52 protein-coding genes and 1 riboswitch (1 of these 53 only partly in view) are annotated in these 56,427 nt (G+C 72.1%); of the genes, 30 read left to right on the forward strand and 22 right to left on the reverse strand.

Annotated features, from left to right (window positions below; translation table 11 throughout):
* Positions 1–90: 90 nt before the first annotated feature.
* The 6 genes from ABD269_RS03845 to ABD269_RS03870 all read right to left on the reverse strand — a co-directional run bounded on the left by ABD269_RS03845 (position 91) and on the right by ABD269_RS03870 (position 8,223).
* Positions 91–1,056, reverse strand: coding sequence for a helix-turn-helix transcriptional regulator (locus ABD269_RS03845; protein WP_344116051.1), 966 nt, complete (start codon positions 1,054–1,056; stop codon positions 91–93).
* A 282-nt stretch (positions 1,057–1,338) separates the two neighbouring features.
* Positions 1,339–1,962, reverse strand: coding sequence for a GntR family transcriptional regulator (locus ABD269_RS03850; protein ID WP_344116053.1), 624 nt, complete (start codon positions 1,960–1,962; stop codon positions 1,339–1,341).
* A gap of 188 nt (positions 1,963–2,150) precedes the next feature.
* On the reverse strand, positions 2,151–3,911 hold the full coding sequence (gene sucB / locus ABD269_RS03855) for a 2-oxoglutarate dehydrogenase, E2 component, dihydrolipoamide succinyltransferase (protein WP_344116055.1): 1,761 nt from the start codon (positions 3,909–3,911) through the stop codon (positions 2,151–2,153).
* Between the two features lie 49 nt (positions 3,912–3,960).
* On the reverse strand, positions 3,961–5,349 hold the full coding sequence (gene lpdA / locus ABD269_RS03860; protein ID WP_301887891.1) for a dihydrolipoyl dehydrogenase: 1,389 nt from the start codon (positions 5,347–5,349) through the stop codon (positions 3,961–3,963).
* Between the two features lie 299 nt (positions 5,350–5,648).
* Complete coding sequence (locus tag ABD269_RS03865; protein WP_344116059.1) at positions 5,649–7,175, reverse strand: leucyl aminopeptidase; 1,527 nt, start codon at positions 7,173–7,175, stop codon at positions 5,649–5,651.
* A 250-nt stretch (positions 7,176–7,425) separates the two neighbouring features.
* Positions 7,426–8,223: an adenosylcobinamide-GDP ribazoletransferase gene (locus ABD269_RS03870; RefSeq protein ID WP_344116061.1), complete on the reverse strand. Its 798-nt coding sequence runs from the start codon at positions 8,221–8,223 to the stop codon at positions 7,426–7,428.
* Between the two features lie 71 nt (positions 8,224–8,294).
* Between ABD269_RS03870 and ABD269_RS03875 the strand changes: the two genes are divergently transcribed.
* On the forward strand, positions 8,295–9,032 hold the full coding sequence (locus ABD269_RS03875; RefSeq protein WP_301887894.1) for a hypothetical protein: 738 nt from the start codon (positions 8,295–8,297) through the stop codon (positions 9,030–9,032).
* On the opposite strand, the gene ABD269_RS03880 is transcribed toward ABD269_RS03875, so the two are convergent.
* The 4 genes from ABD269_RS03880 to ABD269_RS03895 form a co-directional block, all read right to left on the reverse strand.
* On the reverse strand, positions 8,999–9,718 hold the full coding sequence (locus ABD269_RS03880) for a hypothetical protein (RefSeq protein ID WP_301887895.1): 720 nt from the start codon (positions 9,716–9,718) through the stop codon (positions 8,999–9,001). The genes ABD269_RS03875 and ABD269_RS03880 overlap by 34 nt on opposite strands.
* A complete protein-coding gene (locus ABD269_RS03885; protein WP_301887898.1) occupies positions 9,715–11,484 on the reverse strand; it encodes a phosphatidylglycerol lysyltransferase domain-containing protein in 1,770 nt (589 codons plus the stop codon). Before ABD269_RS03885 ends, ABD269_RS03880 begins: the two co-directional genes overlap by 4 nt.
* Positions 11,485–11,558: 74 nt before the next feature.
* Complete coding sequence (gene cobT / locus ABD269_RS03890) at positions 11,559–12,605, reverse strand: nicotinate-nucleotide--dimethylbenzimidazole phosphoribosyltransferase (protein WP_301887899.1); 1,047 nt, start codon at positions 12,603–12,605, stop codon at positions 11,559–11,561.
* A 78-nt stretch (positions 12,606–12,683) separates the two neighbouring features.
* Positions 12,684–13,877 (reverse strand): bifunctional adenosylcobinamide kinase/adenosylcobinamide-phosphate guanylyltransferase, encoded by a 1,194-nt coding sequence (locus ABD269_RS03895; RefSeq protein ID WP_344116066.1) that lies wholly within the window; start codon positions 13,875–13,877, stop codon positions 12,684–12,686.
* A gap of 117 nt (positions 13,878–13,994) precedes the next feature.
* On the opposite strand from ABD269_RS03895, the gene ABD269_RS03900 reads away from it, so the two are divergent.
* Entirely contained in the window at positions 13,995–14,204 is a 210-nt protein-coding gene (locus ABD269_RS03900) for a hypothetical protein (RefSeq protein ID WP_301887902.1), read from the forward strand.
* Positions 14,205–14,258: 54 nt separating this feature from the next.
* On the opposite strand, the gene ABD269_RS03905 is transcribed toward ABD269_RS03900, so the two are convergent.
* The 3 genes from ABD269_RS03905 to ABD269_RS03915 form a co-directional block, all read right to left on the reverse strand.
* Complete coding sequence (locus ABD269_RS03905) at positions 14,259–15,353, reverse strand: S1C family serine protease (RefSeq protein ID WP_344116068.1); 1,095 nt, start codon at positions 15,351–15,353, stop codon at positions 14,259–14,261.
* A gap of 112 nt (positions 15,354–15,465) precedes the next feature.
* Positions 15,466–16,173 (reverse strand): class I SAM-dependent methyltransferase, encoded by a 708-nt coding sequence (locus ABD269_RS03910; RefSeq protein ID WP_344116070.1) that lies wholly within the window; start codon positions 16,171–16,173, stop codon positions 15,466–15,468.
* A 92-nt stretch (positions 16,174–16,265) separates the two neighbouring features.
* Complete coding sequence (locus ABD269_RS03915; RefSeq protein WP_344116072.1) at positions 16,266–16,868, reverse strand: DUF3043 domain-containing protein; 603 nt, start codon at positions 16,866–16,868, stop codon at positions 16,266–16,268.
* Positions 16,869–17,150: 282 nt separating this feature from the next.
* Here ABD269_RS03915 and ABD269_RS03920 point away from each other — a divergent pair, with 282 nt between their 5' ends.
* From ABD269_RS03920 to ABD269_RS03935, 4 genes are all read left to right on the forward strand, one after another.
* A complete protein-coding gene (locus ABD269_RS03920) occupies positions 17,151–17,948 on the forward strand; it encodes a PspA/IM30 family protein (RefSeq protein WP_301887908.1) in 798 nt (265 codons plus the stop codon).
* 52 nt (positions 17,949–18,000) lie between these two features.
* Positions 18,001–18,279 (forward strand): PspA-associated protein PspAA, encoded by a 279-nt coding sequence (gene pspAA, locus ABD269_RS03925; RefSeq protein ID WP_301887910.1) that lies wholly within the window; start codon positions 18,001–18,003, stop codon positions 18,277–18,279.
* A 153-nt stretch (positions 18,280–18,432) separates the two neighbouring features.
* Positions 18,433–19,737: a sensor histidine kinase gene (locus tag ABD269_RS03930; RefSeq protein ID WP_344116075.1), complete on the forward strand. Its 1,305-nt coding sequence runs from the start codon at positions 18,433–18,435 to the stop codon at positions 19,735–19,737.
* A 5-nt stretch (positions 19,738–19,742) separates the two neighbouring features.
* The gene (locus ABD269_RS03935; RefSeq protein ID WP_344116077.1) at positions 19,743–20,450 is read left to right on the forward strand and encodes a response regulator; all 708 of its coding nucleotides are present in this window, start codon (positions 19,743–19,745) and stop codon (positions 20,448–20,450) included.
* 151 nt (positions 20,451–20,601) lie between these two features.
* Here ABD269_RS03935 and nadA read toward each other — a convergent pair whose 3' ends face one another.
* Positions 20,602–21,780 (reverse strand): quinolinate synthase NadA, encoded by a 1,179-nt coding sequence (gene nadA / locus ABD269_RS03940; protein WP_116211312.1) that lies wholly within the window; start codon positions 21,778–21,780, stop codon positions 20,602–20,604.
* A gap of 244 nt (positions 21,781–22,024) precedes the next feature.
* Here nadA and ABD269_RS03945 point away from each other — a divergent pair, with 244 nt between their 5' ends.
* Positions 22,025–22,381, forward strand: a complete 357-nt coding sequence (locus ABD269_RS03945; RefSeq protein ID WP_301887915.1) for an iron-sulfur cluster assembly accessory protein — start codon at positions 22,025–22,027, stop codon at positions 22,379–22,381.
* An 87-nt stretch (positions 22,382–22,468) separates the two neighbouring features.
* Here ABD269_RS03945 and ABD269_RS03950 read toward each other — a convergent pair whose 3' ends face one another.
* Positions 22,469–24,013 carry a hypothetical protein gene (locus tag ABD269_RS03950; RefSeq protein WP_344116081.1) on the reverse strand — a complete coding sequence of 515 codons (1,545 nt, stop codon included), beginning with the start codon at positions 24,011–24,013 and terminating at the stop codon, positions 22,469–22,471.
* 100 nt (positions 24,014–24,113) lie between these two features.
* Positions 24,114–24,332, reverse strand: coding sequence for a hypothetical protein (locus tag ABD269_RS03955; RefSeq protein WP_301887917.1), 219 nt, complete (start codon positions 24,330–24,332; stop codon positions 24,114–24,116).
* Positions 24,333–24,517: 185 nt separating this feature from the next.
* Between ABD269_RS03955 and ABD269_RS03960 the strand changes: the two genes are divergently transcribed.
* On the forward strand, positions 24,518–25,492 hold the full coding sequence (locus tag ABD269_RS03960; RefSeq protein WP_301887919.1) for a carbohydrate kinase family protein: 975 nt from the start codon (positions 24,518–24,520) through the stop codon (positions 25,490–25,492).
* 67 nt (positions 25,493–25,559) lie between these two features.
* Here ABD269_RS03960 and ABD269_RS03965 read toward each other — a convergent pair whose 3' ends face one another.
* Entirely contained in the window at positions 25,560–26,942 is a 1,383-nt protein-coding gene (locus ABD269_RS03965; RefSeq protein ID WP_344116084.1) for a cysteine desulfurase/sulfurtransferase TusA family protein, read from the reverse strand.
* A 325-nt stretch (positions 26,943–27,267) separates the two neighbouring features.
* Here ABD269_RS03965 and ctaC point away from each other — a divergent pair, with 325 nt between their 5' ends.
* From ctaC to ABD269_RS03985, 4 genes are all read left to right on the forward strand, one after another.
* Entirely contained in the window at positions 27,268–28,239 is a 972-nt protein-coding gene (gene ctaC / locus ABD269_RS03970) for an aa3-type cytochrome oxidase subunit II (RefSeq protein WP_301887922.1), read from the forward strand.
* Positions 28,236–29,963: an aa3-type cytochrome oxidase subunit I gene (gene ctaD / locus ABD269_RS03975; protein ID WP_301887923.1), complete on the forward strand. Its 1,728-nt coding sequence runs from the start codon at positions 28,236–28,238 to the stop codon at positions 29,961–29,963. The genes ctaC and ctaD overlap by 4 nt, the downstream gene beginning before the upstream one ends.
* Complete coding sequence (locus tag ABD269_RS03980) at positions 29,960–30,358, forward strand: cytochrome c oxidase subunit 4 (RefSeq protein WP_301887925.1); 399 nt, start codon at positions 29,960–29,962, stop codon at positions 30,356–30,358. Before ctaD ends, ABD269_RS03980 begins: the two co-directional genes overlap by 4 nt.
* Positions 30,359–30,537: 179 nt before the next feature.
* Positions 30,538–31,785: a L,D-transpeptidase gene (locus ABD269_RS03985; protein ID WP_301887927.1), complete on the forward strand. Its 1,248-nt coding sequence runs from the start codon at positions 30,538–30,540 to the stop codon at positions 31,783–31,785.
* A 25-nt stretch (positions 31,786–31,810) separates the two neighbouring features.
* On the opposite strand, the gene ABD269_RS03990 is transcribed toward ABD269_RS03985, so the two are convergent.
* On the reverse strand, positions 31,811–32,239 hold the full coding sequence (locus ABD269_RS03990) for a DNA-binding transcriptional response regulator (RefSeq protein WP_116211304.1): 429 nt from the start codon (positions 32,237–32,239) through the stop codon (positions 31,811–31,813).
* Between the two features lie 295 nt (positions 32,240–32,534).
* On the opposite strand from ABD269_RS03990, the gene ctaE reads away from it, so the two are divergent.
* The 6 genes from ctaE (at position 32,535) to ABD269_RS04020 (ending at position 39,749) form a co-directional block, all read left to right on the forward strand.
* Entirely contained in the window at positions 32,535–33,155 is a 621-nt protein-coding gene (gene ctaE / locus ABD269_RS03995) for an aa3-type cytochrome oxidase subunit III (RefSeq protein ID WP_116211303.1), read from the forward strand.
* Positions 33,156–33,231: 76 nt separating this feature from the next.
* Positions 33,232–34,044, forward strand: coding sequence for a cytochrome bc1 complex diheme cytochrome c subunit (qcrC, locus tag ABD269_RS04000; RefSeq protein WP_301887931.1), 813 nt, complete (start codon positions 33,232–33,234; stop codon positions 34,042–34,044).
* Positions 34,041–35,099, forward strand: coding sequence for a cytochrome bc1 complex Rieske iron-sulfur subunit (qcrA, locus tag ABD269_RS04005; protein ID WP_344116091.1), 1,059 nt, complete (start codon positions 34,041–34,043; stop codon positions 35,097–35,099). Before qcrC ends, qcrA begins: the two co-directional genes overlap by 4 nt.
* Positions 35,096–36,721, forward strand: a complete 1,626-nt coding sequence (qcrB, locus tag ABD269_RS04010; RefSeq protein ID WP_301887935.1) for a cytochrome bc1 complex cytochrome b subunit — start codon at positions 35,096–35,098, stop codon at positions 36,719–36,721. Before qcrA ends, qcrB begins: the two co-directional genes overlap by 4 nt.
* 165 nt (positions 36,722–36,886) lie before the next feature.
* Positions 36,887–37,951: an anthranilate phosphoribosyltransferase gene (gene trpD / locus ABD269_RS04015; protein ID WP_344116094.1), complete on the forward strand. Its 1,065-nt coding sequence runs from the start codon at positions 36,887–36,889 to the stop codon at positions 37,949–37,951.
* A gap of 130 nt (positions 37,952–38,081) precedes the next feature.
* A riboswitch (SAM riboswitch) is annotated at positions 38,082–38,198 on the forward strand.
* 192 nt (positions 38,199–38,390) lie between these two features.
* Positions 38,391–39,749: an aminotransferase class V-fold PLP-dependent enzyme gene (locus tag ABD269_RS04020; protein ID WP_344116096.1), complete on the forward strand. Its 1,359-nt coding sequence runs from the start codon at positions 38,391–38,393 to the stop codon at positions 39,747–39,749.
* Between the two features lie 28 nt (positions 39,750–39,777).
* On the opposite strand, the gene ABD269_RS04025 is transcribed toward ABD269_RS04020, so the two are convergent.
* Positions 39,778–40,059: an Lrp/AsnC family transcriptional regulator gene (locus ABD269_RS04025; RefSeq protein ID WP_116211297.1), complete on the reverse strand. Its 282-nt coding sequence runs from the start codon at positions 40,057–40,059 to the stop codon at positions 39,778–39,780.
* Between the two features lie 10 nt (positions 40,060–40,069).
* Positions 40,070–40,831 carry a rhomboid family intramembrane serine protease gene (locus ABD269_RS04030; RefSeq protein ID WP_344116099.1) on the reverse strand — a complete coding sequence of 254 codons (762 nt, stop codon included), beginning with the start codon at positions 40,829–40,831 and terminating at the stop codon, positions 40,070–40,072.
* A gap of 200 nt (positions 40,832–41,031) precedes the next feature.
* Between ABD269_RS04030 and ABD269_RS04035 the strand changes: the two genes are divergently transcribed.
* The 5 genes from ABD269_RS04035 to ABD269_RS04055 all read left to right on the forward strand — a co-directional run bounded on the left by ABD269_RS04035 (position 41,032) and on the right by ABD269_RS04055 (position 46,786).
* Positions 41,032–41,271: a hypothetical protein gene (locus tag ABD269_RS04035; RefSeq protein ID WP_116215604.1), complete on the forward strand. Its 240-nt coding sequence runs from the start codon at positions 41,032–41,034 to the stop codon at positions 41,269–41,271.
* A gap of 19 nt (positions 41,272–41,290) precedes the next feature.
* Positions 41,291–42,670: an NYN domain-containing protein gene (locus tag ABD269_RS04040; protein ID WP_425572823.1), complete on the forward strand. Its 1,380-nt coding sequence runs from the start codon at positions 41,291–41,293 to the stop codon at positions 42,668–42,670.
* A 274-nt stretch (positions 42,671–42,944) separates the two neighbouring features.
* A complete protein-coding gene (locus ABD269_RS04045) occupies positions 42,945–44,018 on the forward strand; it encodes a C40 family peptidase (RefSeq protein ID WP_344116101.1) in 1,074 nt (357 codons plus the stop codon).
* Between the two features lie 249 nt (positions 44,019–44,267).
* Positions 44,268–45,323: a C40 family peptidase gene (locus ABD269_RS04050; protein WP_301887944.1), complete on the forward strand. Its 1,056-nt coding sequence runs from the start codon at positions 44,268–44,270 to the stop codon at positions 45,321–45,323.
* 122 nt (positions 45,324–45,445) lie between these two features.
* Complete coding sequence (locus ABD269_RS04055; protein WP_425572824.1) at positions 45,446–46,786, forward strand: Cif family virulence factor; 1,341 nt, start codon at positions 45,446–45,448, stop codon at positions 46,784–46,786.
* A 12-nt stretch (positions 46,787–46,798) separates the two neighbouring features.
* Here the strand turns inward: ABD269_RS04055 and ABD269_RS04060 are convergent, their stop codons facing one another.
* Positions 46,799–48,037 carry a glycosyltransferase 87 family protein gene (locus ABD269_RS04060; protein WP_425572825.1) on the reverse strand — a complete coding sequence of 413 codons (1,239 nt, stop codon included), beginning with the start codon at positions 48,035–48,037 and terminating at the stop codon, positions 46,799–46,801.
* 153 nt (positions 48,038–48,190) lie between these two features.
* Between ABD269_RS04060 and ABD269_RS04065 the strand changes: the two genes are divergently transcribed.
* On the forward strand, positions 48,191–49,333 hold the full coding sequence (locus ABD269_RS04065) for a glycosyltransferase family 4 protein (RefSeq protein WP_344116104.1): 1,143 nt from the start codon (positions 48,191–48,193) through the stop codon (positions 49,331–49,333).
* A gap of 153 nt (positions 49,334–49,486) precedes the next feature.
* Here ABD269_RS04065 and ABD269_RS04070 read toward each other — a convergent pair whose 3' ends face one another.
* Positions 49,487–51,283 carry an AMP-dependent synthetase/ligase gene (locus ABD269_RS04070; RefSeq protein WP_301887950.1) on the reverse strand — a complete coding sequence of 599 codons (1,797 nt, stop codon included), beginning with the start codon at positions 51,281–51,283 and terminating at the stop codon, positions 49,487–49,489.
* A 267-nt stretch (positions 51,284–51,550) separates the two neighbouring features.
* On the opposite strand from ABD269_RS04070, the gene ABD269_RS04075 reads away from it, so the two are divergent.
* The 6 genes from ABD269_RS04075 to ABD269_RS04100 all read left to right on the forward strand — a co-directional run.
* Entirely contained in the window at positions 51,551–52,324 is a 774-nt protein-coding gene (locus ABD269_RS04075) for a metallophosphoesterase family protein (protein WP_344116108.1), read from the forward strand.
* 70 nt (positions 52,325–52,394) lie between these two features.
* Positions 52,395–52,847, forward strand: coding sequence for an SRPBCC family protein (locus ABD269_RS04080; protein ID WP_301887952.1), 453 nt, complete (start codon positions 52,395–52,397; stop codon positions 52,845–52,847).
* Positions 52,848–52,914: 67 nt separating this feature from the next.
* Complete coding sequence (locus tag ABD269_RS04085; protein WP_344116111.1) at positions 52,915–54,225, forward strand: ArsA family ATPase; 1,311 nt, start codon at positions 52,915–52,917, stop codon at positions 54,223–54,225.
* A 56-nt stretch (positions 54,226–54,281) separates the two neighbouring features.
* Positions 54,282–54,743 (forward strand): DUF5304 domain-containing protein, encoded by a 462-nt coding sequence (locus ABD269_RS04090; protein ID WP_301887954.1) that lies wholly within the window; start codon positions 54,282–54,284, stop codon positions 54,741–54,743.
* Between the two features lie 57 nt (positions 54,744–54,800).
* Complete coding sequence (locus ABD269_RS04095) at positions 54,801–55,742, forward strand: ROK family glucokinase (RefSeq protein WP_116211285.1); 942 nt, start codon at positions 54,801–54,803, stop codon at positions 55,740–55,742.
* Between the two features lie 50 nt (positions 55,743–55,792).
* Positions 55,793–56,427, forward strand: the 5' portion of a protein-coding gene (locus ABD269_RS04100) for an endonuclease/exonuclease/phosphatase family protein (protein WP_344116149.1). It continues 115 nt past the right edge of the window; 635 of the gene's 750 nt are visible here — the first part of the coding sequence; its start codon is at positions 55,793–55,795; its stop codon lies off the right edge, out of view.

Raw genomic sequence — 56,427 nt, forward strand, 5'->3', positions numbered from 1 at the left:
TTGAGGACAAGCGGCGCAGCCGCTTCAGGGGGTCCGGGGTCTCCCCGGTTTCGGGAAGGGGCGGGGTAGGGGAAAGGAACTGCCCCTGGCCTAGCGGTAGAGCTCCGCGCCCCGCGCAGCCGCATCTGCGAAGCGTTGGCGAAGCGGAAGTGGGTCTAACACTTCTGCTTCCGGCCCCAGCGCGAGCAACTGCTCGTACGCCACGTCGAGGGACTCCACGCGTAACGTGACCGTCGTCAGGCCCCGCCCGTCCGGCGGACCCGCCGAGGCGGCCGCCTCAAGCGCGGCCCCCCGCTCAGTGACATGCGGCAACCGCCGCAACCCCTCGGCGGTCAGCCGCACCCGTACCCGCTCGCGCAGCAGGGAGCGGGTGAACTCCTCCGCCTGTCGTTCCCAGAAGTCCGGCAGGTCGAAGGTCTCGGAGCGCAGGAAGCGGTCCTCTCCGGCCGTCACGGCTGTGAAGCGGTCCACTCGGTAGATGCGGAACTGGCCGTCCGCACGGGCCGCCAGATACCAGACGCCCGCCTTCAGGACGAGCCCGTACGGCTCCAGCTCGCGCTCCACCTCGGTGTCGCGTCTGAGGTAGCGGGCCGTCATCCAGCGGTCGTCCCACACCGCGTCGGCGATCGCGGGCAGCAGCTCGGGGGGATCGGCCGGCTGCCACCAGCCGGGGGCGTCCAGGTGGAAGCGCTGGGCCGCGTTCGCCCCGGCGTCGTGCAGCTCGGGCCGGAGGGCGGCGGAGACCTTGAGCCGGGCGGCGGAGGCCGCGTCGGCGAGGCCCATCTCGCGCAGCGCGGACGGGACCCCGGACAGGAACAGCGCTTCCGCTTCCGTCCGCCCGAGGCCGGTGAGCCGGGTGCGGTAGCCGCCGATGAGGCGGTAGCCGCCGGACCGGCCGCGGTCGGCGTAGACGGGGACGCCCGCTTCGGACAGGGCGAGGACGTCCCGGGCGACCGTGCGCTCCGAGACTTCGAGCTGCCGTGCCAGCTCGGACCCCGTCATCGACGTCCGGGACTGGAGCAGCAGCACCAATTTGATCAGCCGGGCTGCGCGCATGCGTTCATCATGCCCAGCGGCACCGACATTACGATTTCCGGCCGCCTGCCGGTTGCGGCGACGACAGGACCCCGCGCGTCCAGCCAGGGCATGGAAGACGCACGGGGTCCTGCCCTCACCGTCGAGCCTCGCCATGTCACAGGACAGGGCGCCATGGCGGGGCTCGCACCGGCAGGACCGGATGTCGGGACGCGATGCGTCCCGCGGAGACGATACGCCTCTGATCGATGATCGATCAATGTCGGGTGCGGAAAAACTTTCCCGAGGAGCGGAGACGGGGGGTCAGATCCGCGGAGCGCAGCTCAGCACGTGGGTCTTCAGCAGCTCGCCGATCTCCGGGTCGCGCCGCTTGAACGCCTCCACGATCTCCGCGTGGTCCTCGGCGTACGACCGCGGCTCCGGGCTCAGCCAGCGGATCGACAGGGTCGTCCACACCTCGATGCCCAGCGACTCCCAGGTGTGCAGCAGGACGGCGTTCCCGGCCGCTCTGACGATCTCCCGGTGGAAGGCCACGGTGTGCCGCACCTGCGCCTCCCCGTCGCCCGACCGGTCCGCGGCGTACAGCGCGGTCACCTCCGGCGCAAGCGCCGAGTCGTCCTCGGCGAGCGCGGGGGCCGCGAGCTCCGCGGCTACCTGCTCCAGGCCCGCCCGCACGGGGTAGCTCTCCTTGAGGTCGGTGGCGGTCAGGCCACGGACCCGTACGCCCTTGTTGGGCACCGACTCGATCAGCCGCAGCGACTCCAGCTCGCGCAGGGCCTCCCGCACGGGCGTCTGGCTCACCGCCAGCTCGGCGGCGATCCGGCGCTCCACGATCCGCTCGCCCGGCTGCCAGCGCCCGCTGATGATTCCTTCGAGGATGTGCTCGCGGATCTGTTCGCGCAGCGAATGCACGACTGGTGTGGCCATGGGGGCTCCTTAGGGGCGGGCCCTGAACGGACCGGACGTCATTATCCCGGGAGGGTGGACGCCTCCGGCGGCCCGGCCGGTTTCGGGAGCGTAAAAGCCGCGCATGTGCCGAAGGGCGCGGCCCCGGTCCGTACCGCAGTACGGGACCGGGGCCGCGCCCTTCGAGCTGCCCTGGGAGAGGCGACGAGCTACAGACCGATCTCGGTCTCGAACTCGGCGGCCTCCAGGATCTCCTTGACGGCCGACAGGTAACGGGCCGCGTCGGCACCGTCCACCAGGCGGTGGTCGTAGGAGAGCGACAGGTAGGTCATGTCGCGGACGGCGATGACCGTGCCCTCGGGGGTCTCGACGACCACCGGGCGCTTGACGGTCGCGCCGATGCCCAGGATGCCGACCTGGTTCGGGGGCACGATGACCGTGTCGAACAGCGCACCGCGCGAGCCGGTGTTGCTGATCGTGAAGGTCGCGCCGGCGAGGTCGTCCGGCGTGATCTTGTTGGAGCGGACCTTGCCGGCCAGCTCCGCGGTCTTCTTGGCGATGCCCGCGATGTTGAGGTCACCCGCACCCTTGATGACCGGGGTCATCAGGCCCTTCTCCGAGTCGACGGCGATGCCGACGTTCTCGGAGTCGAAGTAGGTGATGGTGCCCTCTTCGTCGTTGATCCGGGCGTTGACGACCGGGTGGGCCTTCAGCGCCTGGACGGCGGCCTTGACGAAGAACGGCATCGGGGAGAGCTTGACGCCCTCGCGCTGCGCGAACGCGTCCTTGGCCTTGCCGCGCATCTTCATGATCTTGGTGATGTCCACCTCGACCACGGAGGTGAGCTGCGCCTGGCCGTGCAGCGCCTTCATCATGTTGTCGCCGATGACCTTGCGCATGCGGGTCATCTTGACCGTCTGGCCACGCAGCGGCGACGGGGCCGCGGCAGCGGCCTTCGGCGCGGCGGCGGGGGCGGCGGCCGGAGCCGGCGCGGCCTTGGCGGCCTCGGCGGCGGCGATGACGTCCTGCTTGCGGATGCGGCCACCGACGCCGGTGCCCTGGACGACCGCGAGGTTCACGCCGTTCTCGGCGGCGAGCTTGCGCACCAGCGGGGTGACGTAAGCGCCGTCGGTCGCGGCAGCGGCGGCCGGGGCCGGGGTGACGGGCGCGGCCACCGGAGCGGGCGCGGCCGGAGCCGGAGCGGCGACCGGGGCCGGAGCGACCGGGGCGGCAACCGGGGCCGGGGCGGCGACGGGAGCCGGAGCGACCGGGGCAGCCGGGGCGACCGGAGCCGGAGCAGCGGCGACCGGAGCCGGGGCGGCCGGGGCAGCAGCGGCCGGGGCGGCACCCGCGGCACCGATGACGGCGAGCTTGGCGCCGACCTCGGCGGTCTCGTCCTCGGCGACGACGATCTCCAGCAGGACGCCGGCGACCGGGGCGGGGATCTCGGTGTCGACCTTGTCGGTGGAGACCTCGAGCAGCGGCTCGTCGACCTCGACCGTCTCGCCGACCTCCTTGAGCCAGCGGGTGACGGTGCCCTCGGACACGGACTCGCCCAGGGCGGGGAGCACGACCGGGGTGCCCTCGGCGGCACCGGCGGGGGCGGCCGCGGGGGCCTCCTCGACCGGGGCGGCGGGGGCGGCGGGGGCCGCGGCGACCGGGGCCGGAGCCTCGACCGGAGCGGCGGGGGCCTCGGCGGCGGCCGGGGCAGCGGCCTCGGCCGGGGCGCCGGTGCCGTCGTCGATGATGGCCAGCTCGGCGCCGACCTCGACCGTCTCGTCCTCGGCGACCTTGATGGAGGCCAGGATGCCGGACGCGGGCGCCGGGATCTCGGTGTCGACCTTGTCGGTGGAGACCTCGAGCAGCGGCTCGTCGGCCTCGACGCGCTCACCCTCGGCCTTGAGCCAGCGGGTGACGGTGCCCTCGGACACGCTCTCGCCGAGCGCCGGCAGTGTTACGGAAACCGCCATGGTTGCGGTTGCTCCTTACGAGTAGTGCGGATGGTGGTGCGCTCGGGAATTAGTCGTGCGCGTGCAGCGGCTTGCCGGCCAGGGCCAGGTGGGCCTCGCCGAGAGCCTCGTTCTGCGTCGGGTGCGCGTGGATGAGCTGTGCGACCTCGGCCGGCAGCGCCTCCCAGTTGTAGACCAGCTGGGCCTCGCCGACCTGCTCACCCATACGGTCGCCGACCATGTGGACGCCGACGACGGCACCGTCCTTGACCTGGACGAGCTTGATCTCGCCCGCGGTCTTGAGGATCTTGCTCTTGCCGTTGCCCGCGAGGTTGTACTTCAGGGCGACGACCTTGTCCGCGCCGTAGATCTCCTTGGCCTTGGCCTCGGTGATGCCCACGGAGGCGACCTCGGGGTGGCAGTACGTCACCCGGGGCACGCCGTCGTAGTCGATCGGCACGGGCTTGAGACCGGCCAGCCGCTCCGCGACCAGGATGCCCTCGGCGAAGCCGACGTGCGCGAGCTGGAGGGTCGGGACGAGGTCACCGACGGCCGAGACGGTCGGCACGTTGGTCTGCATGTACTCGTCGACCAGGACATAGCCGCGGTCCATCGCGACGCCCTGCTCCTCGTAGCCCAGGCCCTGCGAGACCGGGCCGCGGCCGATGGCCACGAGCAGGATCTCGGCCTCGAACTCCTTGCCGTCCGCAAGGGTGACCTTCACGCCGTCGGCGGTGTACTCCGCCTTCTGGAAGAAGGTGCCGAGGTTGAACTTGATGCCGCGCTTGCGGAAGGCGCGCTCCAGCAGCTTGGAGCTGTTCTCGTCCTCGACCGGGACGAGGTGCTTGAGGCCCTCGATGATCGTGACGTCGGTCCCGAAGGACGTCCACGCGGACGCGAACTCGACGCCGATGACGCCGCCGCCCAGGACGATCGCGGACTTCGGCACGCGGTCCAGGGTCAGACCGTGGTCCGAGGAGATGATGCGGTTGCCGTCGATCTCCAGACCCGGCAGCGACTTCGGCACGGAGCCGGTCGCCAGCAGGATGTGGCGGCCCTGGATGCGCCGGCCGTTCACGTCCACGGAGGTCGGGGAGGAGAGGCGGCCCTCGCCCTCGATGTAGGTCACCTTGCGGGAGGCGACCAGACCCTGGAGGCCCTTGTACAGGCCGGCGATCACGTCGTCCTTGTACTTGTGGACGCCCGCGATGTCGATGCCCTCGAAGGTGGCCTTGACACCGAACTGCGCGGCCTCGCGGGCCTGGTCGGCGATCTCACCGGCGTGCAGCAGCGCCTTGGTGGGGATGCAGCCGTTGTGCAGGCAGGTGCCGCCGAGCTTGTTCTTCTCGATCAGAGCGACGTCCAGACCCAGCTGCGCTCCGCGCAGGGCAGCGGCGTAACCGCCGCTACCGCCTCCGAGGATCACTAGGTCGAAAACGGTGCTGGCGTCGTTCGCCACGTCACGTCCTCCATGCATGGAATACGCCGGAGCCGGTCGTCTCTGACCGGGCGGCGGCTGTTGTTCGGCCGCTTTTGCTTCGGCCCTGGGTCAATGGGGCCCTGTCCTGCCGAGACAACATCTTCGCACTTGTTGACGGACGGCGGGACGCCGGGCGGGGGCTCCGAAGAGACTGATGCGTCACCTTCGGGGGTTACTCGCGCGTACGGGGTGTGGATTTCGTTACGGGCGAACGAATGCCGGGCGGCCCCGGGCGAAACGCTCGGGGCCGCACATTTCGTACGCGGGTCCGATCCGGCTCAGCCGAGGTCGCCGTCGGCGGTGTGCTCCGCCAGGCGGACCAGGGTGCGGATCGCGGAGCCCGTGCCGCCCTTCGGGGTGTAGCCGAAGGGAGCGCTCTCGTGGTACGCGGGACCGGCGATGTCCAGGTGCGCCCAGGCGATGCCCTCGCCCACGAACTCCTTCAGGAAGAGGCCCGCGACCAGGCCGCCGCCCATCCGCTCGCCCATGTTGGCGAAGTCGGCGACGGGCGTGTCCATGGCCTTGCGCAGCTCGGCGGGGAGCGGCATCGGCCACGCCTGCTCGCCGACCTCCTCGGCGATCTCGTAGAGCGAGGTGCGGAACGCGTCGTCGTTGGCCATGACGCCGAACGTGCGATTGCCGAGCGCGAGCACCATGGCACCCGTGAGGGTGGCGACGTCCACGATCGCGTCGGGGTTCTCCTCCGAGGCGCGGGCCAGGGCATCGCCCAGGACCAGGCGGCCCTCGGCGTCGGTGTTGAGGACCTCGACGGTCTTGCCGCCGTACATCCGCAGCACGTCGCCCGGGCGGGTCGCGGTGCCCGACGGCATGTTCTCGGCGAGGGCCAGCCAGCCGGTCACGTTGACCCGCACCCCGAGCCGGGCCGCGGCCACGACCGCGGCGAACACGGCGGCGGCGCCGGCCATGTCGCACTTCATCGTCTCGTTGTGGCCGGCCGCCTTGAGGGAGATGCCGCCCGAGTCGTAGGTGATGCCCTTGCCGACCAGCGCGATCGTCTTCTCGGCCTTGGGGTGGGTGTAGCCGATGCGCACCAGGCGCGGCGGGTTCGCGGAGCCCTGGCCGACGCCCATGATGCCGCCGAAGCCGCCCTTGAGCAGCGCCTTCTCGTCCAGCACCTCGACCTTGAGGCCGTGCTCCTTGCCCGCGGCCTGGGCCGTGGCGGCGAAGACCTTCGGGGTGAGGTCGTTCGGCGGGAGGTTGACCAGGTCGCGGGCCCGGTTGATCTCCTCGGTCAGCGCGGTCGCCCGCTCGGCGGCCGCCTTGAACGCCTTGTCGCGGGGCTTGGCGCCCAGCAGCGCGACCTCGCCGAGGGGCGCGCTCTTGTCGGACTTGTCGGCGTTCTTCTTGCTGCCGTCGACGGGGACGAAGGAGTACGCGCCGAGCAGCGCGCCCTCGGCGATCGCGGCGGCGGCCGCGGCGTCCTCCACCGGCAGGGCGAAGCCGGCCTTCTTGGTGCCCGTCAGCGCGCGGGCCGCGGAGCCCGCGGCGCGGCGGAGCGCCTCGTGGCCGTAGCCGTCGTCCTTGGCCGGAGCGTCACCCAGCCCGACCGCCAGCACGACCGGGGCCTTCAGCCCGGACGGGGCGGGGAGCTTGGTCGTCTCGCCCTCGCCGCCACCGGCGCCGAGGGTCTCCAGGATGGCGGCGAGCTTGCCGTCGAACGCCTTGTCCACGGCTTCGGCGCCGGGCGCGACGACCGGGCCCTTGGGGCCCTTCGCCACACCGATGACGATGGCGTCCGCGCGGAGCGTCGCCGCACTGGAAGTGCTGAGAGTCAGAGCAGACACGGGGTGGGGTCCCTACTTCCGTTGAGTTCCTCGGCCGATGGGTGGGCCGACCGTACCCTGCGCATCGTATGTGTCGGTTGTTCTCTCCCCTCCGTGCCCCTGGTCGTAACTGGGGGTTGGGGTGCGGGTCGTTCGTCGGGTGCGGGTCCGTTGCCGCCTGCGGCGGGAGCTCCCTGCGGGAGCGTCCTCAAACGCCGGACGGGCTGAAATTGCGCACCCCGGGGGTCTGGGGGCTCGCCCCCGAGCGGGCCTAGCCCAGCGTCAGTGCCACCAGTGCCGTCGTCGCCGACGTTTCCGCCAGGGCGCCGAAGACGTCGCCCGTCACCCCGCCGAAGCGGCGTACGCAGTGCCGCAGGAGCAGTTCACCGGCCGCCAGGGCGAGGGCCACCGCGACCGCCGTGCGCAGCGCGCCGTACGGGCCGGTGGGCAGGCCGGCCGCCGCGCTCGAGCAGATCACGAGCACCGCCACCGCCGCCGCGGCCCGCCCCCGTACGACGCCCGCCACGGCCGCGCCCAGCCCCTCCGGCCGTGCCGCCGGGACGCCGGACCTGGACGCGAGGGTCAGGGAGCAGCGCGCGGCCACCGCGGCCACCACGGCCGCGAGCGCGCCGCGCGCGGGGGCCGCGGCGTAGAGCGAGGCGAGGGCGGCCACCTGGCCGAGGAGGGTCAGCAGCAGGGTGACGACGCCGAACGGCCCGATGTCGGACTGCTTCATGATGCGCAGCGCGTCCTCGGCCGGCCTGCCGCTGCCGAGGCCGTCGGCGACGTCCGCGAGGCCGTCCAGGTGGAGGCCGCGGGTGAGGACCGCGGGCACGGCGGCCGTGGCCACGGCCGCGACCGCGGGGCCCGAGCCGAGCAGCAGGAGCAGCAGGCCCAGCGCGCCCGCGCAGACACCCACGGCCAGCCCCGCGAGCGGTGCCGCGAGCATGCCGCCGCGCGCCGCCGCCCGGTCCCAGCGGGCGACCCGTACGGGCAGGACGGTCAGGGTGCCGAAGGCGAACCGGAGGGCCTCGCCGGGGGTCGCGCGGGCTGGAGTCGTGTCGGTCATCGCGGGCACCCTATCCCGTCACCTCGGAGCAGTAGGTTTGCTGGTGAGAGGCGTTCGGGAGCGGGAGATCCATGGGCCACTGGCTGGCGCGCAACATTGTCGAACCGGGCAAACTGCCCCTGCTGCTCGCGCTGGGCGCCTTCGTCATGACCTTCCTGGTGACCCGGGTGATCACCCGGCTGATCCGGGCGGGCCGGGGTCCCTTCCGCAACATCAGGCCCGGCGGGCTGCATGTGCACCATGTGGTGCCCGGCATCGTCCTGATGGTCGTCGGCGGCTTCGGGGCGGTCGCGGAGGGCCGGCACGGCTTCGGGGCCTCGGTGTCGGCCGTGCTCTTCGGCACCGGCGCCGGGCTGGTGCTGGACGAGTTCGCGCTCGTCCTGCACCTGGACGACGTGTACTGGACGGAGCAGGGCCGCAAGAGCGTCGAGGTCGTGGTGATGACGGCGGCGCTGGTGGGGCTGGTGCTCTCCGGCTTCCTGCCGTTCGGTGTGAACGAGCTGACCCCGGACGAGCTCCAGAGCCGCAGCATCGTGGTGACCAACTTCGTGGTCAACTTCCTGATCGCCCTCTTCGCCCTCGCCAAGGGCAAGCCGCGGATCGCCGTGATCGGCTGTGTCGTGCCGCTGGTGGCGCTGATCGGCGCGGTGCGGCTGGCCCGGCCCGGGTCACCGTGGGCGCGGCGGTTCTACCGCAACCGGCCACGGGCCCGCCGCAAGGCGCGGGTGCGCGCCTACCGCCACGACGCCCGCTGGGCGGCGGTGCGCAACCGCCTTCACGACCTGCTGGCGGGGGCCCCGGACCGCTGACCGTCCTCCTCGTACGCGTCGTGCCCGGGCTTGCCCCGCCTGCGCACCTCGTCGGCGACGCACACCACGAGCATCGCCAGGACCGCCGCGATGTGCTCCTTGCCCGCCAGGTTCGGCTTGATCACGGCCTCCGCCACCATGGCCAGCACCACCGTGGCGCAGGTGAACCAGGCGCGGTAGCGCCAGGAGACGTACACCGCGAGCCCCACGACCGCCGCCGAGGGACCGGTGTCGATGACCTTGGCGGCCTCCGGCGGCAGCCCGAAGACGGAGTCCGGCCCGATGTGGATGGCCAGCCGCGCGTACATCGTCCCGGCGAGCGTGGCGAGGTAGGAGACGGCCAGCGTGCGCCACTTGCCCAGGCAGATCTCCGCGATGCCGAAGACCAGCAGGAGCTGCGCCAGCGCGCCCCACACCGGCAGGTCGAGGGCGGGGACGAACAGCGAGAGCGGGGTCCGCAGCAGCGCCAGCCACCAGGGCAGCTGCGCCTGCACGGACCCCAGCTTCTGCACCGGCTCGAAGCCCCAGGGCTGGTTCTGCACCAGCTGGAAGACCGAGGTCAGGACCACGGCCGTGAGCGTCATCGGGATCGCGCGGAACCGCTTGCGCACCAGCGCCCGCCGGACGGTGCCGACGAGCGGACCCCATTCGGTATACGCGGCGCGACGCAGCGCCGCGCGGTTCATCGCGGGCTCTCCAGATGCTTGCGGTTGAGCCACTTGGGCAGCCCCGGGGCCTCCAGGAAGCCCTCGGCCCGGGCGCTCGCGATCCCGATCCGCAGCAGATCGCTGCTCTTCTCGAACAGCATGAAACGAGGTTCCCAGATGGGGCGGTATTTCGCATTTGCTCGGTAGAGCGACTCGATCTGCCACCAGCGGGAGAAGAAGCTCAGCAGCGAGCGCCAGATGCGCAGCACCGGGCCCGCGCCCAGCCGGGAGCCCCGCTCGAAGACGGACCGGAACATCGCGAAGTTCAGCGACACCTGGGTGATGCCGAGCCCCTTGGCCTGCTGGAGCAGCTCGATGACCATGAACTCCATCAGGCCGTTCTCGGAGTCGCGGTCGCGGCGCATCAGGTCCAGGGACAGGCCCTTGGGGCCCCACGGCACAAAGCTCAGCAGCGCCCGCAGCTCGCCCTCGCCGTCGTGGCACTCCAGCATCACGCAGCGGCCGTCACCCGGGTCGCCGAGCCGGCCGAGCGCCATCGAGAAGCCGCGCTCGGTCGCCCCGTCGCGCCAGTCGTCGGCGCGCCGCAGCAGCTCGGCCATCTCCGCCTCGGGGATGTCCTCGTGGCGCCTGACGGTGACGCTGTAACCGGCGCGCTTGACCCGGTTGTACGCCTGGCGCACGGTCCGCATCGCGCGCCCTTCGAGCGTGAACTCGCCGGTGTCCACGATGGCCTCGTCGCCGATCTCCAGGGCGTTCAGACCGTGCCGGGCGTAGATGGTCCCGGCCTCCTCGCTCGCGCCCATCACGGCCGGGCTCCAGCCGTGCTCGCGCGCCTCCGTCAGCCAGGGCTCGATCGCGCCGGGCCAGGCCTCGGGGTCGCCGATGGGGTCGCCGGAGGCCAGCGAGACCCCGCCGAGCACCCGGTAGGTCACCGCCGCCTTGCCGCTGGGCGACCAGATGACGCTCTTCTCGCGGCGCAGCGCGAAATAGCCGAGCGAATCCCGGTCGCCGTGCTTGGCGAGCAGGGCGCGCAGCCGCTCCTCGTCCCCCTCGGTGAGCGGGTCGGTGGCGCGGCGGGCGCGGAAGGCCGCGTACACCACGAGCAGCAGCAGGGCCGTGCTCATGACGTTGATGAAGACGTTCACCCAGCTGGGCGGGGAGACGCCCGGATAGCGGTCCTCGTCCACGGAGATCGAGATCAGCCGCATGAAGCCGTACATCCAGCGGTCCCAGAACGTGGAGCGGTACGCGTCGGCGGCCTCGTTGGTGGCCGTCACCAGCAGCCCGGCGACCAGCGAGGTGACCAGCAGGCCGCCCGCCGCGACGAGCGAGGCGAGCCTGGGGTTGGCGCGGTCGCCCTTGGCGTAGAACTCGCGGCGGCCGGTGATCAGCGCGGCGACGAAGAGACCGGTCATCACCAGCGAGAACCAGTTCAGGCCGTGCCGGTTGAACTGGTGGTCGGTCATGAGCAGCGCCATGAACACCAGGAACAGCCCGGACAGCACCAGGTTGAGGATCCACGACGCGCGCTTGCGCCGGCGCAGGGTGACCGCCATGACGAACGACCACAGCGCCGACGCGAAGCCCGCCGTCAGCAGATAGGGGGTGAAGAACTCGTCGACGTTGTGCCGCCGGATGTCCGCGCCGAACGACACCCACACCGCGCTGAGCAGATTGACGAACGTGACAACGCGCAGATACCACACGGCGAAAACGGCGGAACGCCGTGGCCAGGTGCTGCCGGTCGGCGTTCCTTCATCCGGAGTCAAGCGAGCTTCTCCCATGAAAAGTGAGCATATGGGGCACCTTCTGCGGTGAACTGCCGGCGTCCGACGGACCCCCGGGACTCAGGGGCCTGTCAGTCACGCTCCGGGAGTTCGGCCGCCAGGGCCGCGGCCGCCTGCACCAATGGCAGGGCGAGCAGGGCTCCTGTCCCCTCGCCCACTGTGACGCCATGATCGAGCAAAGGGTTGAGAGCCATCCTGTCGAGCGCCTTCGCCTGGGCCGGATCGCCGCTCGACTGCCCGGCCAGCCACCAGTCGGGCGCGCGGAACGCCACCCGCTGCGCCACGAGCGCGCACGCCGCCGAGACCACCCCGTCGAGGATGACCGGCGTCCGGCGCACCGCGCTCTGCAGCAGGAAGCCCGTGGCCGCGGTGAGGTCGGCACCGCCGACCGCGGCCAGCAGCTTGAGCTGGTCGCCCAGCACCGGACGGGCCCGGCGCAGCGCGTCCCGGATCGCCGCGCACTTGCGCATCCACTCCAGGTCGTCGATGCCCGCGCCGCCCCGGCCGGTGACCACGGAGGCGTCCGTGCCGCACAGCGCGCCGATCAGGGTGCCCGCCGCGGTGGTGCCGCCCACGCTGAGGTCGCCCAGGACCACCAGGTCGGTGCCCGAGTCGGCCTCCTCGTCGGCGATCGCCATCCCCGCGCGGAACGCGGCCTCGGCCTCCTCGGCGGTCAGCGCGTCCTCGACGTCGATCCGGCCCGAGCCGCGGCGCACGCGGTGCCGCGTGACGTCCTCGGGCAGCCCGTCCGGGTCGCAGTCCACGGACATGTCGACGACGCGCAGCCGCGCGCCCGCCCGCCGCGCCAGGATCGCGGCGGTGTTCCGCCCGTCCAGGGTCGCCCGTACGAGCTCGTGGGCACCGCCCTTCGGGCCCGCCGAGACGCCCAGCTCCGCGACGCCGTGGTCGCCTGCGAACAGCAGCGCCGTGACCTGCTCGACCGGCTTCACCGGTACGGAGCCCTGCGCCGCGGCGAGCCACTCGCCGAGCTCGTCCAGCCGTCCAAGGGCGCCCGGGCGGGGCGTCAGGCGCTCGCGCCGCGCTTCGGCGTCCCTGCGGACGCCGGGGTCGGGGCGCTCGATCAGGGTGGCGAAGTCATCAAGATTCAGACCGCTCATCCGCGCAACACTACCCGTGAGGGCGAGGGGTATCCCTGCTCCGGTCGGCCGGGATCGCCGGGCCCGTCGGCGCCGGGGTCAGCGCAGGGGGAGCGCCTGCCCCGCCACCACCAGCACCACGTGCTCGCACTCGCCGGCGACCGCCGTGTTCAGCCGGCCCAGCGCGTCGCGGAAGCGGCGGCCCGAGGACGTGGCGGGGACGACGCCCGACCCGACCTCGTTGCTGACGGTCACCACCGTGCGGGACGTCGCGCGCAGGGCCGCCACCAGGGCGTCCACCCGGTCGGCGAGCGCGGAGGAGCCGCCGTTCGACCACGTCGCGTCGTCCCACGCCCCGACGGAGTCCATCGCGTCCGTCAGCCACAGCGACAGGCAGTCGATCAGCAGGGGAGGGCCGTCGGCGGTCAGCAGCGGGACGAGGTCGCAGGTCTCCGCCGTACGCCAGGAACCCGGCCGGCGCTCGCGGTGGAGGGCCACCCGGGCCGCCCAGTCGGCGTCGCCCTCCCGCGTGCCGCCGGTGGCCACGTACAGCACGTCGGGGAAGGACTCCAGCCGCCGCTCCGCCTCCACCGACTTGCCCGACCTGGCACCGCCCAGGACCAGCGTCCGGCGCGGCAGGTCCGGCACCGCGTGGTAGTCGCCGACGACCAGGGTCGTGCCGTCCGGCACGGCCCGCGCGCCCGCGGCGGCCAGCCGCCGGTGCAGCTCACGGCCCGGCGGCACATCGTGGTCGAGGTGGACGGCCAGCACGTCGGTCGTCGCGGCGACCGCGCCCGCGCCGCGCAGCCGGGCGAGCGCGTCGGGCCGCCCGACGACGTCGAGCAGCACCATGTCGTACGGCTTCGCCCCGACCGGGCCGGCCGGGGCGCCGCCCGGCGGCAGGTAGAGCAGGCGCTCGCCCTCGGGGGCCGTCACCTCGTAACCGGTGCCCGGCGAGTCCAGCGCCACCGCCCGCACCCGGTGCCCGCTGATCAGCGAGAGCTCGCGCCCGTCCGGCACCCGCACCGGCGCGGGCAGCCCCGCGGGGAACTCCACCGACGGCCCGTCGTGCGGGTGCGAGAGCAGCACCTGCCGCACCCCGGCGATCGACCGGCCCGCCCGCGCGGCCGCGAAGGCCGGGCCCGGGGTGAGGTCCAGGAGCAGCGCCCCGTCGACGAGCAGCGCGGTCGCGGCCCGCGCGTCGTCGCCGACGGCGGTGGCGCAGGACGCGCAGGGGCAGTCGGGGCGCGGCAGCCCGTCGGGGGCTCCGGTGCCGAGCAGAGTGAGTTCCACGTCCTGATCGTCTCGCGTCCGCGGACCACGGGCGCGCCGGGCTCACCCTTTCTTGTCGGGCGCGGGCCGTTAGGCTGCGCTGCACGGTTCGGCGTATCCGAGTCCCAGGAGGCGGACATGGCGTGGGTGTGGCGGTTCGAGAAGGCCGACGGGACGGAGACGTCGCCCGCGGTGGAGCCGGAGGACTTCAGCACGCAGGGCGACGCGGAGTCCTGGATCGGCGAGGTCTGGAAGGAGCTCCTCGACGGTGGCGCGGAGCAGGTCACGCTGTTCGAGGACGGCACGGAGATCTACAAAATGAGCCTGCGCGCCGCGGTGGACGGCTGACCGCGGCCCCCGCTCCGGGACGGCCCGGCACCCGTCACGGGTGCCGGGCCGTGCTCACATCTCGCCCAGGGTCACGGTCGCCGTGCGCTCCGAGCCGTCCCGGTCGTACGTCACCTCGGCCCGGTCGCCCGGTTTGAGGCCCGCGAGCGCCACGGTCAGGGACTGCATGGTCGTGATGGGGTCCTTGTTCAGCCGGGTGATGATGTCGCCCGCCTTGAGGCCCGCCTTGTCGGCGGCCCCGCCCGCCCCCACGGAGACCACCGCGACCCCGGCCGGCGCGAAGTCCTGGCCCACGATCGTCCGCGCGGTGATGTCCAGCGCGGCGCGGCCGGACTCGGTGACCTTGCCGCTCTTGATGATCTGACCGGCGATGGTGTGCACCGTCGAGGCGGGGATGGCGAAGCCGATGCCGGGCGCGGCGCCCTGCCCCAGCTCGGGGTCGGTGGCCGCGAGCGTCGGGATGCCGATGACCTGACCGGCGAGGTTGACGAGGGCGCCGCCGCTGTTGCCGGGGTTGATGGCCGCCGACGTCTGCACCATGTTCGAGATGGTCGCGCCGGTGCCGCCGCCGCTGCGGCCCTCGCTGACCGTACGGCCCACGGCCGAGACGATGCCCTGGGTGACGCTGCTGGACAGGCCCAGCGGATTGCCCATGGCCAGCACGATCTGGCCGACCTCGACCTTGGCGGAGTCGCCGAGCGTGGCGGGCTTGAGGTTCTTGGGCACGCTGTCGAGCTGGACGACGGCGAGGTCCTGGTCGGGGTAGCTCGACACGAGCCGGGCGCCGACGGAGTCGCCGCCGGTGGCCAGGGTGACCTTGAAGGTGGTGGCGTCACCGACGACGTGCGCGTTGGTGACGACGTGCCCCTTGTCGTCGTAGACGACCCCGGAGCCGAGGCCCTCGCCGGTGGTGATCTGCACGACGGAGGGCAGGACGTCCTTGACGACCTTCTCGTACGCGGCCTGGAGGTCCCCGGCGGACCCGAGGGCCACGGGGGAGCCGGTGGAAGCGGTGGATCCGGTCGACGGGGCCGGAGAGGTCCGGGTGTGCGAGGCGGAGCACCCGGCGAGGAGCGCGGCCGCGCAGGCCGCGGCGGTCAGGGGGAGGAGGATCCGGCGGGGGAGGCTACGGGCACGTGAACCGTCCATAGTCGGAGTATCACGTCCGTGCCGCCGCCTGTCCCGGCCGGTGAGGCATCGGTGGCCTTCCGCCCCGCGCGCGACAACGGCGGGGCGGAGAGCGTCGGGCCGGCCGGGGGTCTCAGCCCCGCACGCCGCAGAGGTGGAGCAGTGCCGCGACCGCCCGGTAGGGGTCGGTACGGCCCGCCCGGTCCTCCGCCGCCAGCAGCCGGTGGAGCGCCTCGCCGGACGGCGGCTCCGCCGCGTCGCCCGCCTGGTCGGTGAACACCCGCACGCCGTACCACGCGTGGAGCGGCGCCCCGATGCCCGCGAGGGTCGCGGTCAGGTTCTCCAGCCGGTCCGCGCGCACGTCGAGGCCGATGCGGTTGGTGTAGGCGGGCGAGTCGAAGGCCGCCAGCGCGGTCTCCCAGTCACCGGCCAGACCGGGCCGCATCGCCAGCGCGTCGGCGTTCCGCACGACCAGGGACAGCAGGCCGCCGGGCGCGAGCACCCGGGCCAGCCCGGCGAGCATCGGGTCCGGCTCCGGCACGTACATCAGGACGCCGTGGCACAGGACGACGTCGAAGGCGCCGGGCAGGAAGTGCGCGCCGGCGTCCCGCCCGTCGCCCTCGATGATCCGCACCCGCTCCTGGATGCCCTCGGGCTCCGTGGCCAGCGACTGGCGGACGGCGGCCACCATCCGCGGGTCGGACTCCAGGCCGGTCACCTCGTGACCGGCGCGGGCCAGCCGCAGCGCCTGGGTGCCCTGGCCGAGGCCGACGTCGAGGACGCGCAGCCGGCGGCCCACCGGGAAGCGGGCCGCTATCTGTTCGTCGAGCTGGCGCGCCACCAGCTCCTGCCGGACGGTGTTCCGTACCCCCCCGAGCCCTCGTAGCCAGGCTTCGGCGCCACCGCCGAAACCGGCCGCGAGGGCGGCACCGGTCAGGGCTTCGCCCCGCGCTTGACCATGGGCTTGGGCAGTCGCAGCCGGCGGATCTGGAGCGTGCGCATCAGGCCGTAGGGCACCGCGCCGCGCAGGTTCTCGCTCGGGAAGCGCTGCTTGAGGGCGCGCTTGAGGGTGATGCCCGTGATCACGGAGTTGATGACGATCAGGGCGATGACGACCATCCACGCGAGCAGCACATACGCCTGGAAGGAGCCGCGGTTGATCATGCTCAGGACGAGGATGACCACGGCGAGGGGGAGGAAGAACTCCGCCACGGAATACCGCGCGTCCACGAAGTCGCGCGCGAAGCGGCGGATCGGGCCCTTGTCACGGGCCGGCAGGAACCGCTCGTCCCCGTTGGCGAGGGCCTCGCGCTGCTTGGCCAGATCCACGCGCCGGGCCTCGCGGGCGCGCTTGGAGGCGTCCTTGCGGTTGGTCGGCGTGCTGGCCAGACTGCGGCGCTGCGAGGAGGCCTCGCTGCGCTTGGGGGTCGGGCGGCCCTTCGGGGCCTGCGGGTCACGGGGCTGCTGAGACCGGTCCGCGGTCGCCTTGGCGGCTGCGGCCTGCTCATCCTTGGAAGTGGAACGGCTTCGGAACACGAAACCCAAGGGTACGGGGTGCGGGCGGCGGGCCCCCAGCCGCACGGGGGAACGATCCGGCAACGGCGGCGCGTTCACCGTACGGGAGCGGGCCGGGGTGCACCCCGCCGGTTCCCCGATGTCTCCGTACTCCTTGCGCCGGAGAAGGACGATCTGCTGATCGTCCTGGAGGAGGAGCGCATCGAGGCCCGAACAGTGCGGTAATGGAAGCAGGCCCCGTACTGTGGGTTCTGCAAGATGTGCTGGAGTTCGTAGTCCGTCAGAAGGGGGCGCCCGAGGCCCATGAGCGGTGTCATGAAGCGTATGGGAATGATTTTCCGCGCGAAGGCCAACAAGGCCCTGGACCGGGCCGAGGATCCGCGCGAGACCCTCGACTACTCGTACCAGAAGCAGCTCGAACTGCTGCAGAAGGTGCGCCGCGGAGTGGCCGACGTCGCCACCTCCCGCAAGCGCCTGGAGCTCCAGCTCAACCAGCTCCAGGGCCAGTCCACCAAGCTCGAGGACCAGGGCCGCAAGGCGCTCGCCCTCGGCCGCGAGGACCTGGCGCGTGAGGCGCTCTCCCGCCGTGCCGCGCTGCAGCAGCAGGTCAGCGACCTGGAGACGCAGCACACCACGCTCCAGGGCGAGGAGGAGAAGCTGACGCTGGCCGCACAGCGACTCCAGGCCAAGGTCGACGCCTTCCGCACCAAGAAGGAGACCATCAAGGCCACCTACACCGCCGCCCAGGCCCAGACCCGCATCGGCGAGGCCTTCTCCGGCATCTCCGAGGAGATGGGCGACGTCGGCATGGCCATCCAGCGGGCCGAGGACAAGACGCAGCAGATGCAGGCCCGCGCCGGCGCCATCGACGAGCTGCTCGCCTCCGGGGCCCTCGACGACCCCACCGGCACCGCCAAGGACGACATCACCGCCGAGCTGGACCGCCTCTCCGGCGGCTCGGACGTGGAGCTGGAGCTCCAGCGGATGAAGGCCGAGCTCGCGGGCGGCACCAGCGGCCAGCAGCAGGCCATCGAGGGCGGCAACGGCGGCCAGGCGCACCAGGCGCAGCCGCAGGAACGGCCGCGCTTCGACAAGCAGTGACCGGGTAATGATCGGCAGTGAGTCAGCAGGCACCGGACCGAGGGAGACCGTCATGATCGTGCGGATCATGGGGGAGGGGCAGGTGAAGCTGGCCGACAGCCACTTCACCGAGCTGAACAGGCTGGACGACGAGCTGCTCGCGGAGATGGAGAGCGGTGACGAGGAGGGCTTCCGCCGCACCCTCGGCTCGCTGCTCGACGCCGTGCGCCGCCTCGGCACGCCCCTGCCCGACGACGCTCTGGAGCCCTCCGAGCTCATCCTGCCCTCGCCCGACGCCTCCCTCGCCGAGGTCAGGGAGATGCTGAGCGACGACGGCCTCATCCCCGGCTGACGCCGCGGACCGACCGCCGCCCGCGCCCCGGCCGGCCCCCGCACACTCCAGCACCCGCGGCGCCCCCGCCCCCTGTGGGGCGGGGGCGCGGCCGCCTCCCCGGTGCGCCCCGGCGGCGCGGCGGTGCCGCGAGGCCCCTCCCGATGGGACCCGATGACCTCTCTCGCCGTCACCGGTCTGGCCCGCCCCCGCGGCTGGCTGCGCGCCCACCCGCTCGCCGCCGACTCGCTGCTGGCCGCCGCCACCTTCGCGACCGTCCTCATCGGCTCGGTCGTCAACCGCCGCTCCGGCACCCTGCCCCCGCCGGGCCTCGGCTTCGTCCTGCTCAGCGCCCTGGCCTGCGCCTGCCTCGTGGCGCGCCGCGCGGCCCCGCGGACGGTGCTCTGCGCCACCTCCGCGCTGACGCTCGTCGAGGTCGTCGCGGGCCGCGACGACCTCCCGCGCACCCAGATCGCGATGGCCGTCGTCGTGGCCCTCTACACCGTCGCGTCCCGCACCGAGCGCCCCGCCGCCTGGCGCATCGCCGCGCTCACCGTCGCCCTGCTCGCGGGCATCGTCATGCTCTCCGGGGTGCCGCCCTGGTATTCGCAGGAGAACCTCGGCCTCCTCGCCTGGACCGGCCTGGCCGCCGCCGCGGGCGACGCCGTCCGCAGCCGCCGCGCCTATATCGCGGCGATCGAGGAGCGGGCCGTACGGGCCGAGCGCACCCGCGAGGAGGAGGCCCGCCGCCGCGTCGCCGAGGAACGGCTGCGGATCGCCCGCGAGCTCCACGACGTCGTCGCCCACCACATCGCCCTCGTCAATGTCCAGGCGGGGGTGGCCTCGCACATCATGGACAGCCGTCCCGACCAGGCGAAGGAGGCCCTCGCGCACGTCCGAGAGGCCAGCCGCTCGGCCCTGGCGGAGCTGCGCGCCACGGTCGGCCTGCTGCGGCAGTACGGCGACCCCGAGGCCCCCACGGAACCGGCCCCCGGCCTCGCCGCGCTCGGCCACCTCGTCGACGGCTTCGCCCGCGCGGGTCTGCGCGTCGATGTCAGCACGGCCTCGGACCTCCCCGGCGGCCCCGGCCCCGGCATGGACGCGGCGGGGGCGGCCGCCGTCGTCGGCAAGCTGCCCGCCGCCGTCGACCTGGCCGCGTACCGCGTGCTCCAGGAGGCCCTGACCAACGTCCAGAAGCACGCGGGACCCGCCGCCCACGCCGCGGTCACCCTCGTACGCGGCCCGGACGCCCTCCTCGTCACCGTCCTGGACGACGGCGGCGACCCGCCACCGGAGCCGGGCCCGCCCGACGCCACCGGCCGCACCTCCGGCGGTCACGGCCTGATCGGCATGAACGAACGCGCCTGCGCCCTGGGCGGCACCTGCGAGACGGGCCCCCGCGACGGCACCCCGGGCTTCCGGGTCCGGGTCCGGCTGCCGCTCGACGGCCGTACGGCGGGACAACCGCGCCTAGGCTGAGGGCCATGCCTGACGAGCCGCCCGCAGAACGCATACGAGTCCTCCTCGCCGACGACCAGGCGCTGTTGCGCAGCGCCTTCCGGGTGCTGGTGAACTCCGAGCCCGACATGACCGTGGTGGGGGAGGCCGCCGACGGCGCGGAGGCCGTCGAACTCGCCCGCCGCCACCTCCCGGACGTCGTCCTGATGGACATCCGGATGCCCGGCACGGACGGCCTCGCGGCCACGCGCGCGATCTGCTCCGACCCCGCCCTCTCGGAGGTGCGGGTGGTGATGCTGACGACCTTCGAGGTCGACGAGTACGTGGTGCAGTCGCTGCGCGCGGGCGCCTCCGGCTTCCTCGGCAAGGGCGCGGAACCGGAGGAACTGCTGTCCGCGATCCGGATCACCAGGGCGGGGGAGTCGCTGCTGTCACCGGCCGCGACGAAGGGGCTCATCGCGAAGTTCCTGGCACAGGGCGACCCCGCGCCGTACGGGGAGGACGAGGACCGGGCCGCGACCCGGCTGGGCGCCCTCACGGGGCGCGAGCGCGAGGTTCTGGTGCAGGTGGCCGGGGGCCTGTCGAACGACGAGATAGGCGAGCGGCTCGCTGTCAGCCCGCTGACGGTGAAGACGCATGTGAACCGGGCGATGGCGAAGTTGAGCGCGCGCGACCGGGCCCAACTGGTCGTGATCGCCTACGAGTCGGGGCTGGTGCGCCCGAGGGCGGAGTAGTTTCCCAGACCCTCGGGGCACGCGAGATCAGCCCGTGGGGGCACCTCCCAGCGGTAGCTGGGGGAGTTTGAGGACAGCGCGCGAAGCGTGCTCCGGGGTCCGGGGCGGAGCCCCGTGCAACGGACCCGCACCCGGCCCCGGAAACCGCCCCCTACGGGAGCGCGAGCATGCGCTCGAGCGCCAGCTTCGAGAACGCCGCGACCTCCGCGTCGACCTCGATGCGGTTCACGACCTTGCCGTCCGCCAGGGACTCGAGCGCCCAGACCAGATGCGGCAGATCGATCCGGTTCATCGTGGAGCAGAAGCAGACCGTCTTGTCGAGGAAGACGATCTCCTTGCCCTCATCGGCGAAACGGTTCGCCAGGCGCCGTACGAGGTTGAGCTCCGTGCCGATGGCCCACTTCGAGCCGGCCGGGGCGGCCTCCAGCGTCTTGATGATGTACTCCGTCGAGCCGACGTAGTCCGCCGCCGCCACGACCTCGTGCTTGCACTCGGGGTGCACCAGCACATTGACGCCCGGTATGCGCTCGCGCACGTCGCGCACGGAGTCCAGCGAGAAGCGGCCGTGCACGGAGCAGTGCCCGCGCCACAGGATCATCTTCGCGGCCCGCAGCTGCTCGGCGGTCAGCCCGCCGTTCGGCCGGTGCGGGTTGTAGACGACGCAGTCGTCCAGGGACATGCCGAGGTCGCGGACGGCCGTGTTGCGGCCGAGGTGCTGGTCGGGGAGGAAGAGGACCTTCTCGCCCTGCTCGAAGGCCCAGGTCAGGGCGCGTTCGGCGTTGGAGGAGGTGCAGATCGTGCCGCCGTGCTTGCCGGTGAAGGCCTTGATGTCGGCGGAGGAGTTCATGTACGAGACGGGGACGGTGGCCTCGGCGACGCCCGCCTCGGTCAGCACGTCCCAGCACTCCGCGACCTGCTCGGCGGTGGCCATGTCGGCCATCGAGCAGCCGGCGGCCAGGTCCGGCAGGACGACCTGCTGGGCGTCGGTGGTGAGGATGTCCGCGGACTCGGCCATGAAGTGCACGCCGCAGAAGACGATGTACTCGGCGTCGGGCCGGGCGGCCGCGTCGCGCGCGAGCTTGAAGGAGTCCCCGGTGACGTCCGCGAACTCGATGACCTCGTCGCGCTGGTAGTGGTGCCCCAGCACGAAGACCTTGTCGCCGAGCCTGGCCTTGGCCGCACGGGCGCGCTCGACGAGGTCCGGGTCGGACGGCGCCGGCAGGTCGCCCGGACACTCCACGCCGCGCTCGCTCTTGGGGTCGGCGTCGCGGCCGAGCAGCAGGAGCGCGAGGGGGGTGGGCTGGACATCCAAGGGTTGGGCGGTGGTCACGACACGCACCCTTTCTGTTCTGCGGACGGCCCTGACGGCCTTGTCGTCAATTTGACGCTATCTATCATAACTGCTTCACGTCAGTTTGACGATGCCCATTGTGTCGATGTGACGCATTCCCGATCCGGCGTGTGGTGTGCGAGCATGAAAGCGAGAAGTGACATGGCGGACCCGGAATGAATCCGGGAGGCCGGCGGTTGCAGCCGAGGGCAAGCAGTCCGCACGAAACCCGGGAGTGAAGCAGATGTCCGTTCAGGACGAGAAGACCACTGTGAGCGACGGCATCCTCCTGTCCGACGCCGCGGCCGCCAAGGTCAAGGCCCTGCTGGAGCAGGAAGGCCGTGAGGACCTCGCCCTGCGTGTGGCCGTCCAGCCCGGTGGCTGCTCCGGTCTGCGCTACCAGCTCTTCTTCGACGAGCGCTCGCTCGACGGCGATGTCGTCAAGGACTTCGACGGTGTCAAGGTCGTCACCGACCGCATGAGCGCCCCGTACCTGGGCGGCGCCTCCATCGACTTCGTCGACACCATCGAGAAGCAGGGCTTCACGATCGACAACCCCAACGCCACGGGCTCCTGCGCCTGCGGCGACTCCTTCAGCTAAGCGGACCGGCCGCTCGGCACGGCCAGGAACGACGCACGAAGGCGGCGCCCCCTCCGAGGGGCGCCGCCTTCGGCGTTCTCCCGTCCGCTACTTCCCCCGAGCGGCCGGCACCGGGTCACCCGTGACCGCGTCCACGACCTTCCGCCCGTCCAGCGGCCGGTCCAGCGTCACGGTCTTGTCGAAGCGCTCCGCCATCATCACGCACATCCGGCCGGGCTGCTTCTCCGTGCCGACGACCTTCACCGTCACCGCCTGCGAGGACTGCTCGGCGGAGGCCGCGTAGGTGTCGCACACCCCGCCCCAGAAGTGCAGGACGAGATTCCTGCCGTCCTGGTCGTACGAATACACCCGCGCAGGCGTCGACTTGGGGCTGCCCGTCGCCGGTGCGCCGGACGGCGCCGAGGGCGGGGCGGACGGCGCCGCGAGGAACTTCGGGTCCACCGCGGGCTGGACGACCGGCACCGTGGCCTCCTGATCCGTCGAACCCGTCATCCGCACCTGGAAGACCCACGACGGCACCAGCGTCTCCCGCCCCCGCACATACAGCTGGGCGAGCGCGAAGGACGCGCTCCGCACCACCGCCGGCTCCCCGCCCGCCTTCACGGACTCCGGCGGGCAGGGCGCGGACGCGTCCGGGGCCGCGGGCACGGCACTCGCGCAGCCGCCGATGGCGACCGGCTGCCCGGGCCCGCTGTGCTTGTTGAGCTCCTTCAGCGCGTCCGTCGCGTTGATCAGCGGATACTCGGCACCCTTCACCGGAGCCTGCAACTGCCCGGCACCCTTGACCAGTTGCGCGTCCGAGCCGACCTCCAGCGTCGTCTGCCGCCCGTACGTCGGCGTGCCGTCCACCACCGGGTCGGCGCGGACGGCCCGCACCGCCCCGAAGGTCTGGTGCGCGTCGAGCTTCGCGCCGGACTGGCCGAGGGCCTTCAGCACGGGCGCGGCCGCGTTCTTCGCCTTCTCCTGCGTCACCGCCCGCGCGTCACCCGGCGCGATCCCCCGGTACTGCGGGCAGTTCATGGCGGGGGAGACGAGACCCTTGTCCAGGCCCTTGTCGGTGCCCTTCTCCGGGCCCGAGCCCGGCGGGTGCACACAGCCGCCGCCCGGCGCGCCGTACCGCGAGAACGACCAGTCGCCCGGCCCCTGTTGCTTCACCTGGAGCGTCGGCTCGTCGGAACCCGGCGCGCCGCCCACCCGCCAGACGCCCTGTTCGAGCCGGGGCGCGCCCTGCACCGACAGCGCCTTGGCCAGCGCCGCCACCTCGTCCGCGGCCACCTGGCCGCCGGGCGCGTAGACCGGCGCCTTCCGCGGCCCGTCCGGCAGTTGTCCCTCCGCCTGGTAGCGCACGCCGTGCGGATCCGGCTCGCCCACCGCGATCCCCTGCGAGGAACCGCCGCCCGTGCGATAGCCGTCCAGCGCCAGGGGTGGGGGAGAGCCGTCACCGCCCGGCCCGCCGGACGCCTTGGAGTCCGTGCCGTCCGCCGCGGTCGAGGCCCAGTACGCGCCTCCGCCACCGGCCAGCAGCACCGCCGTCGCGACCGACGCCACCGCCAGCCGCGGATGCTTCCGCCGCCCCTTGGGGTCCGGGGTGCGATCGGCGTTGCTGTCCGGCGTGCCGCCCTCGGTGCTCACCACATCGCTCCTTCACTCCGCTCAAAGTCTGTACTGCCCTGTCCCCCGAGAAGGGGACGGCGCTTGGACGGAGCAGAGGAGTGAGCGGTTCCACCCGTGCTCAGTCGCCGTATTCCGACATCGCGTCGAGCAGCCGCGCCGACCGCACGGGCACCGACACCCCGTGGATGCGCGACGGCGGTACGGGGGTGACGGCGGCGGCCGCGGGGGCGGCCGACCAGTGCGGCGCCATCCGGGCGCAGAGCCCGCGCAGCTCCTCCAGCGACTCGGGGTCGCGCTCGACGACGGGGAGAGTGACGTGCTTCACAGGGTTCGCCATACCGGCACCGTACGCACCACGGGGCACACCGAGAAAGGGCTACTATTAGGTAATTTTGTCCCTTCGGTGGCTGGATCCGGACCCTGGCACAAGGCCCGGACCCGGTAGCGTGGTGTGGCTTTTCCCGTTCTCGTTCCTCCAGCCTTGCCGCCATGTTCACCTCGCCCCGCAGGAGCAGACCCGCCGTGCGTATCGCTGTCACCGGCTCCATCGCCACCGACCACCTGATGACCTTTCCCGGCCGCTTCGCCGATCAGCTCGTGGCGGACCAGCTGCACACCGTCTCGCTCTCCTTCCTCGTCGACGAACTCGACGTGCGCCGCGGCGGCGTCGGCCCCAACATCTGCTTCGGCATGGGCCTTCTGGGCCTGCACCCCGTCCTCGTCGGCGCCGCCGGCCAGGACTTCGGCGAGTACCGCGCCTGGCTCGACCGGCACGGCGTCGACACCGCGTCCGTGCGCATCTCCGAGGTGCTGCACACCGCGCGCTTCGTCTGCACGACGGACACCGACCACAACCAGATCGCGTCCTTCTACACCGGCGCGATGAGCGAGGCCCGCCAGATCGAGCTCCAGCCGGTGGCCGACCGCGTCGGCGGCCTCGACCTCGTCCTGATCGGCGCGGACGACCCCGAGGCGATGCTCCGCCACACGCAGGAGTGCCGCACCCGTGCCATCCCCTTCGCCGCCGACCCCTCCCAGCAGCTCGCCCGGCTGGACGGCGACGACATCCGCCAGCTGGTCGACGGCGCCACGTACCTCTTCACCAACGAGTACGAGAAGGCCCTCATCGAGTCCAAGACCGGCTGGTCGGCGGACGAGATCCTGGCCAAGGTCGGCACCCGCGTCACCACGCTGGGCGCGCGGGGCGTGCGCATCGAGCGCGCCGGCGAGCCGGCCATCGAGGTCGGCTGCGCCCAGGAGGAGGCCAAGGTCGACCCGACCGGCGTCGGCGACGCCTTCCGCGCGGGCTTCCTCGCGGGCGTCACCTGGGAGCTGTCCCTGGAGCGCTCCGCCCAGCTGGGCTGCATGCTGGCCACGCTCGTCATCGAGACGCTGGGCACGCAGGAGTACGAGCTGCGCCGCGGCCACTTCATGGAGCGCTTCACGAAGGCGTACGGCGAGGACGCCGCCGCTGAGGTGAAGTCCCGCCTGGGCTGAGGCCGGTTGCACGGGCCAACGCCGGACGGGCCGGATTCTCCGGCCCGTCCGGCGTTTGACGTCCGCCTCAAGCCAGGCGACGCACCGTGTACGCGACCCCGCCCTCCACCGAGTGCTCGCCCACGTACTCCTGCCCCCGCATCTCGCACCACGCCGGCACGTCCAGCCGCGCCGCCTCGTCGTCCGACAGCACCGTGACGAGGCCGCCCACCGGTACTCCCGGGAACGCCTTCGCCAGCTCGATCACCGGGATCGGGCACCGCTTGCCGAGCGCGTCGACGACAAGCTCCGCCGCCTCCCCGGCCGGAGCGGCCGTCTCCGTCGGGGCGCCCAGCTGCTCGCGCACCGACGCCACCACCCCCGGCAGCACCTCCAGGAACCGCTCGACGTCCTCCTCGGCGGTGCCCACCGGCAGCGACACCCGGACGTTGCCCTCCGACAGCACCCCCATCGCCCGCAGCACATGGCTGGGCGTCAGTGTGCTGGACGTGCACGAGGAACCGGACGACACGGAGAACCCGGCCCGGTCCAGGGCGTGCAGCAGGCTCTCGCCGTCGACATAGAGACACGAGAACGTCACCAGGTGCGGCAGCCGCCGCCGCGGGTCGCCGACGACCTCCACATCCCGTACGAGCTCCGGCACCCGCGCCCGGACGCGGTCCACCAGCGCCCGCAGCCGCGCCCCTTCGGCCGCCGCCTCCGCGCGTACGGCCCGGAGCGAGGCGGCCGCGGCCACGATCGCCGGCAGGTCGGGGAAGCCGGGGGCCCGCCCCGACTCCCGCTCGTCCGCCGGTCCCTGGGCCGCGAACCGCACCCCCTTGCGCACGGCCAGCAGCCCCACGCCCGACGGCCCGCCCCACTTGTGCGCGCTGGCCGTCAGCAGGGACCAGCCGCCCTCGACGCGCCCCCAGCCGAGCGACTGCGCCGCGTCCACGAGCAGCGGCACGCCCGCGGCCCGGCACTCCTCGGCGACCTCGGCGACCGGCTGCTCCGTGCCCACCTCGTGGTTGGCGGACTGGAGGGCGGCGAGGGCGGTGTCCGGGCGCAGTGCCGCGGCGTACGCGCCAGGCGCCACCCGGCCCGTACGGTCCACCGGGACCTCGGTGAAGCTGCCGCCGGCCGCTTCGAGCGCCGCGGCCGACTGCAGGACGGCGGAGTGCTCCACGGCGGACACCGCCATATGGCGGCCGACGCGCCGACGGCCCGCGAGGGCGCCTGCGATGCCGTCGTGCAGCGCGCGGGTACCCGAAGGGGTGAACACCAGCTCGTCCGGCCGACAGCCCACGGCGTCCGCCGCGGCCTCGCGCGCGGCGTCCAGCAGCAGGCGGGCCCGCCGCCCCTCGCGGTAGAGCCGGGCGGGGTCCGCCCACCCCTCGTCGAGCGAGGCCAGCAGGGCCTGGCGGGCGACGGGGTGCAGCGGGGCGGCGGAGGCGGCGTCGAAGTAGGGCACGGCTAACGCTAACGCGGGCCCGCGGCGGGCGTCCCCGGACGCCGGGCGGGCCGGCACAAGCGGCCCGCGTGCCACCCCATCGCGTGACCTCACCGCGCGTCGGCCGCGTTCGCTGACGGTCCTCCAGATAGCCTCCGGATGCCGAGATTCCATCCCTTCGGGGAGTGACCCGGCGCGTTGGGCACCCTCCCCGCGCGACCCCAAATAGCGTCCAGTAGGGTTTGGTCCGCATAAACATCCAAACCCCTGCCCGCTGCGGGCCGGCGACCGACCAGCGAGACGGCCGCAGCCGGCCGCACGGGCGAGACTCTCGGGAAGGCGCTACGTGAGTCCCAACGGCTCCGACCGCTCGTCGCGGCGCCCGGTGCGGCGGAAGCTGCTGCAGGCGCTGGCCGCGGGCGCTGTCCTGGCGACCGCCTCCGGTTGCACATATAAGGACTTCCCCCGCCTCGGAATGCCCACTCCCGTCACGGAAGAGGCCCCGAGGATCCTCTCCCTGTGGCAGGGCTCTTGGGCCGCCGCCCTCGTGGTCGGCGTTCTGGTGTGGGGCCTGATCATCTGGAGCGTCATCTTCCACCGGCGCAGCCGGACGAAGGTGCAGATCCCCACGCAAACCCGGTACAACATGCCCATCGAGGCGCTGTACACCGCGGTTCCGATCATCATCGTGTCGGTGTTCTTCTACTTCACCGCGCGCGATGAGAACAAGCTCCTGACCAACCCTGAGAAGCCGAAGCACCTCATCAACGTGGTGGGCTTCCAGTGGAGCTGGGCGTTCAACTACATGGAGAACGTCGACGGCAACACCGCCACCCCGGCGCAGCCGCTCCGTGCCAACAAGGAGCTGGACGCGATTCCCGACCGGTTCCTGAAGAAGGCACCGGCGGGCGCGGAGGGTGTGTACGAGGTCGGTACCCCCGGTGAGCGGAACCCGCAGAACGGCAACCCGGGCCCGACCCTGTGGCTGCCCAAGGGTGAGACGGTGGAGTTCGTCCTGACCTCGCGGGACGTCATCCACTCCTTCTGGGTGGTGCCGTTCCTGATGAAGCAGGACGTCATCCCGGGGCACACCAACAGCTTCACGGTGACCCCGAACAAGGAGGGCACCTTCTTCGGCAAGTGTGCCGAGCTCTGCGGTCAGGACCACTCCCGCATGCTCTTCAATGTCAAGGTCGTCTCTCCTGAGCGCTACCAGCAGCATCTGAAGGATCTTGCGAAGAAGGGCCAGACCGGCTACCAGCCGGCGGGCATCGCGCAGACGGATCACGCGAAGAACGCGGAGACCAAGAACAAGTGAGCATCCTCAACGAACCCCAGGGTGCCGCCGCCGCGACAGCCACGGCAGCACCACCCGTACGCCAGAAGCAGCCCGGTAATCAGGTGATCAAGTGGCTCACCACCACTGACCACAAGACCATCGGCACGATGTATCTGGTCACGTCGTTCGCGTTCTTCTGCATCGGCGGCCTGATGGCGCTCCTCATGCGCGCCGAGCTCGCCCGTCCCGGCACGCAGATCATGTCGAACGAGCAGTTCAACCAGGCGTTCACGATGCACGGCACGATCATGCTGCTGATGTTCGCGACGCCCCTGTTCGCCGGTTTCGCGAACTGGATCATGCCGCTCCAGATCGGTGCGCCCGACGTGGCGTTCCCGCGGCTGAACATGTTCGCCTACTGGCTGTACCTCTTCGGCTCGCTGATCGCGGTGGCCGGCTTCCTCACCCCGCAGGGTGCGGCCGACTTCGGCTGGTTCGCCTACTCCCCGCTGTCGGACGCCGTCCGCTCGCCGGGTGTCGGCGCCGACATGTGGATCATGGGTCTGGCCTTCTCCGGCTTCGGCACGATCCTCGGCTCGGTCAACTTCATCACCACGATCATCTGCATGCGCGCGCCCGGCATGACGATGTTCCGCATGCCGATCTTCACCTGGAACGTCCTGCTGACCGGTGTCCTGGTCCTGCTGGCCTTCCCAGTGCTCGCCGCCGCGCTGTTCGCCCTGGAGGCGGACCGTAAATTCGGTGCGCAGATCTTCAATGCGGCCAATGGCGGCTCACTGCTGTGGCAGCACCTCTTCTGGTTCTTCGGCCATCCAGAGGTGTACATCATCGCCCTGCCGTTCTTCGGCATCATCTCCGAGGTCATTCCGGTCTTCAGCCGGAAGCCGCTCTTCGGTTACGGCGGCCTCATCGCCGCCACGATCGCCATCGCCGGTCTCTCGGTGACGGTGTGGGCGCACCACATGTATGTGACGGGCGGCGTGCTCCTGCCGTTCTTCTCCTTCATGACCTTCCTGATCGCGGTCCCGACCGGTGTGAAGTTCTTCAACTGGATCGGCACCATGTGGAAGGGCTCGCTCTCCTTCGAGACGCCCATGCTGTGGGCCATCGGCTTCCTGATCACCTTCACCTTCGGTGGTCTGACCGGTGTCATCCTGGCCTCGCCGCCGCTGGACTTCCACGTCTCCGACTCGTACTTCGTGGTGGCGCACTTCCACTACGTGATCTTCGGTACGGTCGTCTTCGCGATGTTCGCCGGCTTCCACTTCTGGTGGCCGAAGTTCACCGGCAAGATGCTGGACGAGCGCCTGGGCAAGATCACCTTCTGGACGCTGTTCGTGGGCTTCCACGGCACGTTCCTGGTGCAGCACTGGCTGGGCGTCGAGGGCATGCCGCGCCGCTACGCCGACTACCTGGCCGCCGACGGCTTCACGACGCTGAACACGATCTCGACGATCAGCTCGTTCCTCCTCGGTCTGTCGATACTGCCGTTCTTCTACAACGTCTGGAAGACCGCCAAGTACGGCAAGAAGGTCGAGGTCGACGACCCGTGGGGCTACGGCCGCTCGCTGGAGTGGGCGACCTCCTGCCCGCCGCCGCGGCACAACTTCCTCACCCTGCCGCGGATCCGCTCCGAATCGCCGGCCTTCGACCTCCACCACCCGGAGATCGCGGCGCTGGAGCTCGAGGAGAACCTCGCGCACGACAAGGCCCTCGCGGGTGGCAAGGAGGCCGGCAAGTGAAGGTCCAAGGCCGGATGTTCATCTGGCTCTCCGTCTTCGTCCTCGCCATGGCGATCGTCTATGGCGTGTGGTCGAAGGAGCCTGCCGGTACCACCGCGCTCTTCCTGGCCTTCGGCCTGTGCATCATGGTCGGCTACTACCTGGCGTTCACCGCGCGCCGGGTGGACGTCGGCGCCCAGGACAACTCGGACGCCGATGTCGCGGACGACGCCGGTGAGCTGGGCTTCTTCGCCCCGCACAGCTGGCAGCCGCTGTCCCTGGCCCTCGGTGGAGCGCTCGCCTTCATGGGCGTCGTCTTCGGCTGGTGGCTGATGTACTTCTCCGCCCCGATGATCCTGGTCGGCCTCTTCGGCTGGGTGTTCGAGTTCTACCGCGGCGAGAACGCGAACCAGTAGGTTCCGCCGGACCGCGTACGCCGGGCCCCGCACACCGCAAGGTGTGCGGGGCCCGGCCGTTTTTCCCGTGGATCCCGGGGCGCCGCCACGGTTGGAGCAACGGCGGGCCCCGTTCCCGAATGCACCCGTTTGCAGTCACCCCACGGGCCGCGGCCCCCGTTCCTTCCTACGGTGTGACCATGAGTCACTCACCTCGATGCCGCACGGTGTTCCGGGGGGCCCTCCTGCTGGTGTCCCTGGCCCTGGGGGTCTCCGCGTGCGGCGACTCGTCGAACCCGCTGGCGGACAAGCCCTACGACGCCACCGGGCAGGTCATGCTCAACAGCGCCGGCGACGGGGAGAAGGCCGACCCCAGCAAGCCGCTGGAGGTGCGGGCGAGCGGCTCCGACCGGATCACCGACGTCACCGCGACGGACGCGGCCGGGCGCTATGTGCAGGGCGAGCTCGCCGCCGACGGCACCAACTGGCACAGCACCGGCGCCCTGGCCGCCGGCGCCCACTACACGGTGCGGGTGAGCACCGAGGACGAGAACGGCGCCCAGGGGCGCCGCACGATCGGTTTCGACACCAGTGCGGCAGATCGCCTGCTGAGGGTCAATTTCGGCCCGCAGAGCGGCACGTACGGCGTGGGGCAGCCCATCACCGCCGAACTCAGCGCCCCCGTCCAGGACCCGGGCGCCCGGTCCACCATCGAGCGGGCCCTCAAGGTCGACTCCGAGCCCTCCGTGGAGGGCGCCTGGCACTGGGTGGACAACCGCACCCTGCACTACCGTCCCAAGGAGTACTGGCCCGCCCACGCCACCGTCGACGTACGCTCCGGCCTGGACGGCATCAAGGTGGGCGGCGGGCTCTACGGGGGCGGTTCCAAACCCGTGAAGCTCACCATCGGCGACCGGATCGAGGCCGTCACCGACGCGGCCGGCCACAGCATGAGCGTGTTCCGCAACGGCCAGGAGATCCGGTCCATCCCGGTGACCACCGGCAAGCCCGGCTACGCCACCCGCAACGGGGTCAAGGTGGTCCTCGGCCGCGAATCCTTCGTACGGATGCGCGGCACCAGCATCGGCATCGCCGAGGGCAGCGACGACTCCTACGACCTGCCCGTCTACTGGGCGACCCGCGTCACCTGGAGCGGCGAGTACGTGCACGCCGCCCCCTGGTCCGAGGGGTCGCAGGGCGCCGAGAACGTCAGCCACGGCTGCACCGGCATGAGCACCGAGAACGCCAAGTGGTTCTTCGACACCATCCACCTGGGCGACGTCGTCAAGGTCGTGGGCAGCGCGGGGGCGACCATGACGCCCTTCGACAACGGCTTCGGCGACTGGAACATGTCGTGGCAGCAGTGGCGCGAGGGCAGCGCCCTGGCGGCCGGGAAACGCGACGGGAGCAGTCCCGCCGATGCGGCCCGCCTGCGCCCGCAGCTCTAGCCGCCACGCGGGCCGTGACCGGCCCTCAGGCGCCCACCACGTGCTTCCCCGGGCCGTCGGGCTGCCGCGCAGCGCCGCGCAGCAGCCCGGCCAGGGCGTCGGCGAACACGGCCGGGTCCAGCGGATGGGTCACGGCCGCGTCCGCACGGCTCCAGGTGGCCAGCCAGGCGTCCTGCGGGCGGCCCATGAGCAGCAGCACCGGCGGGCAGCGGAACACCTCGTCCTTGAGCTGCCTGCAGACCCCCATGCCGCCCGCGGGCGCCGTCTCGCCGTCCAGCACGCACACGTCGATCCGGCGCTCCTCCAGGGCCTTCAGGACCGCCGGGAGCGTCGCGCACTCCAGATACTGAACCGGCGGCACATCGGCGGCGGGGCGGCGCCCGGCGGCCAGCCGCACCTGCTCGCGGGTGCCGGCGTCATCGCTGTAGACCAGCACCGTGGCGGTCGGCTGCATCGTTCCTCCAGGCTTGTGGACAGAGGGCACGGCTGTGGCTCGGATGCGGAACGCACCAATGCGCGGATGCTACTCCGCGAGCGCCGCGCCCGAGGAGGGGCGGGAAAACCCGGATGCGCCGCCACGTGGGCCGACGGGCCGTCACCAGCGCCGCCCGCCGGGGCCGCACGGGCCCGCGGAGGCCGCGCTTCCCCCCTTTGGGGGATCGCCGCCCTGGGCCGTACGAGCAGCGCATACGGTCTTGACACACCGAACGGCACCCCCCGGAGTGAGCGCGAGATAAGCGACCGACATAATGTCGGTCGTGGCGACAGCAACAGCAGTAGATACCGGGCACGCGCACCCGTCGGTCAACCGGCCGAACCTCACCAGCGTCGGAACCATCATCTGGCTGAGTTCCGAGCTGATGTTCTTCGCGGCCCTCTTCGCGATGTACTTCACCCTCCGATCGGTGACGGGCACGGACCACTGGAAGGAGATGGCGTCGTCGCTGAACGTTCCGTTCTCAGCGACGAACACCACGATCCTGGTGCTCTCCTCCCTCACGTGCCAGCTCGGCGTCTTCGCCGCCGAGCGTGGCGACGTGAAGAAGCTGCGCACCTGGTTCTCGATCACCTTCGTGATGGGTGCCATCTTCATCGGCGGTCAGATCTTCGAGTACACGGACCTGGTCAAGAAGGACGGGCTCTCCCTGTCCTCCGACCCGTACGGCTCGGCGTTCTACCTGACGACCGGCTTCCACGGACTGCATGTGACGGGCGGCCTGATCGCCTTCCTGCTGGTCCTGGGCAGGACGTACGCGGCCAAGAGGTTCACTCACCACCAGGCGACGGCGGCCATTGTCGTGTCCTACTACTGGCACTTCGTCGACGTGGTCTGGATCGGCCTCTTCGCCACGATCTACTTGATCAAGTAATCGAAGATTTCGGTTCGGTCCGCACCGGACCAACAGTCCAGCATCGACGCAGAAGATCCTGACACCGGGGTAATCCGTGAAAAAGCTCTCCGCACGACGACGCCATCCGCTGGCGGCGGTCGTCGTCCTACTCTTCGCGCTGGCGGTAACTGGGGGGCTGTACGCCGCGTTCGCGCCGGCGGACACGGCCAAGGCCGATGACACCGCCGCCCAGTCCCTTGCCATCGAGGAGGGCAAGAAGCTCTATTCCGTGGGCTGCGCAAGCTGCCACGGCACCGGCGGTCAGGGCACCACCGACGGCCCGAGCCTCGTCGGCGTGGGCGCCTCGGCCGTCGACTTCCAGGTCGGCACCGGCCGCATGCCGCTCCAGCAGCAGGGCGCCCAGGCGCCGAAGAAGAAGGCGATCTACGACCAGGCTCAGATCGACCAGCTCGCCGCCTACATCGCCTCGCTCGGCGCCGGTCCCTCGGTTCCGTCCAAGGACCAGTACAGCCCCGACGGCGCGGACATCGCCAAGGGCGGGGAGCTCTTCCGGACGAACTGCGCCCAGTGCCACAACTTCACCGGCAAGGGCGGCGCGCTCTCCAACGGCAAGTTCGCTCCGGACCTGACGGACGTCAACCCGAAGCACATCTACGAGGCCATGCAGACCGGCCCGCAGAACATGCCTTCCTTCCCCGACACCACGATGACGGAGAAGAACAAGAAGGACATCATCGCGTACCTCGACACGGTCAACAGCAGCAAGTCGGAGAGCCCGGGCGGCCTCGAACTCGGTGGCCTCGGCCCCGTCAGTGAGGGCCTGTTCGCGTGGATCTTCGGCCTCGGTGCGCTGATCGCCGTCGCCATCTGGGTCGCCGCCCGGACCGCAAAGGCCAAGAAGTCATGAGTAGCCAAGACATTCCAGAAGAGCACCTGCCGAGCGCGCAGGGCGACACGCACACCAGCGCCGTGACCAAGCCGGCCGGCGACCCGTTCGCCGACCCGGGCCTGCCGCCGCACGAGCACCGCGTCCAGGACATCGACGAGCGGGCCGCGAAGCGCTCCGAGCGGGCGGTCGCCTTCCTGTTCCTGCTGTCGATGGTGGCCACGGTCGGGTTCATCGCCTCGTACGTGTCCATCCCGGTCGGCAAGATCATTTACGTCTTCCCGATCGGCCACATCAGCGCGCTGAACTTCGCGCTGGGGCTCACCCTCGGTGTGGCGCTGTTCTGCATCGGCGCGGGCGCGGTCCACTGGGCCCGCACCCTGATGTCCGACGTGGAGGTCGCCGACGAGCGGCACGCGATCGCCGCCGAGCCCGAGGTCAAGGCCAAGGTCCTGGCGGACTTCGCGGCGGGTGCCGAGGAGTCGGCGTTCGGCCGTCGCAAGCTGATCCGCAACACCATGTTCGGCGCGCTGGCCCTGGTGCCGCTCTCCGGCGTGGTGCTGCTCCGCGACCTCGGTCCGCTGCCGGGCACCAAGCTCCGCAAGACCGCCTGGTCCGAGGGCAAGATGCTGATCAACCAGAACACGAATCAGCCGCTGCGCCCCGAGGACATCCAGGTCGGGTCCCTCACCTTCGCCATGCCCGAGGGCATGAAGGAGGAGGACCACGATTTCCAGAAGGAGATCGCCAAGGCCGCCCTGATGATCGTCCGGCTCCGTCCGGAGAACATCAAGGACAAGAAGGAACTCGACTGGTCGGCGGACGGTATCGTCGCCTTCTCCAAGATCTGCACGCACGTCGGCTGCCCCATCAGCCTCTACGAGCAGCAGACGCACCACGTGCTCTGCCCGTGCCACCAGTCCACCTTCGACCTGTCCGACGGCGGACGGGTGATCTTCGGTCCGGCCGGACACGCTCTGCCGCAGCTGCGGATCAAGGTCAATGACAAGGGCTACCTCGAGGCGATGGGCGACTTCGCCGAGCCCGTCGGTCCTGCCTTCTGGGAGCGCGGATGAGTACTGCAACAGACAACAGGCGCAAGGCGCCCGCGGGCGAGCGGGTAGCCGACTGGGCCGACGGCCGGCTGGGCATCTACAGCCTGGCCAAGGCCAACATGCGCAAGATCTTCCCGGACCACTGGTCCTTCATGCTGGGCGAGGTCTGCCTCTACAGCTTCCTGATCATCATCCTCACGGGTGTGTATCTGACGCTGTTCTTCCACCCGAGCATGCAGGAGACCGTCTACCACGGTCCCTACGTCCCCATGCAGGGCATGCGGATGTCGGAGGCCTTCGCCTCCACGCTGAACATCAGCTTCGACGTCCGTGGCGGTCTGCTGGTCCGGCAGATCCACCACTGGGCCGCGCTGATCTTCCTCGCGGGCATGTTCGTCCACATGATGCGCGTCTTCTTCACGGGCGCGTTCCGCAAGCCGCGTGAGATCAACTGGCTGTTCGGCTTCCTGCTGTTCGTGCTGGGCATGTTCACCGGCTTCACCGGTTACTCCCTGCCGGACGACCTGCTGTCCGGCACCGGTGTGCGGTTCATGGAAGGCGCGATCCTCTCCTTCCCGATCGTCGGCACGTACATGTCGATGTTCCTCTTCGGCGGAGAGTTCCCCGGCGCGGACTTCGTGCCGCGGTTCTTCTCGATCCACGTCCTGCTGCTGCCGGGCATCATGCTCGGCCTGGTCGTGGCGCACATGATCCTCGTGATCTACCACAAGCACACGCAGTTCCCCGGCCCCGGCCGGACCAACAAGAACGTCGTCGGCATGCCGCTGATGCCGGTCTACATGGCCAAGGCGGGCGGCTTCTTCTTCCTGGTCTTCGGTGTGATCGCGGCCATCGCCGCGCTCGCCTCGATCAACCCGATCTGGGCCATCGGCCCGTACCGGCCGGACCAGGTGTCCACCGGCGCCCAGCCCGACTGGTACATGGGCTTCGCCGAGGGTCTGATCCGTGTCATGCCGGGCTGGGAGATCAACCTCTGGGGCCACACGCTCGTCCTGGGCGTGTTCATCCCGATGATGGTCTTCCCCGTGGTCCTGGGCGCCATCGCCGTCTACCCGTTCGTCGAGTCCTGGGTGACCGGTGACAAGCGCGAGCACCACCTGCTGGACCGTCCGCGGAACGCCCCGACGCGCACCGCGTTCGGTGTCGCCTGGATCACCGCGTACTTCGTGATGCTCATCGGTGGTGGAAACGACCTGTGGGCCACCCACTTCCACCTCTCGATCAACGCCATCACCTGGTTCGTCCGCATCGGCTTCTTCGTCCTGCCGGTCCTGGCCTTCGTGGCCACCCGGCGGATGTGCATGGGCCTCCAGCGCCGCGACAGGGACAAGGTGCTGCACGGCCGCGAGTCGGGCATCATCAAGCGCCTGCCGCACGGTGAGTTCGTCGAGGTCCACGAGCCGCTCTCGCAGGAGCAGCTGCACACCCTCACCGCGCACGAGCAGCCCAAGCCGCTCGAGCTCGTTCCCGAGGTCGACGAGAACGGTGTCGAGCGCAAGGCCGGCGCCACGCAGAAGCTCCGCGTGAAGCTCTCCAAGGGCTTCTACGGCGAGGGGACGCAGATCCCCAAGGCCACCGCGGAGGAGTTCGAGGAGATCACCAGCGGCCACGGCCACCACTGATCCCGGTCAGACCGGCCCCGGCCGGTCAGTGATCGCTGATCGCCACAGCAAGAGCCCCGTCCAGCGCGTGGACGGGGCTCTTCGCCGTCTGTGGGCCTGGATAGGCTGGACCGGCAGAGCCCCGGACGGCCGCGGCTCTCCGACCGACCACCAGGAGCGTGGACCATGAACGTTGTGACCCCGGCAGGCGGCGACAGCGCGGTGGCACCCTCCTGGCCGGGTCTGCTGAACGCCCTGCTGAACGGATCGGACCTCGGCGCGGACGACACCGCCTGGGCCATGGACCGGATCATGCGCGGTGAGGCCACCGACGCCCAGATCGCCGGATTCGCGGTCGCGCTGCGGGCCAAGGGCGAGACGGTCGCCGAGATCTCCGGCCTCGTCCGGGCGATGTACTCGCACGCCAACCTCATCGAGGTGCCGGGACCGAGCGTCGACATCGTGGGCACCGGCGGCGACGGCGCCAAGACCGTCAACATCTCCACGATGGCCTCGATCGTCGTCGCCGGCACCGGCGCCAAGGTCGTCAAGCACGGCAACCGCGCAGCGTCCTCCTCCAGCGGTGCCTCGGACGTCCTGGAGAAGCTGGGCGTCAATCTGGACCTGACGCCGCGCCGGGTGGTGGAGGTCGCCGAGGAGGCGGGCATCACCTTCTGCTTCGCCGTGAAGTTCCACCCCTCGCTGCGCTATGTCGCGGCCGCGCGGCGCGAACTGGGCATCCGCACCACCTTCAACGTGCTCGGCCCGCTGACCAACCCCGCGCGGGTGCGCGCCCAGGCGACCGGTGTCGCCGACGCCCGGATGGCCCCGATCCTCGCCGGGGTGCTCGCCGAGCGCGGCTCCTCGGCGCTGGTCTTCCGCGGGGACGACGGGCTGGACGAGCTGACCACCACCGCGACCTCGCGGGTCTGGCTCGTCCGCGACGGCCGGGTCGAGGAACAGCCCTTCGACCCGCGGGACGTGGGCATCCCGCTGGTCCCGGTCGAGGCGCTCAAGGGTGCCGACGCGTCGTACAACGCCGACGTCGCCCGCCGCCTGCTGGCCGGGGAGACCGGGCCCGCGCGGGACGCGGTGCTGCTGAACGCGGCCGCCGCGCTGGTGGCGCTGGCCCCCACGGACGCGCCCCTGACCGAGCAGATCGCGGCGGGCATCGCCCGCGCCGCCGAGTCGGTCGACTCCGGCGCGGCGAAGCGGGCGCTGGACCGCTGGGTCGCCGCGAGCAACGCGTAGCCGTACGGCCCGTATCGGTGTCCGGGGAGCACCCGGACACCGACGCGGGACGCCGGGCGGCCCCCGTGACGGCGTCCGTGATGCGGACGCCCTTTCCGCCCGACGATCAGCTGTGCCATACTCTCCGCCAGGTCACGAGTGACAGCGACACGGCCCCGGCCCGCTGTCCGGCAACCCTCCTTCCGTGGCGGGGTGCCCCGGGTGATGACCAGGTCGCAGGCAAAGAGGTCTGCGGCAAGCGCGGATCCCTCGCCAGGGATCCTGGTTGTCGAGGGAGATCCTCCATGATTCAGCGAATGCGATAGGGCCTCGGGCCCGTTTCCCCTGCGCTCCGCATGGCTACAGCTGTGCGCCGAGTCGCCTTTTCCGCACACCGCAGAGGTCTTTCTCGCGGGTGCGTGTACACAGCCTTTCCGCCTTGTACCCGGGAGAATTCGCCATGTCCGCATGCCCTGTTGCCGCCGAGCCCACCGTCGACCGCGCCCCCCTGCCCGTCCTCGGCAACGACGTCCGCGTCCCGCTCGTCACCGGGGGAGAGGTGACCTACGCGGCCCTCGACTACGCGGCCAGCGCGCCCGCGCTCCGCCGGGTGTGGGACGACGTGGCGGCGTACGCCCCGTACTACGGCAGCGTGCACCGCGGGGCGGGCTACCTCTCGCAGCTGTCGACCGACCTCTTCGAGAACAGCCGGGCGGAGATCGCCGCGTTCCTCGGCTGCCGCGCCGACGACCAGGTCGTCCTCACCCGCTCGACCACCGACTCGCTCAACCTCCTCGCGGCCGTACTCCCGCAGGGCACCCGGGTGTTCGTCTTCGAGTCCGAGCACCACGCGGCGCTGCTGCCGTGGGACCGGCGCGCGGACGTCGCGGTCACCTACCTCGACGCGCCCCGCTCGCCGCGCCAGGCGGTCGAGATCCTGGAGCACGCCCTCGCGGACCGCGAGCCCTACGGCCCCGCCCTGGTCTGTGTGACGGGCGCCTCCAACGTGACCGGCGAGCTGTGGCCCGTACGGGAGTTGACGGCCGCCGCCCACGCGCACGGCGCCCGGATCGTCGTCGACGCGGCCCAACTGGCGCCGCACCACCCGGTGGACCTCGCGGACCTGGACGCCGACTGGATCGCCTTCTCCGGGCACAAGCTGTACGCGCCGTTCGGCGCCGGGGTGCTCGCCGGGCGCCCCGACTGGCTGCGGGACGCGGAGCCCTACCTCGCGGGCGGCGGAGCCAGCCGCGCGGTGACGCGGGGCGCCGGGGGCGGGGTGGACGTCGAGTGGCACGACAGCGCCGCCCGGCACGAGGCTGGCTCGCCCAATGTCATCGGCGCCTACGCCATCGCCTCGGCCTGCAAGGCGCTGAGCGAGGCGGGCTTCGACCGGCTCGTCGAGCGGGAGCGGCAGCTGATCGCGACGGTCCGGGAGGGCCTCGCCGCGGTGCCGGGGGTGCGGGTGCTCTCGCTCTTCGGCGACGACGCCCCGCGGGTCGGCGTGCTGTCGTTCGTCGTGGACGGCTGGAACAGCTCGCACTTCGCGGCGGCGCTGTCCGCGGAGTACGGCATCGGGGTGCGCGACGGGCTGTTCTGCGCGCATCCCCTGGTGCGGACCCTGCTGGGCGGCGACCGGGACGCCTCGGGCGAGTGCGGGGCCCCTGACGGGGGTTCGCTGAACGCGGTACGGGTCAGCTTCGGGGCGGGGACGCCGGACGAGCATGTGGAGCGGTTCGTGCGGGCGGTGCGTGAGTTGGTCAGGGACGGCGCGCGGTGGACCTACCGGACCGAGAACGGCCGCTGCGTGCCCGTGTAACGGCGCGCTCCCCGGCTCCGCCGGATCGCTACGCCTCCAGGCCGATCGCGAACGCCGCCTCCAAGTCGTGCTGCGAATACGTGCGGAAGGCGATGTGGGTCTCCGTGGCGGCGACTCCGGGGACCTTGCTGATGCGGCCCGGGATGACGTCGGCCAGGTCGTCGTGCCGGGCCACCCGCACCATGGCGATCAGATCCTGCGCCCCGGTCACCGAATAGACCTCGCTGACCCCCTCCAGCGCGGCGATCTGCTCGGCGATCTCGGGGATCCGGTCGACGTCGGTCTTGATGAGCACGATCGAGGTGATCACGGCTGGGCTCCTATCGGGGGCCGGGGGGTGGGTCCCCGGGAGGTCGCGGCCCGTCGCCGGACGCGGCCGTGCTCTTCACTCTAGCCGCACACCTGTACCGGGCCCACGCGTACAGGAAGCCCAGCGCGAAGCCCAGCACATGGGCCAGGTAGGCCACCCCGGGCCGGTCGCCCGCGGTGCGGGCGGCCAGCCACTGGAGGACGAACCAGAAGAGCAGCACCGCCCACGCGGGGAAGCGCAGCGGCAGGAAGAAGAGGAACGGGAAGAGACTGGTGACCCGGGCCCTGGGGAAGAGACAGAGGAAGGCTCCGAGCACCCCGGAGATCGCCCCGGACGCCCCGACCAGCATCTGGAGGGAGTCGGCGTGCGCCGCCGCGTAGCCGAGCAGGGCCAGCACCCCGGCGGCGAGGTAGAAGAGGGCGAAGGAGGCCCGGCCCATCCGCTCCTCGGCCATGGCGCCGAAGACATAGAGGAAGAGCATGTTCCCCAGCAGATGCAGCCAGTTGCCGTGCACGAAGAGAGCGGTGAGCGGGGTGAGCAGCCGCTCCGGCGAGCCGTGCCAGAGCTCCTCGGGCACCACGCCCCAGCGCTCGAAGTAGGCGGTCTGCGCGACCAGCAGGTCGCCGGCGCCGTGCGGGCCCGGGGGACCGGTCAGGCCCGACGCGGGGCCGAGCAGGAAGACGGCGCAGCAGATGCCGATGAGGGCGTAGGTGACCAGGGGTGCGGCCCGGCGGTGGGACGGTGGGCTCCGGCGCGCTGCCTTTCCGAGCATGGCCAGATCATGGCGTACGGGCAGCAAAGCGCACAGAGTGCCTCGCCGGGCCGGTGCCGGACGGCCTGTGCGCGACTGTGCCCCGCGCCGCATGACCATCAGGCCGTAGGGTTACGGGAAGCACTCCCGCAGTGACGGCACCACGCGGTCCGACGGCGTTGTCGCGGACGGAACAGTTGACGAGGACGGACGACGACATCATGGGCGTTCCCCAGCCGACGGACGCAACGCGCTGGCGCTGCACGCTGTGCGGCAACCTGACCCGGTTCGACGTCACGCGCACCACCAAGGCCGTGGAATATGTGCACCTCGACCTGGCCGGAGAGCCTCGGGTGGAGGAGCGGGACGTGGTCAGTGAGACGATCGAGTCCGTACGTTGCCGGTGGTGCAACGCGGTCGACCAGATCGAGCTGGTGGACAGGCCGGGCGCGAGCGCCTGAAGAACGGGAGCGGTGAGCGGTGGTTGAGCACACAGGCGGCGCGGACGCGGCCGGTGAACCGGATGACACCGGTGGGGCCGACGGCGTCGCCGAGGTGCTCGACCGACCCCTGCCCGAGGGCGTCAGGCGGCGGGTCATCGGCCTGGTCGCGGAGGCGTTCGGCGGCCTGACGGTCACCGAACTGCCGCCCGCGCTGCGGCAGTACGCCCGCTTCACCCCGAGCCGCCGGGCCAAGTTCGCGGGCAACGCCATGGCCGCCGCCGTGGAGAACGACGCCGCCTTCCGGCAGCGGATCTCCGCCCGGCTGCGGGAGACGGGCTCCGAGCTGGCCGAGGCGCTCGACGCCGGCGCGCCGCCCGCGGCCGCGGACCCCGAGGACGTCGCGGCCATGGCCTTCGTGCTGCGGCCCGCGGGCTGGGTCAAGCTGGTCACCGCGGCCGGCGAGGAGGCCCAGCGGGCGAGCGCCGAGCGGGCCGGCGAGGAGGCCCAGCGCGAGCTGCGGCGGCTGCGCGAGGAGCTGGCCGAGGCCCGCGCCGACGCCCGCACGGAGACCGACCGGATCCGCGTCGAGCTCGAAGCCGCCCGCAAGGAGAACGACGCGATGCAGCGCAAGCTGCGCAGCGCCATGAGCGATGTGCGGCGCGGCGAGGCGGCGTTGCGCAAGGCGGAGGCCGAGCTGGAGTCCGTACGGTCCGCCGGTGCCGCCGAGAAGGCGGCCGCCCTGGGCGAGGCGCGGCGGCTCAAGGCGCGGCTCGCGGAGGCCGAGTCGGGGCTGGAGGCGAGCCGCCGGGCGGTGCGCGAGGGGCGCAGCGTGGAGGACATGCGGCTGCGGCTGCTGCTGGACACCGTCCTGGACGCGGCGCAGGGACTGCGCCGCGAGCTGGCCCTGCCGCCCGCCTCCACCCGCCCCGCGGACACCGTGGACGCCGTGGAGCCGGGCAGGATGACGCCCAAGGACATCGCCACGCGGGCCCTGTCGGAGACCGACCCCGCGCTCCTGGACCAGCTGCTGGCCCTGCCGCAGGCGCATCTGGTGGTCGACGGCTACAACGTCACCAAGACCGGCTATCCGACGATGCCGCTCGACAAGCAGCGGCTGCGGCTGCTGGGCGGCCTCGCGATGCTGGCCGCGCAGACGGGCGCGGAGATGACCTGCGTCTTCGACGGCGCGGAGCTGGCCGCGCCCGTGCTGCTGGCACCGCCGCGCGGGGTGCGGGTGCTCTTCAGCAAGCCCGGCGTGACGGCGGACGAGCTGATCCGCCAGCTCGTACGGGCCGAGCCGCCGGGCCGGCCGGTCGTCGTGGTCTCCACCGACCGCGAGGTCGCCGACGGGGTGGCGAAGGCGGGCGCCCGCCCGGTGGCTTCGGCGCTGCTGCTCAAGCGGCTGGCCCGCACCTGACCGTTGCCCGCCTCCCGTGCCCGTCTCCCGGCACGCTCTGTCGGTTTCCGGTGCCTGAGTGTCCATCAGGGGTGACCCACTGTGTCGCGCGGGTAAAGGATGCGCTTGTGGGGCGAGATTTTTCGCCCGGGGATTTGAACGGATCATGGGGAGGTCACTAAGGTCGGGCCTCGAACCTTCGCGCGGTGATCATCCATTCGGGGTGACGGTGAAGGTCCCGCCGGAACCGCGGACTTCGCGCGGCAGGCGGCTGAGGAAGAAGGAGCCCGTCTCCGTGGCGTCCCACCGTCGACCCAAGCAGCCGGGCCGCACCCGCGTGACCGTGCTGACCGCGACCGCCGCAGCGGCCGTCGCGCTCTCCTCCCAGGCCGCGCACGCGGACTCGCCGTCCAAGTCGGACGCCAAGGCGAAGGTCGACAAGCTCTACGAAGAGGCGGAGCAGGCCACCGAGAAGTACAACGGGGCCAAGGAGAAGCAGGACAAGCTCGACAAGCAGGTCGGCGACCTCCAGGACAAGGTCGCCCGCGGCCAGGAGGAGCTCAACAAGCTCCGCGACAGCCTCGGTTCCGTGGCCACTGCGCAGTACCGCAGCGGCGCCATCGACCCCTCCCTCCAGCTGCTCCTCTCCTCCGACCCGGACACCTTCCTGGAGAAGGCCTCCACGCTCGACCAGCTGAGCGCCAAGCAGGCCGACACCCTCAAGCAGATATCCGAGAAGCAGCGCACCCTCAAGCAGCAGCGCGAGGAGGCGACCGGCAAGCTCAAGGACCTCGCCGACACCCGCAAGGCACTGGGTGAGAAGAAGGAGGAGGTCCAGAGCAAGCTCGCCGACGCCAAGGACGTCCTCAACTCCCTCAGCGCCCAGGAGCGCGCCGAGATCACCGGCAGCGACGGCAAGGACGGCGGCAAGGACGCCGGCAAGGGCGGCGGCGCCGGTGGCGGTGACCGCGCCAGCCGCGGCGGGAGCCGCCCGGATATCAACATCCCCGCCGGCTCGGGCCGCGGCGGCGCCGCGCTCGCCGCCGCGCAGTCCGTCATCGGCTCCCCGTACGTGTGGGGCGCGACCGGGCCGGACTCCTTCGACTGCTCGGGCCTGACCTCCTGGGCGTACGCGCAGGCGGGCGTCACCCTGGACCGCGTCTCGCAGGACCAGGCCAACGACGGCACCCGCATCTACGACCAGAGCCAGCTCAAGCCCGGCGACCTGGTGCTCTTCTACGGCGACCTGCACCACATCGGTCTCTACGCGGGCAACGGCATGACGCTGCACGCCCCCAAGCCGGGCGCCAACGTGCGCTACGAGTCCATGGGCAACATGCCCTTCCAGTTCGGTGTGCGCATAGGCTGACGCGCTTGGGCCGAATGGCTGACGTGCCGCTCTTTCGGGCGAACCGCGACAGCCCCTGCTGACTCCACGCCCCGCCGGTGACCTGCGTCTCCGGCGGGGCGTCAATATTCCCGTCCCACAGGGTCTTTGAACCGGGGGTGACCGCGCCGCTACTGTCTGGCGCGCGGCACCCGGCACAGTGCTCCGCCCGTTCCCGGGCGGCGAGGGCACCGCGCACCCAGTGGAAGAACGGAAGGAGTGCGGCAGCCCGTGGCGTCACACCGTCGTCCCGCGCAGCCCGGTCTCACCCAGAGCGTCCGGGTCACCGTCCTGTCCGCCGCCGTGGCCACCGCGGCCGCCGGCCTGGCGGCACCCGCCGGGGCCGCGCCCGGCGGCCCCTCCGGCACGGCCAAGGGGACCGGCACGGTGAAGTCGCAGGTGGACCGGCTCTACGAGCAGGCCGAGCAGGCCACCGAGAAGTTCAACGCGGCCGGCGAGCGCACCGACACCCTGCGGCAGAAGGTCGCCCAGGCCACCGACCGCGTCGTCCGCGGCCAGGAGCAGGTCAACCGGATGCGCCGGGCGCTGGGCATGATCGCCACCGCGCAGTACCGCAACGGCGCCGTCGACCCGGCGATTCAGCTGCTGCTGTCCTCGGACCCGGACGCCTATCTGGAGCGGGCCGCCACCCTCGACCGGGTCACCGGCCGCCAGGCCGAGCAGCTCAAGGCGCTCCTGGAGGCGCAGCGCACCCTGCGCCAGGAGCGCTCGGAGGCCGTCGGCGTCCTGGCGCAGCTGGAGGACAGCAGGCAGGCCGTGGAGCACCACAAGCGCGAGGTCGAGGGCAAGCTGGCCACGGCCCGCCGGCTGCTGAACTCCCTGCCGGAGCGGGACCGGGAGGCGTACGCGCGGGCGTCGCGCTCCGGCGGGGACCGCTCACAGGGCTCGCTCGCCGGGCTGCCGAGCCTCGTCGGCCTCTCCTCGCGGGGCGCCGCCGCCGCGATGGCCGCGCGGTCGGCCGTCGGCACCCCCTACGCCTGGGGCGCGACCGGGCCGGGCGCCTTCGACTGCTCCGGCCTGATGCAGTGGGCCTACGGGCGCGCCGGGGTGGGCCTGCCGCGCACCTCGCAGGCGCAGCGCAACGCGGGCCGCCACGTGTCCCTGTCCGAGGCCCAGCCGGGGGACCTGGTGATCTACCGCAACGACGCCAGCCACGTGGGCATGTACGTCGGCAACGGGCAGGTCGTGCACGCCCCCTACCCGGGCGCCCGGGTCCGCTACGACCCGGCCAACATGATGCCGATTTCGTCCGTCACCCGGCCATGAACGCCGGCTGAACGCACGGCGCGGGTCACGTGGCTCGTACGATGCGGGGCGTGACGGGCCGGTGGAGGTGGAGCGGAGTCCTTGGCGGACGGCCCTGCGGCCTGCCTTCCGACTGCGGGCCGGTGGGGGCTGGTCGCGCAGTTCCCCGCGCCCCTTGCGGGGCGCTCGTCCGTTCGCTGCTGGCGGGTCTGCTCGCCCTCCAGTTCCTGTGCGGCTGCGGTTCCATGGGGCTCTCCGGCGGTCAGGACGGTGAGCACAAGGCCGTGACCGCTCTGCTCGACCGGTGGGCCAAGGCGCTCCGGGACCGCGACGAACGTGCCTTCCTGTCCGTCGTGGACCCCGACGCAGAGGGCTTCCGCACCGAGCAGCGCGCCCTCTTCGCCAACCTCGCCGCCGTGCCCCTCGCCTCCTGGGACTACCGCTTGGTGCGCACCGGCGGCTTCGTCCCCTCCGGCGGTGACGGCCACCGCGTCGCCGCCGAGGCCGAACTGCGCTACCGGCTGGCGGACTACGACACCGTCCCGGTCACCACCACCGCGCGGTTCACGGTCGTGCGGAAGGACGACCAGTGGTACGTGGCGGCCGAGGACACCCGGCACGGCCCCCGGCAGCTCTGGCAGCAGGGCCCGGTCACGGCCGTACGGGGCGCGCACAGCCTGGTGCTCGGCGTCGGCCAGGACCAGGCGCGGCTCAAGGCCCTCGCGGACCTCGCCGACAGCGCGGTGCCCGCGGTGAGCACCGCCTGGGGGAGCGGGCGGACCGCGCCCGGCACGGCCCCGCCGAAGTCCGGCGCCACCGCGGCGGCCGGCGCCGCCGCCCGCCGCGGTGGCGACTGGCCTGGCCGGGTCGTCGTCGAGATGCCCGCCTCCGTCGACCGGATGGCCGAGCTCCTGGACTCACCGGTGGCGAACTACCGGGGCATCGCCGCCGTCACCACCGGCGAGGTCGGCGGCTCCGGCAACGCCCCCGCCGACCGGATCATCGTCAACCCCGAGGCGTACGGCACGCTCGGCGACTTCGGCCGCCGGGTCGTCCTCACCCACGAGACCGCCCATGTCGCGACCCGGAGCCTGACCTCGGCCGCGACCCCGCTGTGGCTCTCCGAGGGCTTCGCGGACTGGACCGCCTACCGAGGCACCGGGCGCACCGCGGCCCAGGCCGCCCCCGAGCTGGCGCGCGCCGTCGCCGAGGGCAAGCCGCCGAAGGACCTGCCCGCGGACGCCGACTTCGGCTTCGCGGGGGAGCAGGGGCGCCTCGCCCGCGCGTACGAGGAGGGCTGGCTCGCCTGCCGCATGATCGCCGAGCGCTGGGGCGAGGCGAAGCTCGTCGCGTTCTACCGCGCGGTGGGCGGCCACCAGCGGCGGCCCGGGGCGGTGTCGGCGGCGCTGCACCAGGTGCTGGGCGTCTCGGAGGACGGGTTCACCCAGCGGTGGCGGGCCTATGTGGCGAGCCGGTTCGGCTGAGCGGACACCGGGTCAGCCGGCGGTCAGCGCCGGCTCCTTCTCCGCGGGCGGGTCCGTCGCACCGGAGGGCCCCGCCCTGGTCACCGTCTCCCGCCACAGCCGGGCGCAGGAGATGACCGTCGCCACCACCAGCAGGGTGTTGCGCAGGGCCAGCGTCGCGACGCCCAGCTTGTCGCTGGCCACCACATGGGAGAACCAGATGGGGAACTCGAGCTGGGTCAGCGGGGCCGCCAGCAGCACCAGCGCGATGGGCAGGCCCTGACGCGTCGTCCGCATCGTCATGCAGACCGCGGCGAGGCCGATCAGCCAGACCACGTACTGCGGGCTGATCACCCGGCTCGTCGTGGTGAACAGCAGGACGGCCGCGAAGGCCGCGTCGGACGGGGTGCACGCCGTGAACCTCCGCGCGCGCAGCCGCCACACCAGCAGCCAGCCGAAGGCCAGCACGGTCAGGGCGAGCGCGAGCCTGCTGACCGTGTGGACGTACCGCCCGAGGAACTCCACCGAGCCGTAGTTCAGCCGGGCGTGGCCGTGCCAGCCCACGTGCCGGCCCAGATGGAAGACCAGCGACCCCAGCGACTCCACCTCCGTGCCCCGGGCCCGCTGGAACGTCAGGAACGCCAGCGCCCCCGGCATCGTCACCGCGAACAGCAGCCCGATGCCCGCCGCCCCCAGCGCCGCGGCGGTCCAGGCCGTACGGGTGCGCGGGCCGCGCGGCGTCCCGACGAGCAGCAGCACGGGCCAGACCTTCAGCAGCGCGCCGAAGCCCATGAGCACCCCCGCCAGCCGGGTCCGGCGGCCCGCCGCCAGCAGGGCCGCGACCGCGACGGCCGTCACCATCACGTCATAGCGCGCATAGACGATCGGCCCCAGCAGCGGCACCCCCACCACCCACACCCAGACCCCCTTCGCGCTGCGCCTGCCGCCCCGCACCGCGTACAGCAGCAGCGCGAAAACCGCGGCGTCCGCGAGGAAGCACACCAGGAAGAACGCCGGGGCGTAGTCGAGGAACGGCAGCAGCCCCGGGGCGAGCACGGCGAGCGCGGCGGCCGGCGGGTACTGCCAGGTCACGTCGTCGTACGGGAAGATGCCGGTGCGCAGCACCCCGTACCAGCCCTGGTAGATCACCTCGATGTCGACGGAGACGTCCGAACCCGGCATCACCCACACCCGGAACACGCACAACAGCAGCACGGCCCGGGTGACGGCCCACACCGCGATCGAGAGCCGCAATCCAGCGCCCGCCATCATTCACCTCGTTCTCCACGGTCCTCACCTGCCGTGAGCACCCCGCCGCTGGAAGGCATGATGCCCGCCCGGACCGCCCACGGCCGGTGACGTGCCGGTACACGGCGCCGTTGCCGCCCGATCGCCGCCCCCGGACACCCGGTACTGTCGGGCCCGATGGACAAGACCCTGATCGTCACCAACGACTTCCCGCCCCGGCCCGGCGGCATCCAGGCGTTCCTGCACAACATGGCGCTGCGCCTGGACCCGTCGGAGATCGTCGTCTACGCCTCCACCTGGAAGCGCGGCCAGGAGGGCGCGGAGGCCACCGCCCGCTTCGACGCCGAGCAGCCCTTCCCGGTCGTCCGCGACCGCACGACCATGTTGCTGCCCACGCCCCGGGTCACCCGGCGCGCGGCCGGGCTGCTGCGCGAACACGGCTGCTCCTCCGTATGGTTCGGGGCCGCCGCGCCGCTCGGGCTGATGGCGCCCGCGCTGCGCCGGGCCGGTGCCCGGCGGCTCGTCGCCACGACCCACGGCCACGAGGCGGGCTGGGCGCAGCTGCCCGCCGCCCGGCAGCTGCTGCGGCGGATCGGGGAGGGCACGGACACCCTCACCTACCTGGGGGAGTACACCCGGTCCCGGATCGCCGGCGCGCTGACCCCCGAGGCGGCCGCGCGGATGGTCCAACTGCCGCCCGGCGTCGACGAGAAGACCTTCCACCCGGGCTCCGGCGGCGACGCCGTACGGGCCCGCCTCGGGCTCGCCGACCGCCCCGTCGTCGTCTGCGTCTCCCGGCTCGTCCCCCGCAAGGGCCAGGACACGCTGATCCAGGCGATGCCGAGGATCCTGGCGGCCGTACCGGACGCGGTCCTGCTGGTCGTCGGCGGCGGCCCCTACGCGAAGGACCTGCGCAAGCTGGCCGAAGAGACCGGCGTCGCCGACGCCGTCCGTTTCACCGGACCCGTCCCGTGGGAGGAACTGCCCGCGCACTACGGGGCGGGCGACGTCTTCGCGATGCCGTGCCGCACGCGGCGGGGCGGGCTGGACGTCGAGGGCCTCGGCATCGTCTACCTGGAGGCGTCGGCGACGGGGCTTCCGGTGGTGGCGGGCGATTCGGGCGGGGCGCCGGATGCGGTTCTGGACGGCGAGACGGGGTTTGTGGTCCGGGGTGGCTCGCCGGAGCAGTCGGCCGACCGCATCGTGACGCTGCTGCGTGATCCCGCGCTGCGCGCGCGCATGGGTGAGCGGGGGCGGGCGTGGGTGGAGGAGCGGTGGCGCTGGGATTTGCTGGCGAACCGCTTGCGGGAGCTCCTGTAACTGGGGCTCCGCCCCAGACCCCGGTCCTCAAACTCCCCCAGCTACCGCTGGGAGGTGCCCCCACGGGCTGGTTTTCCAGCCCGTCCGGCGTTTGAGGACGCGCCCGCAGGGCGCTCCGCCGCAGGCGCAACGCACCCGCACCCAGAGCCGCCGCTACCCGCGGTAAATGGCCTCGATCTCGTCCGCGAAGTCCTTCGCCACAACATTCCGCTTCAGCTTCAGCGACGGCGTCACATGCCCCGACTCCTCCGTGAACTGCGCCGGCAGGATGCGGAATTTGCGTACCGACTCCGCCTTGGAGACCGCCGCGTTCCCGTCGTCGACGGCCTTCTGCACGGCCGCCAGCAGGTCCGGGTCGTCCGCCAGTTCCGCGGGCGTCGTGCCGGCCGGCTTGCCGTTGTCGGCGAGCCAGCGCGGCAGGAAGTCCTCGTCGAGGGTGATCAGCGCGCCGACGAACGGGCGGGCGTCGCCGACGACCATGCACTCGGCGATCAAGGCGTGCGCGCGGATGCGGTCCTCGATGACCGCGGGGGCGACGTTCTTGCCGCCCGCGGTGACGATGATCTCCTTCTTCCGGCCCGTGATCGTGAGGTAGCCGTCCTCGTCGAGCGTGCCCAGGTCACCGGTGTGGAACCAGCCGTCGGAGAGGGCGTCCGCGGTGGCGGCCTCGTTGTTCCAGTAGCCCTGGAAGAGGTGCTCGCCGTGCAGCAGGACCTCGCCGTCGTCGGCGATCCGGACGACCGAGCCGGGCAGCGGCTGCCCGACCGTACCGATCTTCTGCCGGTCCCAGGGGTTGAAGGCGGTCGCCGCGCAGGACTCCGTGAGGCCGTAGCCCTCCAGGACGGTGAAGCCGATGCCCCGGTAGAAGTGGCCGAGGCGCTCGCCCAGCGGCGCGCCCCCGGAGATCGCGTGGGTCGCCCGGCCGCCGAGCACGGCACGCAGCTTGCCGTAGACGAGCCGGTCGAAGATCGCGTGCTTGATGCGGAGCCCGAACGACGGCCCGCCGGGGTTGTCCATGGACCGGCTGTACGCGATCGCCGTGTCCGCGGCCCGGTCGAAGATCTTGCCCTTGCCGTCGGCCTGCGCCTTGGCGCGCGCCGAGTTGTAGACCTTCTCGAAGACGCGCGGAACGCCGAGGATCAGCGTCGGCCGGAAGGCGGCGAGCTCCTCCGTGAGATTCCGGATGTCCGGGACGCAGCCCAGCTTGATGGGCGCGAGCACCGCCGAGATCTCGACCAGCCGCCCGAAGACATGGGCGGTGGGCAGGAAGAGCAGCACCGAGGAGTCGCCCGTGCGGAACAGCGGCTTGAGCCGCTCCACCGCGTTGCCGCACTCGACGAAGAAGCTGCGGTGGGTCAGCACACAGCCCTTGGGGCGCCCGGTGGTGCCGGAGGTGTAGACGATGGTCGCGGGCGAGTCGGCGTTGGCGAGCGCGCTGCGCTCGTCCACCTCCTCGTCGGTCAGTCCTTCCCCGGCCGTGCCCAGCCGGCCCACGGCGTCGTCCTCGATCCGCCAGACGTGCCGCAGCTCCGGCAGCCGGTCCCTGACGGACGCGACGGCGCTCTCGTGCGCCTCGGTCTCCACCAGGCAGGCGACGGCGCCGGAGTCGCCGAGGATCCACTGGATCTGCTCGGCCGAGCTCGTCTCGTAGACCGGCACGGTCACCGCGCCCGCGCTCCAGATGGCGAAGTCCAGCAGCGTCCACTCGTAGCGGGTGCGGGACATCAGCCCCACGCGGTCGCCCGGCCGGACACCGGAAGCCATGAGTCCCTTGGCGGCGGCGCGGACCTCGGCGAGGAAGGCGGCTGCGGTGACGTCCTCCCAGCGGCCGTCGACCTTGCGCCCTATGACGGCGACGTCGGGGCGCTGCGCGGCGTTGCGGCGGATCAGATCCGTCAGGTTTCCGTCCGCAGGGACCTCATAGAGGGCCGGAAGGCTGAACTCGCGCAAGACTGCTGCTCCTCGTCGGGCGCCGGCGCCGCCGCGTCTTTGAGGGGCGCTGCGTCGGCTGCGGTCCATGATCAGGCAAGGGGGGTATTGGACTGCCCGGACGTTACCCACCAGTACGGCTTTCGAATAGGGGTGGCGCCCAGATGTTCTGTGCGTCACACGCCACCGGACCGCCTTCCGCACCCTAGCCCCTCCGCTTGGTGACCGGGAAGTAACCGCAGGTCGGGGACCTTCCGACGGCTGCCCGCAGACCCTAGGGTGATCCGTATGCGAGGTGGCTTCAGAGTTCACGTGGTCAGCGATGTGCACGGCAACAGCGAGGGGCTCGCACGCGCGGGCGACGGCGCCGACGCCGTGGTCTGCCTCGGCGACCTCATCCTCTTCCTCGACTACGCGGACCACTCGCGCGGCATCTTCCCCGAGCTCTTCGGCGTCGAGAACGCCGACCGGATCGTGGAGCTGCGCACCGCCCGCCGCTTCGAGGAGGCCCGCGAGCTGGGTCGGAGGCTGTGGGCCGGCGTCGACCGCGACGCCGCGATCGAGTCCGCGGTCCGCAAGCAGTACGCCGAACTCTTCGCCGCCTTCCCCACCCCCACCTACGCCACCTACGGCAACGTCGACATCCCCCGGCTCTGGCCGGAGTACGCAGCCCCCGGCACCACCGTCCTCGACGGCGAGCGCGTCGAGATCGGCGGCCGCGTCTTCGGCTTCGTCGGCGGTGGCCTGCAAACGCCCATGCGGACGCCCTTCGAGATCGGCGCCGAGGAGTACGCCGCCAAGATCGAGGCACTCGGCCACGTCGACGTCCTCTGCTCGCACATCCCGCCCGACGTGCCCGAACTCTGCTACGACACCGTCGCCCGCCGCTTCGAGACCGGCAGCGCCGCCCTGCTGGAGGCGATCCGCGCGACCCGCCCCCGCTACGCGCTCTTCGGCCACGTCCACCAGCCGCTCGCGCGCCGGATGCGCATCGGCGCGACCGAGTGCGTCAACGTCGGCCACTTCGCCTCCAGCGGTACACCCTGGGTGCTGGAGTGGTGACGCGCGCCGGGATGTAGCCTTCACCGGCAGGCATACGAGGCGGCGGGACCGGTACGGAGGAGCCACGGAGATGGCGGAACACACCAGCTCGAGCATCACGATCGAGGCGACCCCCGCCGATGTCATGGCGGTGATCGCAGACTTCGACCGCTACGCGGAGTGGACCGGGGAGGTCAAGCAGGCGGAGGTGCTCGAGAAGGACGAGCAGGGCCGCGCCGCACAGGTGCGCCTCGTCCTCGACGCGGGCGCGATCAAGGACGACCACACGCTGGCCTACAGCTGGCCCGCGGAGAACGTCGTCAGCTGGTCCCTGGTCAAGTCCCAGATGCTGCGGCAGCTCGACGGCTCGTACAGCCTGGAGCCGGAGGCCGGCGGCAGCCACACCAAGGTGACCTACCAGCTCACCGTCGACGTCAAGATCCCCATGCTCGGCATGATCAAGCGCAAGGCCGAGAAGGTCATCATCGACCGGGCCCTCGACGGCCTGAAGCAGCGCGTCGAGAGCGGCGCGGCGAAGTCCTGACCCGTCGCCGGGCGGAGCCCCGGCGACGGCGCCGCACCACACCAGGTCACATCAGGAGGCACCCCCCTTGCGTACGGTCCTCGTCACCGGCACCGGCGGCGCGGGCCGCACCACCGCCGCCGCGGCCACGGCGCTCGCCGCGGCCCGGCGGGGCCGCCGCGTCCTGCTGCTCACCACCGACCGCGGCCCCGCGCCCGACGCGGTGCTCGGCACCGCCCTGCCGCTGCCGCCCGCGGACGGCACGGCCGGTGCGCCCTGGGCCCGGCCCGTCGAGGCGGCACCCGGCCTGTGGGCCGCCCGCGTCGCCACCGGCGAGCACTTCCAGGACCGCGCCCGCGACCTCCAGGAGCGCGGCGCCTCCCTCTTCGACCTCCTCGGCGCCACCCCCCTCGACCCCGAGGAGCTCACCGAACTCCCCGGCGCCGAGCCGCTCGCCGTCCTCGCCGCCCTGCGCGCCGCCCACACCGCCGCCGCGTGGGACCTGCTCGTCGTCGACATGCCGCCCGCGCACGAGACCGTGCGCCTCCTCGCCCTGCCCGAGCAACTGCGCCGCTACCTGCGGCGGCTGCTGCCCGCCGAGCGGCAGGCGGCCCGCGCCCTGCGCCCGATGCTCGCCCAGCTGGCCGGGGTGCCGATGCCCGCGCAGCGGCTGTACGAGACCGCGGAGCGCTGGGAGGCCGAACTCGCCGCCGTCCAGGACGTCATCGAGGCGGGCGGCACGACCGTACGCCTCGTCGCCGACCCCGGGCCGCTCGCCGTCGACGCGCTGCGCCTCACCCGCGCCGGGCTCGCCCTCCAGGGCTGCCGCCTCGACGCCCTCGTCGCCAACCGCGTGCTGCCCGCCGGCGACGGCGCCGCGGGCGACTCCTGGCTGGCCGGGCTCGTCGCGGAGCAGCAGACCGCCCTCAAGGCGCTCTACGAGGAGTACCTGATCGACGGCGTCACCCTCTGTGAACTGCCGCACCTCGGCCGTGACCCCCGCGGCCACGAGGACCTCGGCGCGCTCGTCGACGGCGCCGCGTCGACGACGATCGGCGGCGCGGGCGGCACCGTCGGGATCGTCGAGGGCGAGGGCCTGGCCGACGAGCTCGACGGCTGGCCCGCCACCGGCCCCGAGCCCGACGCCTGGACCGTGGAGGACCGGCTGGCCGCCGACGGGGTGCTGCTCTGGCGGCTGCCGCTGCCCGGCGCCGACCGCGACGCCCTCGACCTCATACGCAGGGGCGACGAACTCATCGTCGGCGTCGGCCCGTTCCGCCGCGTCCTGCCCCTGCCGTCGGCGCTGCGGCGCTGCACCGTCTCGGGGGCGGGCCTGCGCGACGGGGCGCTGTGCGTGCGCTTCACGCCCGACCCCGCCCTCTGGCCGCGGACCGTCTGAACGCCGTTCCACCGTTCAGGTAACGTCGGAGGAAATTCCAGTCGCAGGAGTCCGCCATGAGCGATGCCACCGAGCGCCCCGCACCCGACGCGGCGGCCGATCCCGATGCCTGGGAGCAGGCGTGCGCAGAGGATCTCGCCGCGGAGCGGGCCCGCCGCAGAGGCCGGGACCAGCAGCCCGGCAGTGCCGCCGAGGAGCTGCGCAAGCTCGTCGACGCCGTGACCGAGAAGGTCTCCGCCCTCCAGCTGCCGCTGGCCGGAGCGGCCGCCCAGGAGGTCGTCCAGCAGGTCATCGCCCAGGCGAAGGCCGCCGTCGAACCGGTCATCGAGCGCAACCCCGATGTCTTCGACCACCTCGCCTCCGCGGGCTCCGAGCTCCTCGCCGCCTACCGCGCGGCCGTCCAGGGCCAGGAGGCCCGCTGGACGCGCGGCGAGAGCGCGAAGCCCGCCGAGGGGTCCGACGGGCCCGGCCGGGGCGATGCGGGAGCGGGCGGTACCGAACGCATCGACCTCGACTGACCTGGGCCTCCGGTACGGTGGGTCGCGGCGGGGTTCGAGCGAATAACTGAGGGATACATGGGACTCACCATCGGCGTCGACATCGGCGGCACGAAGATCGCGGCCGGCGTGGTCGACGAGGAGGGCAAGATCCTCGCGACGTGCAAGGTACCGACCCCGTCGACACCCGAAGGCGTCGTCGACGCCATCGCGGACGCGGTACGCACGGTCAGCGCCGACCACGAGGTCGAGGCCGTCGGCATCGGCGCCGCCGGCTATGTGGACGACAAGCGGGCCACGGTCCTCTTCGCCCCGAACATCAACTGGCGCCACGAGGCGCTGAAGGACAAGGTCGAGCAGCGCGTCGGCCTCCCCGTCGTCGTGGAGAACGACGCCAACGCCGCGGCCTGGGGCGAGTACCGCTTCGGCGCCGGCCAGGGCCACGACGACGTCATCTGCATCACGCTGGGCACCGGCCTCGGCGGCGGCATCATCATCGGCAACAAGCTGCGCCGCGGACGCTTCGGCGTGGCCGCCGAGTTCGGCCACATCCGGGTCGTGCCGGACGGCCTGCTGTGCGGCTGCGGCAGCCAGGGCTGCTGGGAGCAGTACGCCTCCGGGCGGGCCCTCGTCCGCTACGCCCGGCAGCGCGCCCAGGCCACCCCGGAGAACGCCGAGATCCTCCTCGGCCTCGGTGACGGCACCCCCGAGGGCATCGAGGGCAAGCACATCAGCGACGCGGCCCGCCAGGGCGACCCGGTGGCCATCGACTCCTTCCGGGAGCTGGCCCGTTGGGCCGGGGCCGGCCTCGCCGACCTCGCCTCGCTCTTCGACCCGTCGGCGTTCATCGTCGGCGGCGGCGTCTCCGACGAGGGCGACCTCGTCCTCGACCCGATCCGCAAGTCCTTCCGCCGCTGGCTGGTCGGCGGCCAGTGGCGCCCGCACGCCCAGGTGCTGGCCGCGCAACTGGGCGGCAAGGCGGGCCTCGTGGGCGCGGCGGACCTGGCCCGCCAGGGCTGACCCAAGGGCCCGTGAGGGCTTTCCGGACGTTGTAGCACCGAGGAGTGATGATGCTCGCGGATCTGCCCCCGTCGCGCACGGAGTCCGACGGTTCGGCCGTCGTCCGCGTGCTCAGCTACAACGTCCGTTCCATGCGTGACGACGTGGGGGCGCTGGCCCGGGTGATCCGGGCCTGCGCCCCCGACGTCGTCTGCGTCCAGGAGGCGCCGCGCTTCTTCCGCTGGCGCAAGGCCGCGGCCCGGCTGGCCCGTACGTCCGAGCTCGTCCATGTCACAGGCGGGGCCACCGCCTCCGGGCCCATGGTCCTGTCCTCGCTGCGGGCCACCGTGGAGCGCACGGAGGACATCCTGCTGCCCCGCACGCCGGGACTGCACCAACGCGGCTTCGCCACCGCCGTGCTGCGCTTCGGCCGGGCCCGGCTCGGCGTCCTCAGCTGCCACTTGAGCATCAAGGACCAGGAGCGGTACGGGCAGGGGAAGCTGCTGCTCGACACGCTGGCCGCCCTGGACGTCCCGCACGCCGTCGCCGCCGGTGACCTCAACGACCGCCCCGACGGCCGGACGTTCGGCCTCCTCGCGGACGCGCTCCAGGACGGCTGGGCCACGAAGCCGTGGGGGCGCGAGCACACGACCCGGCTCGGCGACCCGCTCCAGCGGATCGACGCGGTCTTCGCGACGGAGGGGGT

Origin of the sequence: Streptomyces blastmyceticus, from assembly GCF_039521185.1 — a bacterium.
In the GTDB taxonomy this organism is placed as follows: Bacteria; Actinomycetota; Actinomycetes; order Streptomycetales; family Streptomycetaceae; genus Streptomyces; species Streptomyces blastmyceticus.

Coding starts and splice junctions, on each gene's coding strand:
- ABD269_RS03875 (WP_301887894.1), top strand. CDS start 8,295: ATGGGCCACTGGCTGGCGCGCAACATTGTCGAACCGGGCAAACTGCCC.
- ABD269_RS04095 (WP_116211285.1), top strand. CDS start 54,801: ATGGGACTCACCATCGGCGTCGACATCGGCGGCACGAAGATCGCGGCC.
- sucB (WP_344116055.1), bottom strand. CDS start 3,911: ATGGCGGTTTCCGTAACACTGCCGGCGCTCGGCGAGAGCGTGTCCGAG.
- ABD269_RS03955 (WP_301887917.1), bottom strand. CDS start 24,332: ATGGCGAACCCTGTGAAGCACGTCACTCTCCCCGTCGTCGAGCGCGAC.
- ABD269_RS03845 (WP_344116051.1), bottom strand. CDS start 1,056: ATGCGCGCAGCCCGGCTGATCAAATTGGTGCTGCTGCTCCAGTCCCGG.
- ABD269_RS03885 (WP_301887898.1), bottom strand. CDS start 11,484: ATGGGAGAAGCTCGCTTGACTCCGGATGAAGGAACGCCGACCGGCAGC.
- ABD269_RS03880 (WP_301887895.1), bottom strand. CDS start 9,718: ATGAACCGCGCGGCGCTGCGTCGCGCCGCGTATACCGAATGGGGTCCG.
- ABD269_RS03905 (WP_344116068.1), bottom strand. CDS start 15,353: ATGGACGGTTCACGTGCCCGTAGCCTCCCCCGCCGGATCCTCCTCCCC.
- ABD269_RS03930 (WP_344116075.1), top strand. CDS start 18,433: ATGACCTCTCTCGCCGTCACCGGTCTGGCCCGCCCCCGCGGCTGGCTG.
- ABD269_RS03900 (WP_301887902.1), top strand. CDS start 13,995: ATGGCGTGGGTGTGGCGGTTCGAGAAGGCCGACGGGACGGAGACGTCG.
- ABD269_RS04060 (WP_425572825.1), bottom strand. CDS start 48,037: ATGATGGCGGGCGCTGGATTGCGGCTCTCGATCGCGGTGTGGGCCGTC.
- qcrA (WP_344116091.1), top strand. CDS start 34,041: ATGAGTAGCCAAGACATTCCAGAAGAGCACCTGCCGAGCGCGCAGGGC.
- ABD269_RS03920 (WP_301887908.1), top strand. CDS start 17,151: ATGAGCGGTGTCATGAAGCGTATGGGAATGATTTTCCGCGCGAAGGCC.
- ABD269_RS03985 (WP_301887927.1), top strand. CDS start 30,538: ATGAGTCACTCACCTCGATGCCGCACGGTGTTCCGGGGGGCCCTCCTG.
- ABD269_RS04030 (WP_344116099.1), bottom strand. CDS start 40,831: ATGCTCGGAAAGGCAGCGCGCCGGAGCCCACCGTCCCACCGCCGGGCC.
- ABD269_RS03850 (WP_344116053.1), bottom strand. CDS start 1,962: ATGGCCACACCAGTCGTGCATTCGCTGCGCGAACAGATCCGCGAGCAC.
- ctaE (WP_116211303.1), top strand. CDS start 32,535: ATGTCGGTCGTGGCGACAGCAACAGCAGTAGATACCGGGCACGCGCAC.
- ABD269_RS03870 (WP_344116061.1), bottom strand. CDS start 8,223: ATGACCGACACGACTCCAGCCCGCGCGACCCCCGGCGAGGCCCTCCGG.
- ABD269_RS03990 (WP_116211304.1), bottom strand. CDS start 32,239: ATGCAGCCGACCGCCACGGTGCTGGTCTACAGCGATGACGCCGGCACC.
- trpD (WP_344116094.1), top strand. CDS start 36,887: ATGAACGTTGTGACCCCGGCAGGCGGCGACAGCGCGGTGGCACCCTCC.
- ABD269_RS04075 (WP_344116108.1), top strand. CDS start 51,551: ATGCGAGGTGGCTTCAGAGTTCACGTGGTCAGCGATGTGCACGGCAAC.
- cobT (WP_301887899.1), bottom strand. CDS start 12,605: ATGAGCGGTCTGAATCTTGATGACTTCGCCACCCTGATCGAGCGCCCC.
- ABD269_RS03945 (WP_301887915.1), top strand. CDS start 22,025: ATGTCCGTTCAGGACGAGAAGACCACTGTGAGCGACGGCATCCTCCTG.
- ABD269_RS04090 (WP_301887954.1), top strand. CDS start 54,282: ATGAGCGATGCCACCGAGCGCCCCGCACCCGACGCGGCGGCCGATCCC.
- pspAA (WP_301887910.1), top strand. CDS start 18,001: ATGATCGTGCGGATCATGGGGGAGGGGCAGGTGAAGCTGGCCGACAGC.
- ABD269_RS04065 (WP_344116104.1), top strand. CDS start 48,191: ATGGACAAGACCCTGATCGTCACCAACGACTTCCCGCCCCGGCCCGGC.
- ABD269_RS04080 (WP_301887952.1), top strand. CDS start 52,395: ATGGCGGAACACACCAGCTCGAGCATCACGATCGAGGCGACCCCCGCC.
- ABD269_RS04020 (WP_344116096.1), top strand. CDS start 38,391: ATGTCCGCATGCCCTGTTGCCGCCGAGCCCACCGTCGACCGCGCCCCC.
- ABD269_RS03935 (WP_344116077.1), top strand. CDS start 19,743: ATGCCTGACGAGCCGCCCGCAGAACGCATACGAGTCCTCCTCGCCGAC.
- qcrB (WP_301887935.1), top strand. CDS start 35,096: ATGAGTACTGCAACAGACAACAGGCGCAAGGCGCCCGCGGGCGAGCGG.
- ABD269_RS04035 (WP_116215604.1), top strand. CDS start 41,032: ATGGGCGTTCCCCAGCCGACGGACGCAACGCGCTGGCGCTGCACGCTG.